The sequence below is a fragment of the Vibrio sp. MACH09 genome (assembly GCF_033238805.1).
Lineage (GTDB): Bacteria > Pseudomonadota > Gammaproteobacteria > Enterobacterales > Vibrionaceae > Vibrio.
On the sequence record NZ_BSFZ01000001.1, the window covers coordinates 1 to 57,671 of the forward strand.

Genomic DNA, 57,671 nt, shown 5'->3' on the forward strand with positions numbered 1-57,671 from the left:
ACTGGTGATCTCGCCTGACAAAGAGTAAAATCGATCTTCTTTTCTAACTCAAAAATAGAACAGTGGGGTCACCGTGTCATCTTCGCTATGGTTGCAGTGCATGCAACAGCTTCAAGAAGAACTATCAGCGACAGAATTCAGTATGTGGGTAAGGCCGTTACAAGCGGAACTTAATGATAATACACTGACTCTTTTTGCTCCGAATCGATTTGTTCTTGATTGGGTACGTGATCGTTACCTGAACAATATTAATCGCATGCTAAAAGAGTTTTGTGGCACAGACATACCTCACTTAAGATTTGAGATTGGAAGCAAACCTGTTTCCGCCGCACCCGTGGTGAAAAAGACTGCTGCAGATGTTGCGGCAGAATCTTCTGCTCCGGCTCAACTTCAGGCTCGAAAACCCGTTCACAAAACATGGGATGATGAATCTGAAATGGTTGAAATCAATCATCGCTCTAACGTGAACTATAAACATAAGTTTAATAACTTTGTTGAAGGTAAATCGAACCAGCTTGGTTTAGCGGCAGCGAAACAAGTATCAGACAATCCAGGTACTGCTTATAACCCACTGTTTTTATATGGTGGTACCGGTTTAGGTAAAACTCACTTGCTTCATGCGGTAGGCAACGCCATTGTGGATAATAAACCAGACGCAAAAGTGGTTTATATGCATTCAGAACGATTTGTTCAAGATATGGTTAAAGCCTTACAGAACAATGCTATTGAAGAGTTTAAGCGTTATTATCGAAGCGTCGATGCACTGCTTATCGATGACATTCAGTTTTTCGCCAATAAAGAGCGTTCGCAAGAAGAGTTTTTCCACACCTTTAATGCCTTACTTGAAGGCAATCAACAGATTATTTTAACTTCTGACCGTTATCCAAAAGAGATAAATGGTGTAGAAGATCGTCTTAAATCTCGCTTTGGTTGGGGATTAACGGTAGCAATTGAACCACCTGAGTTAGAGACTCGCGTGGCTATTTTGATGAAAAAAGCGGAAGACCATCAAATTCATTTGGCGGATGAGGTTGCTTTCTTTATTGCTAAGCGATTGCGTTCTAATGTCCGTGAATTGGAAGGGGCGCTGAATAGGGTTATCGCCAATGCTAACTTCACTGGCCGACCTATCACTATCGATTTTGTTCGAGAAGCATTAAGAGACTTGCTCGCCCTGCAAGAAAAATTGGTTACTATTGATAATATTCAGAAAACAGTAGCTGAGTATTATAAAATAAAAGTCGCTGACCTTTTATCTAAGCGACGTTCTCGTTCGGTTGCTCGTCCTCGTCAATTGGCGATGGCATTAGCAAAAGAGCTGACCAACCATAGTTTGCCAGAAATTGGTGATGCCTTTGGCGGAAGAGACCATACAACAGTGTTACATGCATGCAGAAAAATAGAGCAACTTCGTGAAGAGAGTCATGATATCAAAGAAGATTACTCGAATTTAATTAGAACACTTTCATCATAAATGCGGCTGTTGCTTGAGATATAAGAGATAGATATGAAATTTACCATTGAACGTAATCATCTGATTAAACCGTTACAACAAGTGTCTGGTGCACTAGGCGGACGTCCAACGTTACCGATTTTGGGTAACCTACTGTTAAAAGTCGAAAACAATACCCTTTATATGACCGCAACAGATCTAGAAGTTGAGTTAGTTGCTCATATAGCTTTAGAAGGCGATTTTGAAGCTGGCAGTATTACCGTTCCATCACGTAAATTTTTAGATATATGCCGAGGTTTACCTGACGACGCTGTTATTTCCTTTTCATCAGATGGTGAGCGTGTTCAACTTCGTTCTGGCCGTAGTCGTTTCTCACTGGCCACCTTACCTGCTGCAGATTTTCCAAATATCGAAGATTGGCAAAGTGAAGTAGAGATTACTCTCTCCCAAGCTGAGCTTCGAGCCTTGGTCGATAAAACTCAGTTTTCTATGGCCAATCAAGATGTTAGATACTATTTGAATGGTATGTTGTTTGAAGTTGAAGGAACAACATTACGATCCGTTGCAACGGATGGGCATAGAATGGCTGTCGCTCAAACGACGTTAGGTGCTGATTTTACTCAGCAACAGATCATCGTACCTCGAAAAGGTGTTCAAGAGCTGGTTAAGTTACTGGATGCGCCAGAGAATAGCGTAACCTTGCAGATTGGTCAGTCAAATGTTCGAGCGGAAGTAAACAACTTCACTTTCACCTCTAAGCTAGTTGATGGTCGTTTCCCGGATTATCGTCGTGTGATGCCACAAAGCAGTAATAAAACGTTAGAAGCGGGTTGTGATGAATTAAGACAGTGTTTTTCTCGTGCTGCGATTCTTTCTAATGAAAAGTTTAGAGGGGTTAGAGTTAACTTAGCCGATACAGAAATGCGTATTACCGCTAACAACCCAGAGCAAGAAGAAGCAGAGGAAGTGTTAGATGTCTCTTTTCAAGGGGATGATCTAGAAATTGGCTTTAATGTGAGCTACGTACTGGATGTTCTAAATACCTTACGATGCGATAAGGTGCGTATTTCAATGTCTGATGCTAATGCCAGTGCATTGATCGAAAATGCTGATGATGATTCCGCTATGTATGTGGTCATGCCAATTCGTTTATAATGATAACAAATGCCTTTAAAGCGCTTAGTAGTAAAACAATTTAGAAATATAGAAGCCTGTGATATTGAGTTGTCTGCAGGCTTTAATTTTCTTATTGGGGTTAACGGCAGTGGAAAGACAAGCCTGTTAGAGGCAATTTATCTGTTGGGACATGGTCGTTCATTTAAAAGTGCTTTGACAGGAAGAGTGATACAGAATGAGGTGAATGAGCTGTTTGTTCATGGCCGATATCTAAACTCTGATGGTTTTGAACTACCAATAGGTATAAATAAGCAGCGTGATGGGTCAACAGAGGTTAAAATAGGCGGTCAATCTGGACAAAAATTGGCTCAGTTAGCGCAAGTATTACCTTTGCAACTGATTCATCCTGAAGGATTTGAGTTAATTACCGACGGACCTAAGCATCGTAGAGCATTTATTGATTGGGGAGTGTTTCATACTCAGTCTGGTTTTTATGATGCATGGGGACGTTTAAAGCGTTTGTCTAAACAGAGAAATGCACTGTTAAAAAGCGCAAAAAATTATCAAGAACTCAGTTATTGGGATCAAGAGTTAGCTCAATTAGCGGAAAAAATTGATAATTGGCGATTTAGCTATGTAGAGCAGTTAAAAAGTGTGGCAGAAGTAATTTGTCGCAGTTTTTTGCCAGAATTTGATATTCAATTAAAGTATTATCGTGGATGGGAAAAAGAGACGCCATACTCCGATATTCTTCAAAGAAATTTCGAACGAGATCAGCTGCTAGGTTATACCTTTAGCGGGCCAAATAAAGCTGATTTGCGGATAAAAGTGAATAATACGCCAGTAGAAGACGTGTTATCACGAGGTCAGTTGAAGTTAATGATGTGTGCGCTTCGAGTTGCACAGGGACAACATTTAACAGAAGTGACTGGAAAGCAATGCATCTATTTAATTGATGACTTTGCTTCAGAGTTAGACAGTCAACGTCGAAAGCGTTTAGCAGAATGCTTAAAAGAGACGGGGGCTCAGGTTTTTGTAAGCTCTATTACTGCTAATCAAATTGCTGATATGCAAGATGAAAATGGCAGGATGTTTCATGTGGAACATGGCAAGATAGAGCAATATCAAAGTAATGATAATTAATGAGAGAGTAACTCATGGCAGAAAATTACGATTCATCGAGTATTAAAGTACTGAAAGGTTTGGATGCGGTACGTAAGCGTCCAGGGATGTATATCGGCGACACTGATGATGGCACAGGTCTTCATCATATGGTTTTCGAAGTAGTGGATAACTCAATTGATGAAGCGTTAGCAGGACATTGTAATGACATCATCGTAACCATTCACGAGGATAACTCTGTATCTGTAAGTGATGATGGTCGTGGTATTCCTACTGAGATGCACCCTGAAGAGGGCGTTTCTGCTGCAGAAGTTATTATGACGGTGTTACACGCAGGTGGTAAGTTTGATGATAACTCTTATAAAGTATCAGGCGGACTTCACGGCGTTGGCGTATCTGTTGTTAATGCTCTGTCTAAAAGAGTAGACCTTACCATTAATCGTGCGGGCGAAATCCATGAACAAAGTTATGCTCATGGTGAACCACAAGCTCCTCTATCTGCTACTGGTAAAACGGATAAAACAGGTACCGTTATTCGTTTTTGGCCTAGTGAAGAGACCTTTACTAACATTGAATTTCACTACGACATTTTAGCGAAGCGTCTACGTGAACTCTCTTTCCTTAACTCTGGCGTTTCTATCAAACTGATTGATGAACGTGAAGAAGATAAGATGGACCACTTCGTTTACGAAGGTGGTACTCAAGCGTTTGTTGATTATCTCAATACCAATAAAACACCTATTATCCAGAAAGTATTCCACTTTGATTTTGAACGTGAAGATGGCATTTCTGTTGAAGTGGCCATGCAGTGGAATGATGGTTATCAGGAGAACATTTACTGCTTTACCAATAACATCCCACAAAGGGATGGTGGTACTCACCTAGCTGGATTCCGTGCGGCACTAACTCGTACTTTAAACAGCTTTATGGATAAAGAAGGTTTCTCCAAAAAAGCCAAAACAGCAACATCAGGTGATGATGCTCGTGAAGGCTTAACTGCGATTGTTTCGGTAAAAGTGCCGGATCCTAAATTCTCAAGTCAGACGAAAGACAAATTGGTTTCATCTGAAGTGAAATCAGCGGTTGAGTCTGCGATGGGTGAAAAACTGTCGGAATTCTTAATTGAAAACCCAGGTGAAGCCAAAATTGTTTGTACTAAGATTATTGATGCTGCTCGTGCTCGTGATGCTGCTCGTAAAGCGAGAGAAATGACACGACGTAAAGGCGCATTAGATCTAGCGGGTTTACCGGGTAAATTGGCTGACTGTCAGGAAAAAGATCCTGCACTATCTGAACTCTATATTGTGGAAGGGGACTCTGCTGGCGGATCGGCCAAGCAGGGTCGTAACCGTAAAAACCAAGCGATTTTGCCACTAAAAGGTAAAATTCTAAATGTTGAGAAAGCACGTTTTGATAAAATGCTCTCTTCACAAGAAGTTGCAACACTTATTACAGCATTAGGTTGTGGTATTGGTCGTGACGAATACAACCCAGATAAATTGCGTTATCACAACATCATCATCATGACAGATGCCGATGTGGATGGTTCTCACATCCGTACTCTTCTTTTGACTTTCTTCTATCGTCAAATGCCAGAGCTTATTGAACGTGGTTACATCTATATTGCTCAACCACCTCTTTATAAAATTAAAAAGGGTAAACAAGAGCAGTACATCAAAGATGAAGAAGCGATGGATCTATACCAAGTCTCTCTTGCTCTTGATAATGCAGAACTTCATGTTAATGCTGATGCACCAGCCATTGCTGGTGAAGCGCTAGAACAGCTAGTGATGCAATATAATAGTGGTATGAAGCTGGTGGATCGTATGACCCGTCGTTATCCACGTGCTCTTGTTCATGAGTTTGCTTATATGCCACGATTGACGGCTGAAATGTGTCAAGACTCATCTGCTGTGGAAGCGTGGGGAACTCAGCTGATTAATCAGCTTAATGCAAAAGAAGTGGGTGCAAGCCAGTACAGTCTGGAAGTGGAAAACCATCAAGAGCTGAATGTAAACTTGGCTAAAGTGGTTGTTCGTACCCATGGTGTAACACATGAGTTTGTTATTACTTTAGATCTTCTAGCTTCCAAAGAGTACAGTAAATTAGCAGACCTTGCTGAAGCACTGAGTGGACTAATAGAAGAGGGTGCTTATATCAAACGTGGTGAGCGTACTCAGCCAGTTGACAACTTTGTTGATGCTCTTAATTGGTTAATTAAAGAGTCGCGCCGTGGATTAAGCTTGCAGCGATACAAAGGTCTAGGTGAGATGAACCCAGATCAGTTATGGGAAACCACAATGGACCCAGAAACACGTCGTATGATGCAAGTTACCATTGAAGATGCAGTAGGCGCAGATCAGCTGTTTACTACATTGATGGGTGACCAGGTTGAGCCTCGTAGGCATTTCATCGAAGAGAATGCCTTGAAAGTAGCTAACCTAGACGTTTAGTTTATCTATACTTTGCTATTTTGACTTATTTCGGCATCAGAAGTGCTCATTTACGTTTGTAAACTGCGCGCTTCTTCTTTGAACTAAGCCAAACTAGCTTCATCTAGATAACCTAAAATAATATTTATAAACACTGCCTTCGGGTGGTGTTTTTTGTGTCTGGGATTTGCGGATTTGAAAATAAATTGAGTTTATCGCTTGAAACTGATTAGCATCATCCATATATCTAGTTATGAAGAGATGCCAATAGGGTCTCTAAACCGCTCGCCCATATTGGGGAGCACACAATTTGATACCGCAATTAGACAATCATGTCCAAACAGGAATGAATTGATCTAACTTCCTTAAACACTTCTATCTAATGAAGTGCTGTTAAGGCTATTGCTAATAAATAGGATAGAATTATGAGAACTGTAGATTTCACACCACTATACCGCAACGCTATCGGCTTTGATCGTCTATTTGACATGATGGAAGCGGGTGCAGCAAAAAACACCTCTAATGGTTACCCTCCATACAATATCGAGCAGAAAGACGAAAATAACTACCGTATTACAATGGCGGTAGCAGGATTTACCGAACAGCAAATTGATATCACTCAGAAAGAGAATATGTTGATTGTTCATGGAGAGCGTAAACCAGAAGAGAACAAAAATTATGTTTATCAAGGTATTGCAGAAAGAGATTTCGAAAGAAAATACCAACTGGCTGACTATGTAAAAGTGGTTGGTGCCACCATGGAAAATGGCTTGCTTCATGTTGATTTAGAAAGAGAGATCCCTGAAGCGATGAAACCACGCAAAATAGCCATTAATGGAAATAGTTTAATCGAAGGCAAATAGCTTTGGTATAAACAGCATCACTTTTCACAAGTGATAAACAGAAAAGAGCGCTTTACTGATTAAGTAGGCGCTCTTTTTCATTGTAAGCCGTTCAACATTGTAGTTAGTTGAGACTATTGTCGAGTGGAAGTTAACTACATTACAGACTCTCTCCGGCAAAAATCTCGGTTTCTAACTCTATTACAGGTTGAGTAATGGCTTTTTCTGGATGAGTGATTCGCTCTAGCAAACATTGTGCGGCAATAACACCAATCTTCTCTCTGGGAGTGATGACTGTCGCCAGCGTTGGGCTGACCACCGAAGTAATATTGTGGCCATGAAAGCCGACAACAGAGATATCTTTTGGTACTTCGATACCCTGACGTAAACACTCAAACAGAGCTCCGATCGCTAAGTCATCGTTGGTGCAGTAGATACCATCTAAATCGGGATATTTCTGTTTGGCTATTTGAGTCAGATCGGACCCGACAGTATAAGATGAGGCATCTTTGGTGCTGACGACTAAAGGTTCAAGTCCCGCTTGCTGCATCGCTTGCTGATAGCCTGTTATTTTCTGTTTGGTTCGCTCATCCATTCTAGCGGCAAGATAAACTATCCGCTTACGGCCTTTTTCAATGAGCAACTGAGTGATGGATGCACTGGCTTTGGTGTTGTCAAACCCAACCGCTTGTTGTAGCGGAGGGGAAGCAGAATCCATAATTTCCACCACTGGGATTCCGGTGGCTTTAAGCATTCGTTTAGAGCGCTCGGTATGGTAGCTTTCCGATAGAATCATGCCATCGACATTATAAGAGAGTAATGTTTCTATACGTTTTTCTTCGACGTTTTTACTGTAGCCGTAGTGAGCCAACATGGCTTGATAGCCTTGAGGCTCTATAACGGATTCTATGCCGCGTAATGTTTCACTGAATACTTGGTTCGTCAAAGAAGGAACCAGAACTCCGATAGAGTAGCTCTTGGCTTTAGATAGAATATCTGGAGCTCGATTGGGCACATAACCAAGCTCTTCTACAGCCTTGGCTATTTTAATACCAACAGGTTGCGATACTTTGTTTGGGTCACGTAAGTAACGGCTTACCGTCATCTTGGTAACACCAACTTGATCGGCAATGTTTTGTAACGTTGGGCGTTGTTTTTTTGTTGTCATATCACTGCTGGTAATCTTGTTGTTATCGCTAACTCGACTACATGGTATTCCAATCTTTAATTTAAGTTAATGCTAAAAGAGTACATTATCTTGATTTATTAACAAGATGCGACCTCAACAGCCTCTTTTGTTAGCTGAGTAATACGCTGCCATTGCTTATTGATAATGGCATCGTTAGGTATCATCCAAGTTCCGCCGACTGTTTTCACGCAAGAGAGGGCAAGATAGTTGTTCACGTTTGAGAGGTTTATACCACCAGTAGGACAAAAGCTAATTTGCGGTAACGGAGCAGAGATAGCACTGAGGGCTTTGGCTCCTCCATTGGCTTCTGCAGGGAAAAACTTCAACTGAAAATAACCTAGATCCATTGCGGTCATGATTTCTGTTGCTGTACTGACCCCCGGAATCAAAGGGACAGGTTGTTTCATGGCATGTTGCAGTAATCTTATCGGCGCTCCGGGAGAGATGACAAACTTTGCTCCTGCAGCAACGGCATCATCATACTGTTGCGGGGTAAGTACGGTTCCTGCTCCTACCATGGCATCCGGCATGGCAGTCGCGATCGCTTGGATGGCGGCTAATGCGGCTTCTGTACGTAAGGTTATTTCAAAGACATTAATGCCACCTTCTTTTAATGCCATAGCAAGAGGCACCGCATCTTCAACATTTTCAATCACCATAACGGGAATGATAGCTGAGAGTGAAAAAATGGTTTCAGGATGAGTTGACCAAGTCATGATTTTTTCCTTGTTACTGTATTGAGAAAACAGCGGGTTAACCGGCTTTCTACCATTATGTAAAGTTAATCGTTGGAGTACAAAATCGAGGCGCCTTGCTCGGCACTAGAGATATTATCTCTATAGATAGAGAACAACTCACGCCCACTACCATATGCTGGGTTATTATGTGTCGGTTGTGGTGTAAGGCGACCCTCTAATGAGCTAACAACATTCACTGTGCCAGTCATACCGTTTAGTTCAATGTCATCGCCATCTTGAAGTTTCGCCAGAAGACCACCTCTTGCCGCTTCTGGCGTGATATGAATGACGGCTGGAACCTTTCCCGACGCTCCTGACAGTCGCCCGTCAGTGAGTAGCGCAACGTTAAATCCGCTGTCCATAAGGTTAGCGAGTATCGGCATCAATTTATGAAGCTCAGGCATACCATTGGACGCAGGGCCATTAAAACGCACGACAATAACCGCGTCTTGATTCAGTTTTCCGGCTTTATAGGCTTTTTCTACATCATGTTGGCAATCAAATACCTTGGCTGGTGCTCGAACATGCTGATGTTGAACGGAAACGGCGCTCACCTTCATAATTCCTCTACCTAAATTACCAGATAGTACTTTCAGCCCACCTTGTGGACTAAAGCTCTCTCCAGATATAGAGATGACCTCTGGATCACGGTTTTTAGATTGAGGTCTAAATTTCAGTTGATTATCACAGGTTAGATATGGGCTTGTTAGGTAGTCATCCATTGTTCCATAAACAGGATTAGCATCCATAAACAGTAGCTTGCGCTCTTTTAACGCCATGAGTAGAGCAGGGACACCTCCCGCAGATTGAAAAGCATTAATATCGGCGGGGCCGTTGGGGTACATCTTCACTAGTAGTGGTACGACGGTTGATAATTTATCTAGATCATCCCAGGTAACGATCCAGCCTGCTGCTTTGGCGATAGCAATTAAGTGGATGGTGTGGTTTGTGCTGCCCCCAGAGGCTAACAAAGCAATAAGTCCATTCACGACAGACTTCTCATCAACCACATTTGCTAACGACTTATCGTGGTTGGTTGTTGAGCTGGTGGCGGCAATATGTAAGGCTATTTTTTCGGTTAGCGCTTGTCTTAATGGGGATTCGGATTGGACAAAAGCTGAACCGGGTAACATCAGCCCCATTGCTTCTAGCACCAATTGGTTGGTGTTGGCTGTGCCGAAAAAAGTACAGGTGCCTGCAGAGTGGTATGCTTGGCACTCCATGTGCTGAAGAGCTTGCTTATTCACCTTTCCAGATAAATATTGTTGCCTTGTGCGGACTTTTTCTTTGTTACTTATTCCTGTCGCCATAGGGCCAGATGGTACAAAAGCCGTTACTAAGTGACCAAAAGCTAAGGCTCCCATCAACTGTCCCGGCGCGATTTTGTCACAGACACCAAGCAAAAGTGTGCCATCAAATGTGTTATGGCTTAGTGATAGGGCAGTAGACTGTGCGATGAGATCTCGAGAGAAGAGAGACAGTTCCATGCCTTCATTGCCTTGAGTAATACCGTCACACATTGCCGGCACGCCACCCGCGACTTGTGCAGTGTGGCCCAACTGAGCTAACGCGTTATTAATAATATCAGGGTATGCTTTATAAGGTTGGTGAGCACTTACCATATCATTATAAGACGTCACGAGAGCTAAGTTGACCTTGGTAAAATCCAAAATGTTCTTTTTATCATCTGGTGACGATGCTGCCACCGTATGGGCTAAATTCCCGCAGGATAGGTTTGCTCGTTGTTTTCCTTTATCGGCCTGCTGCTTGACGGTTGCGAGGTATTTTTTTCGGCTAGAGAGGCTGCGTTGAATAATAGTACTTGCAACGTCGGCGACTAGTGGGTGTATATTCATCACGCTTTACCAACTGTTCGGAAAAATTGACGGGTTCTGATTCATTAACAAGGAGATGCAGAGTGATCACTTACTATTAAGTGATCATGGATAAAATAGACGACAACACGTCGCTCTGGCTCTGGTCAATATCGATAATATAAGCTTCATCACTGGTTGGTTCGATTAACGTGTCAAATTGGCTAAGTAACATACCAGAGCCATTAAAGTAGTGGCCTTGTCGCTGTTGATGTCGTTGCCATATGGTATCGAAGTCGCCTTTTAGGTAGACAAAATGAACATCGCTGCACTCTTTTGTTAGGGTCGCGCGATATTCTGGTTTAAGTGCTGAACAAGCGAGTACCAACTGTTTTTGCTGACGAACAATACCATTAAGAGTTTCTAACCAAGATTGACGATCAGCATCTGTTAATGGGGTTCCATTTTGCATCTTTGTAACATTTTCCGGGCTGTGGTAATCGTCACCATCATAAAAAGGAATATTCAGAGCATGTGCTAAATCTGCACCAACCGACGATTTGCCACACCCAGAAACCCCCATGACTATGTATTTGTTCATTATTTAATTCTCAACGTAAGGGGTAAATTTACTGCCACCACAGTGCGAGCTGAGGGAAGGCGATAACTAAACTTAGGACCATTATTTGCAGAGCAATAAACGGCAATAATGAGGTAAATATTTCTCCAAGAGTGATCTCTTTTGGTGCTACAGACTTAAGGTAGAATGCCGCTGGGCCAAATGGTGGTGATAAGAATGCCACTTGCATATTGAGACAGAAAACCACGCCAAACCAGACAGGATCCATACCCAAACCGGTAATGATGGGAACAAAAATAGGCATGGTAAGTAATGCTACACCCACCCAATCTAAGAACATCCCAAGAACAAATAAAATGGCCATCATAATCATTAATGTTGCCATCGCATGACCACCACTAAGGGCTAAAATGGTCTGTTCAACAAAGTCGATGCCACCCATCAGGTTATAAACACCAACAAGAGCTGATGCACCTATGCCTATCCACATAATCATTCCGCAGGTGCGCATGGTGGCAATAGCGGACTCTTTGACCATGGTTACACTCAGCTCACCACGAATAGCGGCACTTATGGCAATACCAACAACACCAAGAGCGGAAGCTTCTGTTACCGAGGCGATACCTGTGTAGATACTTCCCAAGACAGTCGCTACTGAGAGAAGAGGAAAAAACAGCGCTTTAAAATAGCTAGGTTGGTTTTTGGCATCTTCTGCCAACTCTTCCTCTGAAGGAAGAGGAGCGAGGGCCGGATTAATTTTGCATCGAATGAGAACATAAGTGACGTAGGCCATGGCGAGAATAAAGGCTGGGATAAAGGCCGCTTTAAATAGATCACCAATAGAAACCGAAGCCGATAAGCCGTAAATAATTAATACAATACTTGGTGGAAGCATGGTGCCTAGCGCGCCACCAGCACAAGTCGTGCCAATCGCCAGTTTGCGGTCGTAACCTAGGCGAAGCATTTGTGGTAACGCCAAAATACCCAGTAGTACGGTTTCGCCGCCAATTACTCCCGACATGGAAGCGAGTACGACAGCAACAATAAGGGTTTGAACGGCTACGCCACCACGAACTCGGCGTCCAACACTCTTCATCGCATCAAACAGATCCCGAGCAATACCGGATCGATCGAGTAATGCAGCCATTAAAACAAACATGGGGACAGCTAAGAAAACATAGCCGTTAACAAAACTGAATATTCTACTGGTTACTAGGGGAAGTGCATCCACACCAAACCAACCTAAAGTGAATAGCAAGGCAACTAATGCAGTAACAAAGGCCAACTGCATGCCTGTCAACAGTAAGGCAATCATCATGCCTAGCATTAATAGGCTACCGTAAGCTATGCCAATAGAAGATAAATCAAACATCTTTATGCTTCCTTAGATCTTGGATTTCATTAATGAGGTGCAGGGTAAACTGAATAAACATTGTGATAACGGTAAGGAAAATAAGTCCTTTCAGTAGTGCTGGAAATGGCGGGTTCCAAGCGGTTCCAGATGTTTCGAGATGAATGTCTCCCCACGGAGTTAGCCAAGAATTAATGACCATTTGATAAGCGGCATAAATAAGCAGTCCAGATAGCAGTAACCCTGCTAAATGATGAAAAATATTAAGATAGTGACGTGTTGTCTGAGATACCGAGTCGTAAATAAGTACTACTCGCACATGTTTATCTGTGGCTAAAGCATAACTACCACCAATAACGAATAACGATCCGCCAAGAAAGGAAGCTGTTTCATGTACCCAAATGGTTGGGGCATTAAATAGGTAGCGACTCACTACTTCATAAAACGAAATCATAACGGTAAAAACAAACAGTAAGCTAAGTAGTTGACTGGTTTTATCTATGATTTTATCGAGCCTATTTTTGGGCATTTGCTCGTTCTCTTGTATTGCGGGAAGCTCTTTCATTATTCTCTGTCCGAGGAAGTAGGGGGAATAAATCCCCCTTTTTGTCAATGATTTACAATAGTCCTGAGTTTTTCAGGTAGCTAGTAATGGAGTCATAGACTTTTTGAGCGTTAGGAGAGCGTTCTGCAAACTTTTTCCATTCACCCATGGCGATAGTACGGAATTTTTTACGTTCTTCCGCTGGCCAATCATGAATGGTGATGTCTGGGTTTGCTTGTGCTTCTTTTACTGCTTCTTGATCGGCAATGCGCAATTGAGTGGTGATATCGGTAGCAAAGTCTCGAACCGACACGGTCATTATCTCTTGTAGATCAGCAGGTAGTTTGTCCCACTTTTTCTGACTCATTGAGATATCAATAAGAGGTAACGAGTGGAAACCAGGTTGAACTGGATGAGTGGCAATATCATTCATTCCCGCTTTTTGGTTGGTAGAGAATACCGTGTAGTCTGCGGCATCAATAACGCCTTTGCTTAACCCGGTAAACACTTCTGAACCCGGTAGGTTTACTGGTGCAGCGCCTGCAGCTGCAAAGACTTGTTGAACCAAGCCTTCAGGGGCACGAAGTTTTAGACCTTTAAGATCAGCAACGCCATTTAGTGGTACTTTAGAAACAAAAGACTCGACGCCTGTTGTTGAACCACCAATATATTTTACTCCGTATGGAGCATAGAGTTCGGTCATTAACTCATAACCGCCACCATAGTTAATATATTGAAGCAGTTGGCGAGTGTCAGACCAAGCTCCAACCATATTACCGATAAGACCAAAAGCAGGATCTTTACCGGAGAAATAGCCAGTAGCTGTAATATGACCATCAAGCACGCCCATTTTAATCGCGCCTAAAGTTTCGGTATGTTTTACCACTGCACCAACGGGTAATAGATCGATATTGATTCGACCAGCCGACATTTTCTCCACTCGTTCAGTCCACTCTTTTTGAACTTGGAAGTTTTTGTCACCCGATGGGTCACTGGATTGGAATTTAAATGTAAAGTCAGCAGAAAATGCTGATGTAGAGAGTAGGGTAGCAACAACAGCAGTACTCAGTGTTTTCATTGTGTACTTCATAAGGTCAGTCCTTTAATTAGTATTTTATATCCCTGTGTTACCGGGAACATTGATTATGTTATCGGTAACATTTGAGTTAATCTACTACATAGATCACAGTTAGCTCTATTATTGTCTATTTTGTGATCAAGGATTCTTTTATGGCTAAACGTGACATAAACTCAAGTGACCTCAAGATGCAGGATTCAGATCTGCATCAACAGGTTCAGTTCAAGAAGGATAATCGAAGCAATGGCGTCCTCTTTCAAGGTTATCTGGTACATAGATACAAAAAAAGTGGTAACTGAGTACCACTTTTTTTTACCGTAATAATAGCAACTGACAATGTGGTGCTAGTGTTGATAGGCCTTTTGTACTTCTTCAGCGATTATGGTTATACCATCGCGCATACTTTGTTCATCTTGCACATAATTCATTCGTATACATTGACGGGTATGAGGCCAGCTATTCTCGTTGTTTTGAGTCTCGCTATCTTGCCCAATAAAGAAGTATTCTCCCGGAATAATCAAAACACCTCGCGCTTTTAACCGGTTGTAAAGCTCCATGGATGTGATGGGCAGTTCATCAAACCACAACCAAAGAAAAATAGCGCCTTCTGGCTTATGAATTTTAAAGCGGGGATCAGGAATCGCTTCTTGTAGCAACTCGACAGCATGAATCGCTTTTTGTTGATAAAACGGCTTAATGATCATCTGGCTTAGCTGCAGCAGGTCGCCAGACTCAATCATATGAGTGCCTATAGCGGGTCCAATACCACTTGGCGCAAGGCTAATAATACCGTTTACATTGGTCATAGCCTGAGTGACTTCCTCATTGGCAATGACAATGCCGCAGCGAACGCCCGGTAAACCTAATTTAGATAAGCTCATACAGAGAATGGTGTTTTCATTCCAGAATGGTTTTACTTCTTCAAAAATAATGTTTGGGAAGGGTGTCCCATAAGCATTATCAATAATCAGTGGGATATTGTTTTTGCGGGCAAGTATATCCAGTTTTTCTACTTCAGCGTCGGTGAGGACATTCCCTGTTGGATTGGTGGGTCTTGATGCACAGATTGCTGCTACAGAGTCATCGATGTGAAGCTGTTCAAAATCTACATGGTATTTAAACATGCGATTATCTAACTCTTCGATCTCTGGTCGGTAAGAAACAAAAATATCGTCATCAATACCTGAATCGCCATAGCCTATATATTCAGGTGCAAGAGGAAGTAAGATTTTCTTATGTGAACCGTCAGGTTGCGTTCCCGCAAAAAGATTAAATAGATAGAAAAATGCACTTTGACTGCCATTGGTTAAGCTAATGTTTTTTTCGCTAATGTCCCAGCCATAGCTCTCCTTGAGCAGGTTCGCGAGTGCTTTTACAAACGTATCTTTTCCTTGGGGACCATCATAGTTAGCCATGGCATCAACCAGCTTCCCATTCACCAGCATGTCGCTGCTGGCTTGGTGAAAATAGTCGAGCATGGCAGGAATAGCGGCTGGGTTGCCACCTCCCAACATAATGGCTCCGGGCGTTCGTAGCCCTTCATTTAAGTCTGCCATTAATTGGGTTATACCTGAGTGTCGATTGAACTTTTCACCAAATTTAGAAAATTGCATCTGCTTCCATACCTGCTTTTATCGGGGTTACTGTCAGTGTTACTACGTCAGTTTTTGACTGGCGAGGCGAATAATATTTGAACATACCGCATTGTCTAGATTAGGAAAAGTATGAATTTGCTTGTACAAGAAAAAAAAGCAGTTGAAATACCAACGAGCGGTTACTGATTAAGGCGTGCTGTTAAAGCTAAAACGTGGCGAGATGGGTAACTAAAGCTAGTGATGTCTCTAACTTTAGTGTTGTTTGCCTGCCAGATGAAAAGCCCTACAGTAAACGCAACCGTTTTAGCATTAGACAAAAAAGGGAAGCAATAGCTTCCCTTAGTGACTGTTATCGTACAATATTTTGTATATAACGCGTTATTTCTGCAGTAATGATATATCGGCAATCTGTAGGAATAGATTACGAAGGTTGTTCAATAGTGTCAGACGGTTCTTTTTCAAAGCTTCGTCGTCAGCCATTACCATTACATTATCAAAGAAAGCATCGACAGGTTCACGTAGTGCAGCGAGTTTGCTTAGGGCTTCTTGGTAGTTACCGGTAGCAAATGCAGGTTCCAGTGCTTCTGTCATGACTTCTACGTTTTCAGCTAACGCTTTTTCTGCGTCTTCTTGTAAAAGAGCAAGATCAATGTCGCTCGCCAATTCACCGTCAAACTTAGCCAAAATATTGCCTACACGTTTATTGGCAGCGGCTAAAGACTCAGCTTCTTCTAGTCCACGGAAGTGGGAAACCGCTTTAACACGTTGGTCAAAGTCTGCTGGTTTTGTTGGACGACGAGCAAGCACCGCTTGAATAATATCAACGCTGAAGCCTTCATCTTGATACCAAGCGCGGAAACGACCTAACATAAAGTCGATTACATCATTAACCACGTTCTCATTGGTTAGCTTGCCAGCAAATTGTGATTTAGCTTGTTCGATCAGTTCGACCAGATCAAGTTTATAACCATTTTCAACGATGATTCTCAGAACACCCAATGATGCGCGACGCAGTGCGAACGGATCTGATCCTTTTGGCGCTTGGCCAATACCAAAAATACCAACGATAGTATCTAGCTTATCTGCCATGGCCACAGCCGATGAAATGCCATTGCTTGGTAGGTCATCACCGGCAAAGCGTGGCATATATTGTTCATAAAGTGCCAAAGCAACTTGTTCATCTTCACCATCGTGAGTGGCATAGTGCATGCCCATAACGCCTTGTGTATCGGTAAACTCGAACACCATCGATGTCATTAAGTCACATTTAGCAAGAAGAGCCGCACGTTCTGATTTCTCTACATCAGCACCAATATTTTTGGCAATAAAACCAGATAATTGAGTGATACGGTCTGTTTTGTCTTTAATTGTGCCTAATTGTTTTTGGAAGATAGCGCTATCCAATTCAGGTAGACGATCAATTAGAGGTCGCTTGCGGTCAGTATTAAAGAAAAATTCTGCATCGGCTAAGCGAGGACGAACAACTTTCTCGTTACCTTCAATAACCTGACGTGGATCTTTTGATTCAATGTTGGAAACAAAGATAAAGTTAGGCAGGAGTTTGCGGTTTTTATCACCCATCTCATGTGAGTAAACAGGGAAATACTTCTGATCGCCTTTCATTGTGTACACCAAGGCTTCAGAAGGAACTTTTAAGAACTCTTCTTCAAACTTAGCGGTTAGTACTACTGGCCATTCAACCAGCGACGTTACTTCTTCAACGAGATCGTCTTCAAGATCGGCTATCCCACCTACGGCTTCAGCGGCTTTTTTTGAGTCAGCCAGAATAATCGCTTTACGAGCATCGTAATCCGCCATTACTTTACCGCGCTCTTCTAAAATAGCGGGATATTGGTCGGCACTGTCGATAGTGAACTCTTGCTCACCCATAAAACGGTGACCGCGGATAGTACGATCGGAGGCTACACCAAGAATCTCACCTTCAATTAGGTCAGAACCGAGTAGCATAGTGAGGGTTTTCACTGGACGAATAAATTGTGTATCGGTGTCGCCCCAACGCATTGGCTTAGCAATTGGCAGGTTAGCCAGTGCTTTAGCTGCAAGCTCAACAACCAGTTCTTGTACCGGTTTACCTTTTACTTCTTGTTTAAAGAGTAGCCATTCGCCTTTGTCTGTTTTTAGACGGTCGGCTTGCTCAACGGTAATGCCATTACCACGAGCCCAACCTTGAGCCGCTTTCGTCGCATTGCCTTCGTCATCGAATGCAACGGAGATAGCTGGACCACGTTTTTCAACAACTTTATCTGCCTGACCTTCTGCAAGCTCAGCAACTTTAAGTGCTAAACGACGAGGGGCGGCGTACCATTTAATACCTTGATGAGCAAGGTCGGCACCTTTAAGCTCTGCTTCAAAGTTGTTCGCAAATGCTTCAGCAAGAGTACGAAGCTGTGTTGGTGGAAGCTCTTCGGTACCAAGCTCAATTAAAAAATTCTTCGCCATGATTACTTCTCCTCATCCTGTTTGTTACACATCGGGAAACCTAGTGCTTCACGTGATGCATAATATGCTTGTGCAACGGATTTTGTTAAATCACGAATGCGTAGGATGTAACGTTGACGCTCTGTTACGGAGATCGCTTTACGAGCATCTAGCAGGTTAAATGCATGGCCTGCTTTAAGAATGCGCTCGTAAGCGGGAAGAGGTAGAGGTGACTCTAACTCTAGCAACTCTTTACACTCTTTTTCACACTGGTCAAAGAAGGTGAATAGGAAATCCACATCGGCGTGTTCAAAGTTGTATGTTGATTGTTCAACTTCATTCTGATGGAAGATATCACCATAGGTTGTTTTACCCAGAGGACCATCAGCCCAAACTAAGTCATAAACCGAATCAACGCCTTGAATGTACATTGCTAAACGCTCGATACCGTATGTGATCTCACCAGTAACAGGTTTACACTCTAGACCACCAACTTGTTGGAAGTAAGTAAACTGAGTCACTTCCATACCGTTTAGCCAGACTTCCCAACCAAGACCCCAAGCACCTAGTGTCGGGTTTTCCCAGTTATCTTCTACGAAACGGATATCGTGTACTAAAGGATCAACACCAAGTACTTCTAAAGAACCAAGATACAACTCTTGAATATTGTCAGGAGAAGGCTTAATCATTACTTGGAATTGATAGTAATGTTGCAGACGGTTAGGGTTCTCACCATAACGGCCATCAGTTGGTCGGCGTGACGGTTGCACATAAGCGGTCGCCATTGGCTCTGGGCCGATGGCACGTAAGCATGTCATTGGGTGAGAAGTCCCCGCACCCACTTCCATATCGAGAGGCTGAACAATAGTACAACCCTGTTGTGCCCAATAATCCTGCAGCGCGAGGATCATACCTTGAAAGGTTTTGATATCGTATTTTTGCATAGTAGGTTTGCGCGAATCTTCTGTTTGAATGAATGAAAAATAACTACAAAGTATAGCGATATATTGAAGTGGGGAGTAGAGCTTTTATTGCTTATTTCTTTTTCAAATTAAAGAAATCTGATGATTTAAGGGTTAAATGCTCATTTTTGATGGTAATAAGACCTATTTATGGCGATTTTTTATCTGCAAGGTTGCTGAGTAGTGTCTTTTGGGGTTGAAAAAGAATGAAGAGGACTTGAGTGGTCATTGGATATGTAATGCCTACCAGCCCGGCAATTTAAGTCGTGAGTCTGGGCTGGGTACGTTCCATTCAATACTGAATAGCTTAAGGCATTTTTTGTAAATTAAAGGCTACAGATGAAAAATCACTCAAGCCCTTTTTTAATCAAATACTGATAAGGCAGTACATCAGTTTGAGAGTCGATTAGTTGGTGATCCATAAATCGACAAAAACTGGGAATATCTCTGGTGGTTGATGGGTCGTCAGCGTTAATAAGCAAAACTTCACCATCTTGCATGTTTCTTATTGTCTTCCTGACCATCATTACTGGCTCTGGACAGCGTAATCCTTCCGCTTCAAGCGTCTTATTTGCCAGCTCAGGGGCTATTGTCATTAGGTGTTCTCTCTGAAAATTTCACGGTTGATATTACTGGTAGAAAAAAAAAATTCAATAAAAGCTTGGCAAATGTAAAAAAGATCGCTACATTTAATTAACAAATGCGCAACATGTTAAGTCGTGTTACAGCACTATTCCAATTTTCTTGGGCTTCCCCGCTGAAAGGCGGGATTTTTTTTGCCTGAAGAAAAGTGATTGTTTTCATGGGAGTAGCTGTGTTTTAGCGTCTAGCTAGCTTACTGAAAGCCATTAGGTTCGTGACATTGGTAATGCAATAAGTTAACAAAGCCTGCAATCAGCAGGCTCTGTTATAAATTACTTTTCTACAAAATTGTCAGCGTACCCTTTTGGAGGTGGTGTCCAGCCACGCTCTGAGCGAGTGTGCTTGTCGCTGCGATCGTGCTTCATCTCTTCAGAAACACTCTCTTCTAGGTGTATAAAAAGCTGACGATAGTTATTATCGAAGCGTTCACCTTCAGCGTCATCTTGCCATGCGGTATAGAGCATATCTGACTTTTTGTTTTCAACTCGTTTGTATGTGGTTTTCTGTTGTTCAATGAAGAATGGGTGCAATCCCATAACTTTCATTGCGTGCCCGCCAATTTCTAACGATGAATGGTAAGTTTCTGATTCGATAATGTCTGCACCAGCTTGACGGAGTCGATACCCATGACCACGGTCGAAAGCTCGTACGATAACGGTGACTTTTGGATAAGTATGTTTGACGTACTTGACCAGTTCAACACTGCTTTCTGGTTGGTCGATAGCGATAACAATCGCTCTAGCATTCTCAATACCGGCAGTATGAAGTAAGTCGGGTCGAGTGGCATCGCCATAGTAGGCTTGAGTTCCTATTTTCCTCACCACATCGACTTGGTTGGCTTGGTGATCCAGTACCACGGTTTTTACTCCGTTTGATACCAGTAAGCGATTAACTATTTGGCCAAAACGTCCAATACCTACAATGATGACAGAGCCTTGCTCTTCTATGACATCACTCTCTCTGTCATTGGATTCTTGCTGGTAACGCGGCAGTATGATTTTATCAAACAAAATAAACAGTCCTGGCGTGAAGAACATTGAAAGTGCAACAACTAAAGACAATGTTTGCGCTATCTCTGCGGGTAGGACGTGGTTTTGCATTGAGAAACTGAGTAATACAAAGCCAAACTCACCAGCCTGCGCCAAGCTCAAAGCAAATAACCAACGATCACTGCCTTTGATTCTAAAAATCAGAGCAAGTAAAAACAGAACTGCCCCTTTTAATAACATTACTGCTAACGTTAAGCCGATAATAACGAAAAATTGGCTGAACAGAATAGAGAAGTTTATACCGGCTCCGACGGTAATAAAAAAGAGCCCTAGAAGTAAACCTTTAAAGGGATCGATATTGGACTCCAGCTCATGTCGAAACTCACTATTGGCTAAAACCACCCCTGCTAAGAAAGTGCCTAATGCTGGTGATAGTCCGACTAAGCTCATTAATGCTGCAATACCAATTACGAGCATTAGTGCGGTAGCGGTAAATATTTCTCTAAGCCCAGAACTGGCCACAAAGCGAAAAAGTGGGCGACTGAGAAAATGGCCACCAACCACCACTAAAGCAATAGAGGCGGTGATCACTAATCCATAAGCCCAGCCAGGAAGTCCAGCAACAAGACTTAACTCTTCATGATGTTCTGCGGCGGTGTTTGCGGCTAACTGAGCCTGTTCAATTAACTCCGGCAATGCGAGTAAAGGAATAAAGGCCAACATTGGAATAACAGCGATGTCTTGAAATAGCAAAACGGAAAAGGCATTTTTCCCGCCCTCTGTTTTGCTTAACCCTTTTTCACTAAAAGTTTGCAATACAATGGCCGTGGAAGAGAGTGCGAATATGAGGCCAATAGTTAATGCGATGCTCCATAATTGACCTAGAAATAACGCGATCGCCATGACCAATGCGACCGTTCCACCAACTTGTAAGCCACCCAATCCCATTAAGCGGTTGCGCATTGCCCATAACATCTTGGGTTCTAGCTCTAAACCGACTAAAAACAGCATCATGACCACACCAAACTCTGCAAAGTGTTGGATGGTGGTGGTTTCTTCTCCGACTAAGCCAATGATTGGCCCAATGACAACGCCTGCGATTAAGTAGCCCAGTACGGAGCCTAGTCCTAATCGCTTAGCAATGGGAACAGCAATGACCGCCGCGACCAAATAGATAAATGCTTGTAAGAAAATACCTGTCATCATCTATCTCCTTCAGTTTTCTGCTCTGACGCGATGAGTTGATCTAAAACGTGGGTCAGCTTTTCAACTTTACTGGCCTGCTCTAAATCTAATTGATCCCTTGTTAAAGCGGTGAGTAGCCTTTCCCAACGTTGAACATGGCTCTCTATTCGACCTTCTTCTAATGCCGTTCTGGAACCAAATAGGGCAAAAGGAGCAAGGTAATGCATCCCTGTTAATGATGCGGTTTGCTCAAATGGGTGAAATAGCTCACGAATAGTAAAGTGATTGTAACCATCTGTTTGATAAGCTTCTGCTTTACCGCCTGCAGTGGTGGCGCAAAAGAATACTTTGCCTTGTAAAGCATTGCCATCTTGTCCATAGGCAAAACCGTATTCTAAGACAAGGTCTTGCCACTCTTTTAATAGTGCAGGTGTGGAGTACCAGTAGAGGGGAAACTGGAAAACAATGATGTCGTGATCAAGCAACCTCTGTTGCTCGCGATCTATGTTGATATTAAAGGTTGGGTACTCACCATATAAATCGATAGCGGTAACATGCTCTATATTTGCAGCTGCTTTGAAGAGTGTTTGATTCACTTCAGATCTGTGTTGTGAAGGGTGAGCATATAAAACCAATACTTTTTTCTTTGCCATATTAACCCCAACTGACGATAAGATGATTGCTGTAATTGAAGATGTATTATTGTCTGGCACCTTCTATTTCTCAATGCATTCAAAGAGAAACTATGTAGAGACATTTGAGTATAGGATGCTCTTCGATAGAAGAGTATACTTACTAATCTCAAGGAACGTTATCCGATAAGAGTTGGCTGTGGAACTGGAAGATATTTACCGTAAAGATTTAAATTTGCTGGTGGCATTAAAAGTGTTGATTGAAGAGGGCACGGTTAGTAAAGCAGCTACTCGATTAAATCTAAGCCAATCGGCGATGAGCCGTGTTTTAGGGCGATTAAGAGAACTGCTGGATGATCCTCTGTTTACTCGGCAAGGCCAGCAGTTGATCCCGACTGAAAAAGCCTTAGAAATTGGACAGTTATTGGGTGAGCCGCTGGATGCAGTTCGACAGTTACTCTCTTCTAAAGAGTTCAGTGCAAAAAGCTGTAATCAATCTTTTACCATTGCGACCACCGATTACGCAATGCAGACCATTTTACCTTTTGCTTTACCGCGGATTTATCAGGAAGCGCCTAATGTCTCGTTGGAGTTTCTTCCATTGCACCATGAGCAACTAATGTATCAATTGACCACCCAAGGTGCTGATCTGGCGATATGTCGACCGACGACATCGGTTGAGCCGCTATTAAGCGACATTTTAGGTAAGGTTGGTGTCTCTTGTCTGTTATCGAAAAAGCATCCGTTGGCATTTAAACAGATGACGTTGGATGATTACTTAGAGTATCCACATGCCATGATAGCGATTAGTGATGGTGTTAAAGCGTTGATCGATCATGCTTTAGAAGGACAGCCAGCAAGGCGAACCATGATAAGGGCTTATCACTTAGAAGCTGCGCTAGCGGTTGTGGATACCGTGCCACTTATTATCACCGTTCCTGCGGATTTAGCGTATCTGGTTGCTGATCGATATGACTTGCTTATTAAGCCTTTACCATTTGCCTTTACACCGTTTGATTACTCGATGATTTGGCATCCTAGGTGTGAACATTCACCTTCACAAGAGTGGCTTCGTAATGTGCTTAAAGAGGAGTGTGGTCGACTCATTGCTAAGAGAGTGGAAGATCTGGGCTTATTGCCGGCCAGCAGTAATGAGGTCAAATAAAAAAACGGACAAGGCTTGGCCATTTGTCCATTTTCTATTGATAGAGTTGTGCTTATAGCTTAATGACGACACGGCCTGTTACTTGACCATTAGTGATATCTTCTGCGTATTTTGCTGCCTCAGCCAGTGATATCTCATTACATGCTTGCTCAAAGAAGCTTTCTGGTAAGAGTTTTGATAGCGATTCCCATGCAGCGATACGTTTTTCTGTCGGGCAAGATACTGAATCAACACCTTGCAGGCGAACATTACGCAAGATAAATGGCATTACCGTTGTTGGTAAGTCGAAGCCACCAGCTAATCCGCAAGCGGCAACAGCACTGTTGTAATCCATTTGAGCAAGAACTTTAGCCAGTACTTTGCTACCAACAGTATCGATAGCGCCAGCCCATACTTGCTTCTCAAGAGGGCGTGCAGGTTCTTCAAAAACTGTACGGTCGATGATTTTGTTGGCCCCTAACTTTTCTAATAAAGGACCATTTTGCTCAACACGACCAGTAACTGCGGCCACTTGATAACCTAATTGTGCTAAAAGTGCAACGGAGACTGAACCTACACCACCACTTGCGCCAGTCACAACCACTTCACCATCTTCAGGTTTTATCCCTGCGTCTAGAAGTGCTTGCACACATAGCATTGCCGTAAAGCCCGCTGTACCGACCATCATGGCTTGTTTGCTGGAAAGAGCGCTTGGTAGCGGTACTAGCCAGTCTGCTTTTAGTTTGGCTTTTTCAGCCATGCCACCCCAGTGGTTTTCGCCTACACCCCAACCGGTAAGTACCACTTCATCGCCTTGTTTGTAACGGTTGTCGTCGGAACTGATGACTTTACCCGCCATATCTATTCCCGGAACCATTGGGAAGTTGCGGATAATTTTTCCTTTACCTGTAATAGCTAAACCATCTTTGTAGTTTAGAGATGAGTATTCTACTTCAACAAGAACATCACCTTCTGGTAATTGAGATTCATCCAGTTGCTCAATTGCTGCCAGTGTGCGTTTTTCTTGTTGATTTAGAACCAGAGCGTTAAACATGGCTTTCTCCACTAGAGTTAATAGTAATTTGTTTATTTGACCGACTAAGTGTAGTTGCTAATTAGGTATGACTAAAATGAAACTTTAGCATTATATATATGCATATTACGCATATAAAAGGAGCGACTTTCGTCGCTCCTGTAATAGTCGGGATAATTTATGCTGCTCTTTACGGCGTTATGTTTGTTTATCGAGGATCTATTCCACTCGCTCAAACACGGTGGCTATGCCCTGACCTAAACCTATACACATGGTGGCTAAGCCGAATTGAGCGTCTTTCGCTTCCATTAGGTTTATCAGGGTGGTGGAGATTCGAGAACCTGAACAGCCTAGCGGGTGACCTAAAGCAATAGCACCCCCATTTAGGTTGATTTTATCCTCAACGACATCCAATAAGCCGAGATCTTTTACACAAGGTAACGACTGTGCTGCAAACGCTTCATTAAGTTCGATAACATCAAGTTGATCGACGGTAATGCCTGCACGTTGCAACGCCTTTTGTGTTGCAGGAACAGGACCGTACCCCATAATTGATGGATCACAACCAGATACCGCCATTGAACGAACCCGAGCACGAATGGTAAGCCCCAGTTGTTTGGCCTTATCTTCACTCATAACCAGCATTGCTGATGCACCGTCAGAGAGTGCGGATGAGGTTCCCGCGGTAACGGTACCATTTGCAGGATCAAAGACGGGACGAAGTTGCGATAAACCTTCCACGGTGGTCTCAGGCCTAATAACTTCATCATAATCAAGTTGAATTAACGATCCATCAGCACTGTGGCCTTCCGTCGCAAGAATTTCATTTTTAAAACGTCCCTCTAGAGTAGCTGCGTGGGCACGTGCATGAGAGCGAGCGGCAAATTCATCTTGTTGCTGACGTGAAATACCATGCAGCTTGCCAAGCATTTCGGCGGTAAGCCCCATCATTCCTGCGGCTTTGGCTACGTTTTTTGATAACCCTGGGTGGAAATCGACACCATGGTTCATGGGTACATGGCCCATATGTTCTACTCCACCAATTAGACAAATCTCAGCGTCACCCACCATTATTGCTCGTGAAGCATCATGTAGAGCTTGCATTGAAGAGCCGCACAATCGGTTAACAGTCACTGCACCAATATTTTTAGGCAGATCGGCCAATAGCGCTGCATTTCTGGCGATATTGAAACCTTGTTCTAATGTTTGTTGCACACAACCCCAATAGATATCTTCTATTTGCGTAGGATCGACTTGTGGGTTTCGTGCCAAGATGCCTTTCATCAGATGAGCAGAAAGGTCTTCTGCGCGAGTATGACGAAAGGCGCCACCTTTAGAGCGACCCATCGGTGTACGTAGACAATCGACAATTACGACGTTATTCATTGTGGTATTCCTTCTCCAAAAGTGACTAAAGTGAGCTTGCTTGTTGAGATTGGTAGAAAGAACCGCCGTTCTTTGCCATATCTATTAGCATTTGTGGTACTTGATAAAGTGGCCCTAGTTCGCTGTATTGCTTGGCTATTTCCACATAATTATTTATGCCTAGGCTATCTAAATAGCGGAAAACGCCACCTCTAAATGGAGGGAATCCAAGGCCGTATACCAATGCCATATCCGCTTCTTGAGGCGACGCGATAATGCCTTCCTCTAAACAGAGCACAACTTCATTGATCATTGGAATCATCATTCGTTGGATAATGGTATCGTCACTAAACTCTTGTTGAGCAGAGCATGTCGGTTGTAAAACAGCGAGTATTTCTTCTGAGAAGACTTTCTTTGGTCGGCCTTTTTTGTCTTTGCTATAGCTATAAAAACCGGAACCATTCTTCTGACCATATTTTTCTGCTTCATATAAAGCATCAATGGCGTCTTTGCCCTCTTTGGCCATTCGAGCAGGAAAACCTTGAGCCATTACCGCTTGAGCATGGTGAGCAGTATCAATTCCAACCACGTCAAGCAGGTATGCTGGCCCCATTGGCCAACCAAATTTTTTCTCCATCACCTTATCAACAGATAAGAAGTTCGCACCATCTTTTAGTAGAGAACTAAAACCACCAAAATAGGGGAATAGTACTCGGTTAACAAAGAAGCCAGGACAGTCATTTACAACAATAGGTGATTTACCCATTTGAGCGGCATACGCCACGACTCGATTGATGGTTTCGTCGGACGTTTTTTCTCCGCGAATGATTTCAACTAAAGGCATACGATGCACAGGGTTAAAAAAGTGCATGCCACAGAAGTTTTCTGGACGTTGTAATGATTTAGCCAATAAATTGATTGGAATGGTAGATGTGTTTGATGTGATGACGGTCTCTTCTGTTACTTGCTGCTCGACTTCGCTTAACACTGCCGCTTTCACTTTAGGGTTCTCTACTACGGCTTCAACAATAATATCTGTCTGCTCCACGCCGGCGTAATGTAAGCTAGGAGTAATGGATGACAGTATTCCCGCCATTTTAAAACCATTAATACGGCCTCTTTCTAAACGTTTATTCAGCAGTTTAGATGCTTCACTCATGCCGAGATCCAGTGAGGGCTGTGCGATGTCTTTCATCAATACAGGAACACCTTTAAGTGCCGATTGATATGCTATTCCGCCCCCCATAATACCCGCACCTAGCACGGTGGCTCTTTCTGTTGGTTTTGTTGCGGTCTTCGTCGCTTTTTTGGCTAAACCTTTTATGTATTGATCATTTAAGAACAGACCTACTAAGGCATTGGCTTCTTCAGATTGAGCGAGTTTAATAAAGTGTTTTCGTTCCACATCGAGAGCGGCAGTTCTAGAAAGGGTTGCGGCTTCTTCTATCGCTTTAACTGAGGTAATTGGAGCAGGGTAATGAAGCCCTGCCTTTTGCATAACTAAGCCTTTTGCCATAGTGAAGCTCATCATGGACTCTAGCTTACTAAGGGTTAATGGCGATGTTTTTTGTTTGCGTCTTGCTTGCCAATCTAGTTTTCCATTATTGGCTTGTTGAATAGTATTGATGGCGGACTGAAGTAGCTGGTCACTATCCACAATGGCATCCATTAGCCCTAGTTTTAACGCTTCGTCGGCTCTGCAACTTTTTCCTGCTGTGATCAGTTCCATTGCGCTGTCTGCACCAATAAGGCGAGGCATACGAACTGAGCCTCCAAACCCTGGCATTATGCCTAGCTTAGTTTCTGGCAGGCCAATACTTGTGGTTGCATCACCAATTCGAAAATCGGTTGCGAGAACGCACTCACAACCACCACCTAAGGTATGCCCTTTTAGTAGTGATAGAGTCGGGAAGGGGAGATCTTCAAGCTTATTGAAAATATTGTTGGCGTACAGCAGCCAGTTGTTCAGTTCATCTGCGGGTTTAGCAAATAAACCTAAAAACTCGGTGATATCTGCGCCAACGATAAAAGATTCTTTATCTGAGGTTAAAATTAAACCTGTTAAGTGTTGCTGTTCTTTTAGTTGATTCAGCGCGTTATCGAGAGCATCAAGGGTGGCAAGATCCAGTTTATTCACCGAGGCTGGTGCGCAAAAACTGAGTTCAGCTATGCCACTTTCTAATTCCTTCACTTGTAGGGTGTTGGCTTGGTAGATCATTATCTTTCTCCGTAAAGAGCAACCAAATGTTGCTAACTAGAGTCCATTTTGAAGTTATTTACTGTCATTATTCGATCATATGTTGTGGCTCGATATTGCAGTAATGTTGGTGGTACTTGTTGCTATTGTGATGACCACCTATCGGTTACATGTCGTTACTTTGCTACGCTTAAGCGTGTTTGAACTAAGCGAGCTTTGGTACGACCAGTTGTATGATATTGAAGCAATTCAAACTTTATTTCAACAAAATTCAAACAACTGTTTAACATTTTGAGATCGGTCAAACGAATTGAATTAGATTATTGCGGTGTTACACTGGCCGCCTACTCTTTCTATGTCTAACTTTATGAATATTGAACCTTACCTTATACCTTCTGAGTCGGTGTTATTTGAAGAAGAGATTAAAAAAAGTGTCTTTATTACTCATTTAGCTCATACGCCGAGTATTGATGCGGCAAAGGTATTTATAGAAAGCTGCAAGAAAGAACATGCAGCGGCAAGGCATAATTGCTGGGGTTTTGTTGCAGGACGACCAGAAGATTCTATGAAATGGGGTTTTAGTGATGACGGTGAGCCGTCCGGCACTGCTGGGAAACCTATTTTGGCTCAGTTAAGTGGCTCTGGCGTCGGAGAACTCTCCGCAGTCGTCACTCGTTATTCTGGTGGAATTAAGTTGGGTACCGGCGGGCTAGTTAAAGCGTATGGCGGTGGAGTACAAAGTGCTCTTCGTTTGCTTCAAACTATTGAGAAAAAAATCACCACTTGTGTACAACTAAGGTTAGACTATCCATCTATTTCGCTGGTTCAATCGCTGATAAATGCTTTCCAAGCGGTTGAGCTTTCATCGGACTTTTCAGCGCAAATAGAAATGGTTGTAGAAATTGAAAAGCGCAATTGTGACGATTTCATTCAATCTGTTATCAATAAGAGTGGAGCGAAGGTATTCGTTTCTGAAATAAAAGAAAACTAGGAAACTGGAAGCTTAGCTTCATTTATTATCCATGCAATTTCGTTCAATAATTCGCATCGTAGGGCTGCTTTTAGCTCTGTTCAGTGTATCTATGCTTGCGCCAGCCTTTGTTGCTTTGATATACAGAGATGGAGCGGGTGTCCCTTTTGTCAGTACCTTTTTTGTTCTGCTGTTGTGCGGCGGGATATGCTGGTTTCCCAATCGACATCATAAAAAAGATTTGAAGTCCCGAGATGGCTTTTTGATTGTAGTGCTGTTTTGGACGGTAATTGGTAGTGCCGGAGCACTGCCTTTCCTCATATCTGAAAACCCTGCAGTCTCAATTACTGACGCCTTCTTTGAATCATTCTCGGCATTAACCACAACTGGTGCGACCGTAATTGTGGGTTTGGATGATCTGCCTAAAGCTATTCTGTTTTATCGTCAGTTTTTGCAATGGTTTGGTGGTATGGGAATCATTGTGTTGGCGGTAGCGATTCTTCCTGTGCTTGGTATCGGTGGTATGCAGCTGTATCGAGCTGAGATTCCGGGGCCTGTGAAAGACAGCAAAATGACCCCCAGAATTGCAGAGACAGCAAAAGCACTTTGGTATATCTATTTAAGCTTAACATTAGCCTGTGCCGGTGCTTTCTGGTTGGCGGGTATGAGCTTGTTCGATGCAATATGTCATAGCTTTTCAACCATTGCTATTGGTGGTTTTTCTACTCATGATGCCAGTATGGGGTATTTTGATAGCTCTGCGATCAATATGATTACCGTGGTCTTTTTGCTGATTTCTGGTTGTAACTACTCATTGCACTTTGCCGCATTTGCTTCAGGTGGTGTTCACCCTAAATACTATATTAAAGATCCTGAATTTAGAGCTTTCTTTTTTATTCAAGGAATACTATTTGTTGTCTGCTTTCTCTTGCTATTAAAGCATCACTCCTATATCTCCGTTTTTGACGCGTTCGATCAAGCACTATTCCAAACCGTATCTATCTCAACAACTGCCGGATTTACTACCACAGGTTTCGCTGAGTGGCCGCTGTTTTTGCCTGTGTTACTGTTATTCTCTTCTTTTATAGGTGGCTGTGCTGGTTCAACGGGCGGGGGGATGAAAGTAATAAGGATTTTGTTACTTACTCTACAAGGCTCCCGTGAGATAAAAAGGTTGATTCACCCAAGAGCGGTATTCACCATCAAGTTAGGCAATACAGCTTTATCTCAACGAGTGGTTGATGCGGTATGGGGCTTTTTCTCTGCTTATGCATTGGTATTTGTTATTTGTATGCTGGCGTTAATTGCCACAGGTATCGATGAGTTGAGTGCATTCTCTGCTGTCGCGTCTACCTTAAATAATTTGGGACCCGGCTTGGGTGATGTCGCCCTTCACTATGGAGACATCAATGATGATGCTAAATGGGTGTTGGTATTGTCTATGTTATTCGGTCGATTAGAAGTCTTTACTCTCCTCATTCTCTTTACGCCAACGTTCTGGCGCAGTTAAGGATATATTGTGAAAAAAGCACTTTTTTTATATTCCACTAAAGATGGTCAAACCGTCAAAATATTTAAACATATAGAAGCAGAGATGAATGAGTTTGAATGTGAACTCGTTGATCTCCATCTGCTGAATAATGTGGACTTTACTCATTATGACAAGGTGGTGATTGGTGCATCTATACGATATGGCCACCTTAATAAGAAGTTCTATCAATTTATAAACACAAATCTGGATGCATTGAAAGCCGCGAATGTGGCCTTTTTCTTAGTGAACTTAACGGCGAGAAAAGAGGACCAAGGAAAAGATACTCCTGAAGGAAGTGTCTATATGCAAACCTTTTTGAAGAAGTCTGCTTGGAAACCCGATCTACTTGCTGTTTTTGCTGGAGCGTTGCGATATCCACAATATCGTTTCTTTGACCGTTTCATGATTCAACTGATTATGAGAATGACGGGAGGGGAAACCGACACAACGAAAGAAGTTGAATACACAAATTGGAAAAAGGTTTCTATATTTGCTGAATCTATTAAGAAAATGTAAACAAAATTGGTTGTTTTGGGGCTTTTCGGTGTATTTTTGTTCGAATGGAAAATAAATTCAAAAAAGAGCCAAAAAAGGGTTGCCAATGTGATTTCGATCTCTATAATGCGCCCTCACTGACACGGCAGAGCCCACAAGGGTTAACTGGCAAAATCAGTCAGGCAGCAGCCTAGCAATGTGACTTTTTATTCCGCTTTTTAAGCGAGAATAAAAAAGTAAAAAAGTGTTTGACACTTCACATTAAATCGCTAGAATGGCCGCCTCGCTTCAGGGAAGACCTTAACGGAAACCAAGAAGCAACGCTCTTTAACAATTTAAACCTATCAATCTGTGTGGGCACTCGTTGATGACAATCGAAGATGATTCTCTGCTTTCGGGCACGAAATCAACAACGGTTTCAATGAACTGAGTGACCAATTTGATACTTCGGTATCGAGCACAGTCAATTCATTATCATTCTGTTGGAATGATAATAGCTTTAAAATTACTTCTTACTTTCGAGTAAGAGCAGTTTTGAAGTCAGTATTCGTTGAGTCCCGTTTCTCTTTATAGAGAAACAAAATCAAAACTTTAAATTGAAGAGTTTGATCATGGCTCAGATTGAACGCTGGCGGCAGGCCTAACACATGCAAGTCGAGCGGAAACGGCAATAAAGATTCTTCGGATGATTTATTGGACGTCGAGCGGCGGACGGGTGAGTAATGCTTAGGAATTTGCCCAGTCGAGGGGGATAACTATTGGAAACGATAGCTAATACCGCATACGCCCTACGGGGGAAAAGAGGGGACCTTCGGGCCTTCTGCGATTGGATAAGCCTAAGTGAGATTAGCTAGTTGGTGAGGTAATGGCTCACCAAGGCGACGATCTCTAGCTGGTCTGAGAGGATGATCAGCCACACTGGAACTGAGACACGGTCCAGACTCCTACGGGAGGCAGCAGTGGGGAATATTGCACAATGGGCGCAAGCCTGATGCAGCCATGCCGCGTGTGTGAAGAAGGCCTTCGGGTTGTAAAGCACTTTCAGTCGTGAGGAAGGTAGTTGCGTTAATAGCGCAATTATTTGACGTTAGCGACAGAAGAAGCACCGGCTAACTCCGTGCCAGCAGCCGCGGTAATACGGAGGGTGCGAGCGTTAATCGGAATTACTGGGCGTAAAGCGCATGCAGGTGGTTTGTTAAGTCAGATGTGAAAGCCCCAGGCTCAACCTGGGAAGGTCATTTGAAACTGGCAAACTAGAGTACTGTAGAGGGGGGTAGAATTTCAGGTGTAGCGGTGAAATGCGTAGAGATCTGAAGGAATACCAGTGGCGAAGGCGGCCCCCTGGACAGATACTGACACTCAGATGCGAAAGCGTGGGGAGCAAACAGGATTAGATACCCTGGTAGTCCACGCCGTAAACGATGTCTACTTGGAGGTTGTGGCCTTGAGCCGTGGCTTTCGGAGCTAACGCGTTAAGTAGACCGCCTGGGGAGTACGGTCGCAAGATTAAAACTCAAATGAATTGACGGGGGCCCGCACAAGCGGTGGAGCATGTGGTTTAATTCGATGCAACGCGAAGAACCTTACCTACTCTTGACATCCAGAGAAGCCAGCGGAGACGCAGGTGTGCCTTCGGGAGCTCTGAGACAGGTGCTGCATGGCTGTCGTCAGCTCGTGTTGTGAAATGTTGGGTTAAGTCCCGCAACGAGCGCAACCCTTATCCTTGATTGCCAGCACTTCGGGTGGGAACTTCAGGGAGACTGCCGGTGATAAACCGGAGGAAGGTGGGGACGACGTCAAGTCATCATGGCCCTTACGAGTAGGGCTACACACGTGCTACAATGGCGCATACAGAGGGCAGCCAACTTGCGAGAGTGAGCGAATCCCAAAAAGTGCGTCGTAGTCCGGATTGGAGTCTGCAACTCGACTCCATGAAGTCGGAATCGCTAGTAATCGTAGATCAGAATGCTACGGTGAATACGTTCCCGGGCCTTGTACACACCGCCCGTCACACCATGGGAGTGGGCTGCAAAAGAAGTAGGTAGTTTAACCTTCGGGGGGACGCTTACCACTTTGTGGTTCATGACTGGGGTGAAGTCGTAACAAGGTAGCCCTAGGGGAACCTGGGGCTGGATCACCTCCTTAATACGAAGATTGCTCGTTTATGAGTGTCCACACAGATTGATATGGTTTAGAAAAGTAAAGAGATGTTTTGAAAGTGCCCAACACTTTCACACCTATGTCCCGTTCGTCTAGAGGCCTAGGACACCGCCCTTTCACGGCGGTAACAGGGGTTCGACTCCCCTACGGGATACCATTGGGTCGTTAGCTCAGCTGGTAGAGCAGTTGACTTTTAATCAATTGGTCGCAGGTTCGAATCCTGCACGACCCACCATTCTTTCCTACGAAGGAATTAAAACGTTTTATGTCTACTTAAGGTAGAGATAAACATTCGTGGGCGATTAGCTCAGTTGGGAGAGCACCTCCCTTACAAGGAGGGGGTCACTGGTTCGAGCCCGGTATCGCCCACCATTCTCTAAATATTTTTGGATATTATCCAAACCAAATAAGTTTGTTTATCTTGGTTCGGATTTTTGTCGTCGAAAGTCTTTAGAAAATGTGATTTCTTTAAGTAGAAAAAACATCGCTCTTTAACAATTTGGAAAGCTGACAGATAACAATTTGATTGATTGTTATCTAATTTAAAAGTTCTCAAATCCTAATTTTCTTTGAAACATAAGAGATTTAGGTACCAACACACATTCAAGTGTTCTTGGAAACAACATTACATAGTAATGCTGTTTATATTTGAGTCCGGCAAAATCGAAATGTTGTCTCGCTCATTCAAATAATGAGACAACGATAGAAACCTTGGTTGCTCATAAGACCCTTTGGGGTTGTATGGTTAAGTGACTAAGCGTACACGGTGGATGCCTTGGCAGTCAGAGGCGATGAAGGACGTATTAACTTGCGATAAGCGTAGATTAGGCAGTAAAAGCCACTTGAGTCTACGATTTCCGAATGGGGAAACCCAACTGCATAAGCAGTTACTGTTAACTGAATACATAGGTTAACAGGGCAAACCCGGGGAACTGAAACATCTAAGTACCCGGAGGAGTAGAAATCAACCGAGATTCCGAAAGTAGCGGCGAGCGAAATTGGATTAGCCCTTAAGCTTTTAGTGCGTCAGGTGAAGAGTCTGGAAAGTCTCGCAATAAAGGGTGATAGCCCCGTAACCGACAACGTACAATCAGTGAAATCGAGTAGGGCGGGACACGTGATATCCTGTCTGAATATGGGGGGACCATCCTCCAAGGCTAAATACTACTGACTGACCGATAGTGAACCAGTACCGTGAGGGAAAGGCGAAAAGAACCCCTGTGAGGGGAGTGAAATAGAACCTGAAACCGTGTACGTACAAGCAGTAGGAGCACCTTCGTGGTGTGACTGCGTACCTTTTGTATAATGGGTCAGCGACTTATATTTAGTAGCAAGGTTAACCGATTAGGGGAGCCGTAGGGAAACCGAGTCTTAACTGGGCGTCGAGTTGCTAGGTATAGACCCGAAACCAGGTGATCTAGCCATGGGCAGGTTGAAGGTTGAGTAACATCAACTGGAGGACCGAACCGACTAATGTTGAAAAATTAGCGGATGACTTGTGGCTAGGGGTGAAAGGCCAATCAAACCTGGAGATAGCTGGTTCTCCCCGAAAGCTATTTAGGTAGCGCCTCGGACGAATACTACTGGGGGTAGAGCACTGTTAAGGCTAGGGGGTCATCCCGACTTACCAACCCTTTGCAAACTCCGAATACCAGTAAGTACTATCCGGGAGACACACGGCGGGTGCTAACGTCCGTCGTGGAGAGGGAAACAACCCAGACCGCCAGCTAAGGTCCCAAAGTATAGCTAAGTGGGAAACGATGTGGGAAGGCTCAGACAGCCAGGATGTTGGCTTAGAAGCAGCCATCATTTAAAGAAAGCGTAATAGCTCACTGGTCGAGTCGGCCTGCGCGGAAGATGTAACGGGGCTAAGCTATACACCGAAGCTGCGGCAATGCTCTTTTGAGTATTGGGTAGGGGAGCGTTCTGTAAGCCGTTGAAGGTGAACTGTAAGGTTTGCTGGAGGTATCAGAAGTGCGAATGCTGACATGAGTAACGATAATGGGGGTGAAAAACCCCCACGCCGGAAGACCAAGGGTTCCTGTCCAACGTTAATCGGGGCAGGGTAAGTCGACCCCTAAGGCGAGGCCGAAAGGCGTAGTCGATGGGAAACGGGTTAATATTCCCGTACTTCTTACAATTGCGATGGGGGGACGGAGAAGGCTAGGTGGGCCTGGCGACGGTTGTCCAGGTTCAAGGGTGTAGGCTGATTTCTTAGGTAAATCCGGGAAATCACTAAGGCTGAGACCCGATGTCGAGCGCCCAAGGGCGTGAAGTCATTGATGCCATGCTTCCAGGAAAAGCCTCTAAGCTTCAGATTGTAAGAAATCGTACCCCAAACCGACACAGGTGGTCGGGTAGAGAATACCAAGGCGCTTGAGAGAACTCGGGTGAAGGAACTAGGCAAAATGGTACCGTAACTTCGGGAGAAGGTACGCTTCTGACGGTGAAGTCCCTCGCGGATGGAGCTATCGGAAGTCGCAGATACCAGGTGGCTGCAACTGTTTATTAAAAACACAGCACTGTGCAAAATCGCAAGATGACGTATACGGTGTGACGCCTGCCCGGTGCCGGAAGGTTAATTGATGGGGTTAGACTTAGGTCGAAGCTCTTGATCGAAGCCCCGGTAAACGGCGGCCGTAACTATAACGGTCCTAAGGTAGCGAAATTCCTTGTCGGGTAAGTTCCGACCTGCACGAATGGCGTAATGATGGCCACGCTGTCTCCACCCGAGACTCAGTGAAATTGAAATCGCTGTGAAGATGCAGTGTACCCGCGGCTAGACGGAAAGACCCCGTGAACCTTTACTACAGCTTGGCACTGAACATTGACCCTACATGTGTAGGATAGGTGGGAGACTTTGAAACTTCGTCGCTAGATGGAGTGGAGTCAACCTTGAAATACCACCCTTGTAGTGTTGATGTTCTAACTTAGTCCCCTGATCGGGGATGAGGACAGTGCCTGGTGGGTAGTTTGACTGGGGCGGTCTCCTCCCAAAGAGTAACGGAGGAGCACGAAGGTGGGCTAAACACGGTTGGACATCGTGTGGTTAGTGCAATGGCATAAGCCCGCTTGACTGCGAGAATGACAATTCGAGCAGGTGCGAAAGCAGGTCATAGTGATCCGGTGGTTCTGAATGGAAGGGCCATCGCTCAACGGATAAAAGGTACTCCGGGGATAACAGGCTGATACCGCCCAAGAGTTCATATCGACGGCGGTGTTTGGCACCTCGATGTCGGCTCATCACATCCTGGGGCTGAAGTCGGTCCCAAGGGTATGGCTGTTCGCCATTTAAAGTGGTACGCGAGCTGGGTTTAGAACGTCGTGAGACAGTTCGGTCCCTATCTGCCGTGGGCGTTGGAGAATTGAAAGGGGCTGCTCCTAGTACGAGAGGACCGGAGTGGACGAACCTCTGGTGTTCGGGTTGTCATGCCAATGGCATTGCCCGGTAGCTAAGTTCGGAATCGATAAGCGCTGAAAGCATCTAAGCGCGAAGCGAGCCTTGAGATGAGTTCTCCCTGATACTTTAAGTATCCTAAAGGGTTGTCGTAGACTACGACGTTGATAGGCAGGGTGTGTAAGCGTTGTGAGGCGTTGAGCTAACCTGTACTAATTGCCCGTGAGGCTTAACCATACAACACCCAAGGGGTTTTGAAGGACTCAAATAGAACATTGAATGTGTAAGAACTTTTAAAGTTAGTTTTCCAAGTTAAAGTGATAAAGCCTTAGCTCGATACGAGCGCAGGTAAAAGGTTTGCTATCAAGGCAGATTGTGAGATGAGAGAAGGAGCTTACGTTGGTAAGTGACTGAGCGAATAAGCAGTCTAACGTAGAGAGCGAGCGTTTTAGCCAGCGGTTTTATTACACCAATTTTGCTTGGCGACCATAGCATTGTGGACCCACCTGATTCCATGCCGAACTCAGAAGTGAAACGCAATAGCGCCGATGGTAGTGTGGGGTTTCCCCATGTGAGAGTAGGACATCGCCAGGCTTATTTACTTGTTTTCAGATTTTGAACAAATCTGAAGCAAAACTGAATAAAGCAGATAGATTGTCAGTCTTTATTTAGTAAAAATTATGGAGAGATGGCTGAGTGGCCGAAAGCACCTGACTTGAAATCAGGCGACGGGCGACCGTCCTAGAGTTCGAATCTCTATCTCTCCGCCATATTAAAGAAACCGCTTTTAGCGGTTTTTTTTGCCTGCTATTTATTGATCTTCTAGTTCTAGCTTCACTTCACGACTCTGCCATTTTAATCACAGACTGTTCTCTAGAATTAATTCTGTCGGATGATAAATATCGACTACACTTTACTATTGATAATAATAATAATTTAACGTATCTGGCTAGCTAACAGGAGACCAACTTAGGTCTTCATTTATGCTTTGTTGGAGTCGTTATTATGAAAATTAGACAAAAAATCACGCTTTGGATGGTTGGTGTCGGTGTTATTCCTGTTGTTATTGCTTCTGTTCTTCTTGGCTCTCTTTCATCTGATGTCTCTAGCATGGCGTTAAAGGATGCTGCTCAAAAACAGTTAATTTCTATTCGGGATGCTAGAAAAACCCAAATCGAAGACTATTTTCTAACGATACAGAGCCAAATTGAAACCCTGTCTAATAGCACAATGACCGTTGATGCTATGAAAGCTTTTAGCCAAGCATTTAATGAGCCTATTCAGTTAGATGTGAAGCAATATCAGCAAGAGCTAGCTCTCTATTACCAAAATCAATTTGCAACCGAGTATCAAAAATTAAACAGTGGTGACTCTGTTAATACATCTGAACTCTTAAGCAAATTGGATGATCAAGGTGTTTACTGGCAATGGAATTACATTAAAAACAATCGAAATGCGATGGGATCTAAGCACTTGCTAGATGCGGCTGAAGGGGATAATGCGTACAATCAGGCCCACAAAGTCTATCATCCGAGATTTACCGAGTATTTAGAGAAATTTGATTATTACGATATATTTCTAGTCGATGCAAACAACGGTGATATTGTTTATTCCGTTTTCAAAGAGTTAGATTACGCAACATCTTTACAAAATGGGCCTTATGCTAACTCCGGGTTAGCGGATGTATATCGTAAAGCGATTCGTACTGGTTCAGCTAACTCAACCGTTATTGTCGATTTTCAACCTTACTTACCTTCCTATCAAGCCCAAGCTTCATTCATCGCTTCGCCTATTGCTGACAGCAATGGTGAGATTATTGGTGTACTCATATTCCAAATGCCTATTGGTGGCATAAATAGCATTATGACCAGTGCAGGAAAGTGGCAACAAAATGGATTGGGTCTGTCGGGTGAAACGTATCTAGTGGGGAGCGATTATAAAGCTCGGAGTTTGAGTCGATTCTTGCTGGAAGATCCTAGCGCTTTTCTCTCTTTACTCAGTGATTTGGCGGTTGATGCCCAAGTGCTACAAGAGATAGAAACAAAGGAAAGTAATATAGGGCTACAAGAGATACGGACAGAAGGAACAACGCGTGCGATTAATGGTGAGTCGGGTTTTGCTATTTTTGATGACTATCGAATGGTGTCCGTTCTTTCTGCATATACACCAATAAACATACCAGGGTTAAATTGGGTATTAATGAGTGAGATTGATGCAGAAGAGGCTTTCTCTGGTGCCATTGAACTCAAAGATAAAATTATTCTTGAGTCTGTGGTGACGGTGGCGGTAATTTCAATCGTAGCGGTCGCGATTGGTATCTGGGTTTCTCGAGCAATCACTACTCCGGTTGTTGGTTTTAGCCAATTAATGAGTCAGGTAGAGAGCGAGAATGATTTAACTTTCCGAAGTGATATCACCACTAAGGATGAACTTGGTGACATGGCGGCCTCATTTAATAGCATGTTAGATAAATTTGCTGATTTGTTAGGAGAGGTCTCCAGTTCAACTCATATGGTTGCGACAGCATCTGAGCAACTTACTATTGCAGCGAATGAGAATGTTCGCGGTGTAGAGACTCAGAAGGTCGAGACAGAACAGATTGCGACCGCTATGCATGAGATGACCATTACTGTCCAAGAGGTGGCTAGCAGTACTACAGAAGCTGCTAGTGCGGCAAATCTGTCTACTGAACAGGCACAAAAGGGGAAAGCAGTTGTGCAGAAAACATCGGGAGCGATAGAGACGCTTTCTGGAAATATTCAGAAAGCGGCTTTAGTGGTTGAGGAGTTAGCAAAAGCGAGTGAAAGTATCGACTCTATTACCGATGTAATTAAGAATATTTCTGAGCAAACTAACTTGTTAGCACTTAACGCGGCAATTGAAGCCGCTAGAGCTGGAGAGCAAGGGCGTGGTTTTGCGGTTGTTGCTGATGAAGTGAGAACGTTAGCTCAGCGAACCCAAGAGTCCATTCATGAAATAGAAGAGACGGTTGAAAAATTGAGATTAGGAACTGTAGAGGCAGTAGATGCAATGGAGCTAAGCCGGAAACATGCCGAACAAGGTGTTGATTTAGCCAATGAAGCGGCGAATTCTCTACAAGAGATAGAGAAATCTTCGCTAACCATCAGTGATTACAATTTGCAGATAGCAAGTGCTGCTGAACAGCAGAGTGCAACGGCAGAACAGATGAACAAAAGTGTGGTTAATATTAGCGAAATCGCAGTTCAAACTGCAGCTAGTTCGGAAGAAAGTGCCGTGTCTTCTGAAGAGTTGGCCCGACTGTCCGCAAGGTTACAGGAACTGGTCGCTCAGTTTAAGGTATAGCTAAATTTTTATTGGCTTTTGCTCCATGCTGCTGATTTTGACCGTAGAGTGGTTATGTTTTCAAGTCAGTGCTTGATCAGGAGCCAATAAACTTTCTCTGAATAAGTTTCTTGAGGTGACTTAAGTAAATGTGGTGAATGATAAATATTATTTAAATAACAATTCTCCATATGTGATTTTTTATTTTTATATTGATTGTAATAAAAAAACAAAGGCTCTACTTGTCTAAAGTAGAGCCTTTACTTTTCATTGAGATAGTTATTCAAATAATATCCAAGAAATATTATTATTCCTGTAGTATAAATGGCATATTTTTTAGTTAGTCTGTTTTGGTGGTTGTTTAAATATAAATAACCATTCATATTATTACTGGTTTTATTCTATAAGTAATTGACTAACTAAAAACTAATTATTTACTAATATGAGTACCTGTTGCTTTATCCATCACGTCAACAGCTTGATATAAATCTCCAATATGTCCTGTACCACCCGTTTGAGCAAAGTGACAACATGCTTCTACTTTTGGCTTCATGGATCCCGCTGCAAATGAGTACTGACTAATCTCTTCAATTGTCACCGCTTCGAGTTTTCTTTCAGTTGGTAGACCCCAGTCTACACAAGCATGAGAACCATCGGTTAAGATAAGTAGATCTGAAGCGCCAATTTCTTGTGCGATTAGAGATGCTGTCATATCTTTATCTATCACCGCTTCAAAACCCGTTAGGTGTTCGCCATTTTGGATCACAGGTGCGCCGCCGCCGCCGCCACAAATAACGATATGGTCTTGTGCGAGTAGACACTTAATTGCTTCCGCTTCAATAATGGTCTTAGGAGCTGGTGACGGTACTACTCGACGCCACATATCACCGTCGGGTTTAATTACCCAATTGTTTTCTTCAGCAAGAGCCATCGCGTCTTCTTTGCTATATACCGGGCCGATAAACTTACTAGGATCAGCAATGGCAGGATCATTCTCATCCACAGCCACTTGTGTTAATACAGTAGTGATGTTCTTTTTAGGTAGAACATTCTTAAGGTTCTGCTGCATTAAATAACCAATCATTCCCTGTGTTTCTGAACCTAGGACGTCAAATGGGTAGGGAGGACAATCTTTGTAGGCTAAGTTTTGCAGAGCAAGTAAACCAACTTGTGGGCCATTACCATGTACTACAACGAGACGATATTTCTCATGTAACTTTGCGAGAGCTTCGGACGTAGCAGAAATACTTTTTTTCTGATTGTCACAACTCATAATTTCACCACGTTGCAATAATGCATTACCGCCTACAGCAACAACTAAAATCGGCTTGTCCATAGTAACTCCTTATTTATTTGTTATTTCTAATCGCGCATATAAGAATATAAATGGCGTTTGATTAATGTGATTTAAATTCAACTTTAAAGATCAAATTAAATTATTTTATCTATTTATTTAAATAATCATCATGCTTTAATGGTGACTATTTTGATATATTATTCCTTCTGCCATAGTGAAATATCAATAAGGAATATATTCACTGGCAAATATTCTGAATAAGGATGCAAATTATAAGACTAGCTATTAACAATGTAATATATTGTAGAGCAGTCACTAATTATTGTGGACTAGGTCATAAATGTCTTTTTACTTGCATGTTTTCTCTCTATATAAGAATCGATTTCACGACGAAGGGAGTTGATGAGAATCAAAATTACGATGCAGTTACAGATATGAAGGAAAATTGTACTGTCTGCTCACAGTTATCATGTTTGGTGTTTTTCAGAAACCGATATCCAGTTTTATCAAGAGAGCATCTCAATTTAGAAGAGGTTAAAAGCAAAGAACCGACCTATAATTTACAGGTCGGTTCTTTGTTTGATACACCAAATTGGGTTATTTTTTTATAATATGGTGCGTATTTCCTAGCCATCCTATGGGAATTCATGTCAATTCAGATAAGGGATTTGGGGATTTTCAAAGATTTGAGAGCCCAAACGTTTCTAATTGATATCCACTTACTGATAGGATGCTAAAATAATAGCACTAGAACCAAAAACATTTACCTGTCTGATCTGACAGGTTATAGGTAGACATTATGCTTTTCTTGGACGAAACCACAGCTTTGGTGGCTGAGTTGTCACAATCAACCTGCGTGGATACTGTGGGGAAGACTCTTGATCGTCTTACAAAGCTGTTTGGTTACGACTATTTTTTATTGGGTTGGTCTGTTCCATTCTCTATTACTCGTAGTGATCCTTTTATTCTTGATAACTATCCTGACCTTTGGCGGGAGAAGTACGATCGTAAAGATTTGATTAATATCGACCCTGTAGTGAAACACTGTTTGCAAAGCAGTGATGCGATATCGTGGAGCGCTATACAGATGGGTAAACTGTCTGCAGCAGAGAAGACGTTTTTTTCAGAAGCTAAGGAGTCGGGATTAAGAAGTGGTTATACCGTTCCTATTCATGGAAATCGCGGCGAAGCTGGATTATTGAGCTTTGCTTCGGAGAAACTAGAAAGTGAATTTTCTATTGCTGAACAGCAATCTATTCAAACTTGGGCACAAGCAATTGCTCCAATTGCCTATTCAAAAGTTTCCCATTTAATTGGTACAGAGCAGCAGAGTGATGTGGCCTTAACCAAACGAGAAAAAGAGTCATTACTTTGGGCAGCCGAAGGGAAAACGACATGGGAAATATCACAAATATTGGACTGTAGCGAAAGAACGATTTTCTTTCATCTGAATAATGCCACTAAAAAGCTTGAAGCTGCGAATCGTTATCAGGCAATTAGCAAAGCTATTCTACTTGGCTACATTAAACCAAACTTGAAGTCGAGTAATACGACATTGCTAAAAGAGTAACGATAGATTATTTAAGTGGATAAATATCAAAGAGATATAGTTTCACTCTAAGGTCAACTGTAAGTTCTTACAGGTCACATTTACGAGGGTTATTGATAGTTTTTCATCTCCGAACAGGAGGTGATTTATGCACTACGATATCAATTATGGACGTTATAACGAACTAAACCCGAATACTTTTAATGACCTATTAACGCTACGACATAAGGTGTTTATTGGACGACTTAACTGGGAGTTGAGCTCAAACAAAGGACGTGAGCAAGATGAGTACGATACGCCTTCTGCGTCCTATATTTATGTTCGTCAAGAAGAAGCAATGGTGGGCTGCTGGCGAATTATTCCTACTACCTCTTCCTATATGCTAAAAGATACATTTAATACCATGCAGGGGGATGCTGCGACTATTTCAGATCCAAACATCTGTGAGTTAAGTCGTTTCGCTGTCGATAAAGATTCAGTCGCATCAAGTCATAAAATAAGCGATGTGACGGTATCAATGTTTAAGGGTGTACAGCAGTATGCACACACGCATCGTGTTAAAGAATATATAACCGTCACGTCATTAGCAGTAGAAAGAATCTTAAAACGTATTGGTCTTCCCTTTGAACGCTTTGGGGATCAAAAAGTCCATAAGCTAGGTGATACCAAAAGCGTTGCCTTGCGTTTTATGATGAATGATGAATTTGACCAATGGATAGTCAATAACTCTTAGGGTTATCATCAAATCTTGGTGTTATTTGTCCGGTTAATAGTGCCTGAGAAACAGTTTGTGTTCTGGTGAATGTATTGAGCTTTTCTCGGGCATTTTGTAAATGAAAATTGACCGTTCTTTCACTGCAAGCGAGTATCTGAGCGATCTCCCATGAGCTTTTCCCATCCGCGACCCAAGTGAGGCAAGACTTCTCTTTTTCAGATAGATCATACGATTTTAAGTGAGAGAGCAGAGGTGATGGTTTTTCTTTGCTTACCTGAACGCTCTGCTTAAACATGTCATATAAATGTACCGCAAGAAGGGTTGCAACGGCCATCTGTTGGATAATTTCGTCAGACTCTAATTTTGATTGCGATGCAAAACTTAAAACCCCTTTCTCGCCATGCGCACCGTGGATTGGGACACTAAAGCCACTTTTTAGTCCATAATCTGAGGCTTCAATCATCAAAGAGATCTGTTCTTGATTGTTCAGTGAATAGTGCAACTTTGACCAGCGAATCGGCGAGGTGTTTTTAATGCAATGTAAGATGATGGGATCGATATTGACGTAGTGATTCTCGTCATATCTCTTTCGCCACTCAATCGGGTAATTGCTTAATATACAGTTTTCAGAGTGATTCATGTTTTTCGGTGTCGATAGACCAAACAAGTAGTAGTGGTATCCCAATTGTTGAGTAACTTCATCTAGATGAGACTTAAGCAAAGATAAGCTGGGTGCGTCATTCACCGCCAATTTACATTGCACTATTAATTGGTATATCCGTTCTATATTCATACTAACCTCATAAATTAAATGCTGATAAAAACGTCAACAAAAACGTTCATGAGTAGTATGAGTCTTTAATCATAACTATTACCTCTAGTTCCTCGATAGCTGCCCGATACTCCTCTGTTATCTATTACCACTCTAAGTGCTGAAATGGTTGGCTCAGAAGCGAATAAACGCCACTAAACAACGTCTCTGACATTGTTTAGTAGTAGTGTGAACTGCTGATAGGATTAACATTTAATGCAAAATTTTTAATAGCATGCTTTATCTGACCTATATTAAATAGAGGTGGGTCGTTAGGAGGGAGTTCATGAGTCAACAAGCGCTTTTGGCAAAAGTGGACCAATTGCCCCGAATTGAAAAAGTTCTGCATGAGTTACTCGACTTAGTGAATCACCCGGAATTTGATTTTGATGAACTGGCGTTGAAATTGTCGATGGATCAAATACTGAGTACCAAAGTGCTAAGAATGGCCAACTCGGCGTTATTTGGAAGCCGGAGAGAAATCTCTTCAATTAAAGAGGCGGTCATTCGTATTGGGAGTGATTCTGTACGATCACTTGTTCGCTCCTCGGTAATGTCACAGATCTTCACTAATCTAGACACGATAAGTTTGAAAGACTACTGGGCCAATACTTTCGAAGTATCAATGATAGCGAGTCGCCTGAGTAAACGCGCAGGACTCGACCGTGATGAAGTATTTACTACGGGAACCTTGCATGATATTGGTGAATTAATGATCCATACTAATTTGCCAGAATTGGCTGTCGTTATTGTCGAGCGGGTAAGCAATGGTGAAGACGCGATCGCTGTCCAGCAAGAGTTATTGGCTACCGATGTGCCAACACTTGGAGCTAAGCTGGCGATGGCGTGGGATTTTCCTCCGCAAATGGTGGAAGCGATTGCTTGTTCTTACCAACCTTCCAAAGCCAAAATCTCACCTAATCTCGCGCATTTGATGAGATTTTCTATGGATATTCATAAAGCATGGGATTCATTAACATCAACAGAAGAGAAACAACAATTTATCGCCAGCCATCCTAGTAATGAAGTACTTGGATTTCCCCTAGGAATGGTACAAACCATTGATATTATCCGAGGGGAAGGGTACGAATTAGCTTACCAGCTATTTGGTTAAGTTTTACGTTTGGCTTTTCGTTGCTGAACGATTAACCCGAAAATAATCAGGATCAGTCCGACAAATGTCGATGGATGAATCTGCTCGCCAATAATGTAAGCCAATAGAAGTAACGAGATAAAGGGCGAAATAAATATAAGATTGCTGATTCGTGCTGTGTTAGTGGTGGCTTTTAATGCGGATAACCACAAGACAAAAGTAATCCCCATTTCGAACAGACCTACATAGCTCACTGCTATCCAGCCTGATACGCTGATATTCCAACTTGCGGATTCAAACAAACACAAGCCAACAGCAAAAGGCAGAGCAACTAAAAAACCAAGTAATACGCCGACAATCGGGTCTGCTTTATTTTTTGCGTTTAAGATCCAGTAGCCAGCCCACAATAGCGTGGAGAGTAGCGCTAACATTACACCAAGTGGACTTTCGAAATGCAGCTCCAGTAAGTTTCCTTTTGTGGCGATAATAACTACACCTAAGTAGCCAAAAACACATGCTATCCAATCCTGCTTGCGAATTTTTTGTCCAAGAAATATGGAAGCCATAATCGTGAGTGTAATGGCCCAACTGTAGTTAATTGGTTGGGCTTGCGAGGCGGGAAGCAGCTCATACGCTTTAAATAGAACTAAGTAATAAGCTAAAGGATTTATCAGTCCTAATAGCAAGTAATAGAGAGGATTAGCGAAGAAAGTCGCGGCTAACTGATCTAATTTTCCTTGAAGGAAGCAGATAACGATAAGGGTTAATGCTGAGACAAAGCTAGCGATAGTGAGCATTTGAATTGGTGTAAATTGCTCAAGTGTCAGTTTAAATGCTGTAGCAACGGTAGACCATAATAAAACCGCAGAAATACCAAAACCGATGGCACGACGTTCATCTATCATTATTTTTAGTTCATGGGCAGTGAAAAACAAAGTGCAATATATAGCACTTCTTTAATAGCAAACCTAGCGGGATTTAATTAATAGCGGAATGTGGAGTCTGCTAATCGGTGATTAATGATAGAGAATAGCGCTTTTTCTTTCTTTGAACTGGACATTTATCCAGTGCTCTCATACCATCAAAAATAGTGAATAAAGCAGGATTAATCGAGTTATGCAGTGGATAATTGAACATCAAAACATGGTGCTTGCAGTGGTGGTAAGTGGAATCTGTTCTGCATTTTTTGTTGGTTGGTGGTGTAAACAGAAAATGATGTTTCAACTGCAATTACGTGCGCAAGAGCAAGCGACAGATACCCTCATCCTGAATGAAAAAAATGCTCAACTCCAGCAGGCTTTAGACTATGCCCGTGATGAACTGGATAAGCTCGACATTGAACGTGATAAATCCGTTATTGAACTGAAGCAGTTGCATGGAAAGTTGATGGCAGCAATGGAAAAGCAGCGCCATTTTGATGAAATATCACATCACCGTAATGAGCTAACAGCGCAACTGGATCAGCAAAAGGGACAATGTGCACAATTGCAAACGGCCTTGCGTGAGCAAGAAGCAAGGCGAGAAGAAGAAAATAAAGCTAATAGAGAGAAGTTGCAGCTGTTAGAGCAAGCGGAACAGAGACTTAAGCAAGAATTTGAACAACTTGCCAGTGCCTTGTTTGATGTGAAAACAGCAAAAGTAGACGAACAAAATAAGCAAAGCTTACAAAGTTTACTGTCACCACTTAAAGAGCAGTTGGAAGGATTCAAAAAACAGGTAAATGACAACTTTGGCGCTGAAGCAAAAGAGCGACATACCTTAGTGTATGAAATTAAGAACCTGCAAAAGCTGAATGAACAGATGACCAAAGATGCGGTGAATCTTACTAAGGCGTTAAAAGGGGATAATAAGCAGCAAGGCAACTGGGGAGAAGTTGTTCTAGCAAGAGTGCTTGCTGAGTCAGGTTTGCGTGAAGGTCATGAGTATCAAACTCAAGTAAGCTTACAAAATGATGCCGGCAAACGCTACCAGCCTGATGTTATTGTTCACTTACCTCACGACCGACAAGTGGTTATCGATTCTAAAATGGCATTAATCGCCTATGAACGATTTTTTAATGCCACTAATGATGAAGATAAAAGTAGCGCCATTAGGGATCATTTACTCGCTTTAAGGGCGCATATTAAAGGACTCTCGCAAAAAGATTACCATCAACTAAAAGGTATTCAGAGCCTTGATTACGTCTTGATGTTTATTCCTGTCGAGCCCGCTTTTCAAGTGGCAGCCGAAGCTGACCCTAGCCTAATTAAAGATGCAATGGAAAATAATATTATTTTGGTCAGCCCAACCACGCTGTTGGTTGCACTGAGAACAATAGACAACTTGTGGCGAAATGAACGACAAAACCAACATGCTAAAGTTATCGCAGAGAAAGCCAGCAAACTGTATGACAAGCTACGACTGTTTTTAACCGATATGGAGCAAGTTGGACACTCGATAGACAAAGCAAACTTAAGTTACCAAGGTGCAATGAATAAATTGGCAACAGGACGTGGCAACGTGATTCGACAGGCAGAAAGTTTTAAAGCGTTAGGGGTGGAAATAAAGCGACCGATACCACAGAGTATTTCGGAAATTGCTCAAAATGATGTTTTAGTAGAAAGACAACAGCCTGAGGATAAAGTAAACTAATCGTCCGCAATTCCTTTGACAGTTCAAGGCGTTGCTAACGAGGTAGAAAATGACAGATATAAGTATAAAAACAGACTCAACCGAATTAAAAGATGAAACCACCCATTTTGGTTTTACTACAGTAGCAAAAGACGAAAAAGTCGCTAAGGTTGCTGAGGTATTTCATTCCGTTGCGGCTAAATACGACATAATGAATGATCTGATGTCTGGTGGTATTCACCGAATATGGAAGCGCTTTACTATTGATTGTAGCGGGGCACGACCGGGACAACGCATTCTCGATTTAGGTGGTGGTACCGGTGACTTAACCGCTAAGTTTTCTCGTATTGTTGGTGACAAAGGCCACGTTATTTTGGCGGACATTAACAACTCAATGTTAAATGTTGGCCGAGATAAATTAAGAGACAGTGGTGTTGTTGGCAATGTTCATTATGTCCAAGCTAACGCTGAAGAACTGCCTTTCCCTGACAACTATTTTGATTGCATTACCATCAGTTTCTGTTTAAGAAATGTCACAGATAAAGATAAAGCGTTGCGCTCGATGTTCAGAGTATTAAAGCCTGGCGGTCGTTTGTTGGTGTTGGAGTTCTCTAAACCTATTCTTGAGCCATTATCAAAAATCTATGATGCTTACTCTTTTCATCTATTACCTAAAATGGGTGAGTTAGTCGCAAATGATGGGGAGAGCTATCAATATCTTGCGGAATCTATTCGTATGCACCCTGATCAAAATACCTTACAAGGCATGATGGATGATGCTGGGTTTGATCAGACAGGATTTTATAATTTAACCGGTGGAATTGTTGCCCTTCACCGTGGCTTCAAATTCTGAGGTAAACATGCCCATTGACCAGCTTGCAACCGCGGTAATTGAGACCGCAATTAACACACTAATCAATGATAATCCTGATTATGGTCGCCGTTTGTCTCGCTTAAAAGGGCAAGTGTTACAGATTCACCTCATAGAAGTGGATAAGAAACTGACGTTTGTATTTAGTCAGCAAGTGGATGTGTTAGCAAATTATGAAGGGGAACCTGACTGTTATCTCTCTTTGCATTTAGCTAGCCTTACGGATCTAAGAGATAAGAACAATATTACCCAGTTGATCAAGCAAGAGAAAATTGAACTAGTGGGTGATATTAAGTTAGCTCAACACTTTTTTGAACTGTTAGAGCTCATCAAACCTGATATTGAAGAATGGATGTCGCGGGTCACGGGAGACATTGTGGCTCATAGTCTTGTTCAAGGTGCAAAAAACATGGCATGTTGGGCGAAGACACGAGCGAGTAAGCATCAAAGCCATCTTGCTCAAATCATTACCGAAGAGTGGAGAATCGCGCCACCGCCTCTTGAAGTCGCCTACTTCTGTGATCAAGTTGATGAGATAAAATCTGACATTGAACAGCTAGAATCTAGACTAAATCTTCTGTTGGAGCGTTCATGACCCCTGCTGAACTTCGCCGTTTATACCGCATTACTAAAGTCCAACTAGAATATGGTCTGGATGAACTGATCCCACAACATCAACTAACAAAAACACCGTTATTACTACGTAAAGCGCTATTTTGGCTGAAAAACAAGCACTCTGATAAACCGCTAGGGGTACGATTACGATTAGCACTTCAAGAGTTGGGGCCTGTATGGATTAAGTTTGGCCAAATGATGTCAACACGGCGAGATCTATTTCCTCCTCATTTAGCTGATCAATTGGCGCTACTGCAAGATAAAGTGGACCCATTTGATGGGCAACTGGCCAAACAACAGATGGAGCAAGCACTCGGTGGGAAGTTAGAGACCTGGTTTAGCGATTTTGATATTACGCCACTAGCGTCAGCTTCCATTGCTCAGGTACATACCGCCACTGTAACCGCAACAGGGCAAGAAATAGTTTTAAAAGTGATTCGTCCGGATATCCGTCCAATTATTGATGCTGATATTAAGTTGATGTATCGAATCGCAAAGCTGGTGGCAAAAGCAACGCCTGAGACGCGAAGATTAAAACCGGTTGAGGTGGTTCGAGAGTATGAAAAAACCTTGATCGATGAGTTAGATCTTCGTCGAGAAGCAGCGAATGCCATCCAATTAAGACGAAATTTTTCCGATAGCGAAGAGCTATATGTGCCAGAAGTGATCACTAATTTTAGTAGTGAAAGCTTGATGGTGTCAGAAAGAATATATGGCATACAAGTTTCTGATATTGAAGGACTTGAGGCAAATGGCACTAATATGAAGCTGCTTTCTGAACGGGGTGTTAGCGTCTTTTTCACTCAAGTTTTTAGAGACAGCTTTTTCCATGCGGATATGCATCCCGGCAATGTGTTTGTAAACCCAGAGCACCCAGAAAACCCACAATGGATAGGCTTGGACTGCGGCATAGTGGGCACATTAAATAGCGAAGACAAACGCTATTTAGCAGAAAACTTTTTGGCGTTTTTTAATCGAGATTACGCAAAAGTGGCTCAATTACATGTTGACTCTGGTTGGGTTCCAGAAGATACCAATGTGCAAGAGTTTGAATTCGCGATTCGGATTGTTTGTGAGCCTATATTTGCTAAACCCTTGTGTGAGATCTCCTTTGGTCATGTGTTGCTGAACCTATTTAATACCGCTAGACGATTTAATATGGAAGTTCAGCCACAATTAGTTTTATTGCAAAAAACCTTACTGTACGTAGAAGGTTTGGGACGTCAGTTATATCCTCAACTGGATTTATGGGAAACCGCAAAACCATTTTTAGAACGCTGGATGGCGAATCAAGTTGGGCCACAAGCCGTGGTTAATGCAATTAAAGAGAAAGCACCTTTTTGGGCAGAAAGACTTCCAGAACTACCAGAGCTACTTTATGATAGCTTGAAACAAGGTAAAGCGATGAACCAGAAAATGGAGCATCTTTATCTTGGATATAGAGAAACCAAGCAACAGCATGCTAAAGGGAAGTTACTCTTTGGTATTGGTTCGACGTTAATTATATGCGCTGCAATACTTATCTCAGACAATAATATCTACCCTACAATAGGTAGTGGTATCGCAGGCATCACATTTTGGCTTCTTAGTTGGCGAGTACACAGTAAATAATCTGTACACTTGTCGTTAAGTTTAGATGTTCACTAAATCCCCGAGGTATATAGAATGGGTGGTATCAGTATTTGGCAATTACTCATTATTGCTGTAATCGTTGTATTGTTATTTGGCACTAAAAAACTACGTAATATGGGTGGTGATTTAGGTTCTGCTGTGAAGGGCTTTAAGAAAGCCATGAGTGATGAAGATTCTGCTAAAAAAGCAGAAGAGAAAGACGCGGACTTTGAGCCTAAAAATATAGAGCAAAAAGAACAAGCTTCTTCTGTAGAAGAAGAAGTTAAAAAAGATAAAGAGCAGGTTTAAGCCGTGTTCGATATCGGTTTCTGGGAACTGGTATTAATTTCTGTTGTTGGTTTGGTTGTTCTGGGTCCAGAACGTCTACCGGTTGCGATACGTAGTGTGTCTAAGTTTATTAGCGGCGCTAAAGCAATGGCCAACGGAGTTAAAGATGAGTTAGCTCATGAGCTGAAAGTTCAAGAGCTGCAAGAGAATCTTAAAAAAGCAGAAAAAATGGGGATGGAAGAGCTCGCGCCAGACCTAAAAGCTTCTGTGGAAGAACTCAAACAGGCTGCTGCCGATGTTCAACGACCTTTTGCGGAGAATAGTCAATCACCTATTACGGGCGATAAGACTACATCTTCATCTGAGTCGAGTGACGATAAAGCAGAATCCAGATCTGAAGAGAAAAAGCCAGAACTATAGGTATTGAATCCGTTCAGCCTATTTGCGATAGAGCTGCCAATATTGCAGCTCTTTTTGTTTTTAAATGAGGTTAAGTATGTCTTCAGTTGAGCAAACACAGCCTTTGATTAGTCATCTGTTGGAGCTGCGCAATCGCCTGTTAAGGGCGATGTTGGCGGTTCTTGTTATTTTTGTCGGACTAATTTATTTTGCCAACGATATTTATGAGTTTATCTCTTCGCCATTAGTGGAACGTTTACCTGAAGGGGCAACGATGATCGCAACAGATGTTGCATCTCCCTTCTTTACACCATTAAAACTGACATTAATCGCGTCTATTTTTGTTGCGGTACCTTTTATTTTGTATCAAGTGTGGGCATTTGTCGCGCCTGGTTTATACAAACATGAACGCAAACTTATCATGCCGCTGCTATTTTCCAGTTCTATGCTGTTTTATTGCGGTGTTGCGTTCGCTTACTATGTCGTTTTTCCTTTAGTTTTTGGCTTTTTCACTGCTATTTCGATAGGGGAAGTTGAGTTAGCAACGGATATTGCCAGTTATTTAGATTTTGTACTGGCGCTGTTTTTAGCTTTTGGAATCGCGTTTGAAGTGCCTGTAGCGATAATTTTGCTTTGCTGGACCGGTGCTACCGATCCTAAATCATTATCCGAAAAGCGCCCTTATATTGTTGTCGCCGCATTTATTGTCGGAATGATGCTTACCCCGCCAGATATGATTTCTCAAACCTTGTTAGCAATTCCTATGTGTTTGTTATTTGAGGTAGGTCTGTTCTTTGCTCGTTTCTATACCAATAGAGATGAAGCAAGAGAAAAAGCGGATGCAGAAGCCGATGAAGAGTAAAACGTAGCAATGGAAAGGAGTCGTCATGACTCCTTTTTTGATCGAACGAAGTTAACCTCAGTTAAGTTTGAATTTTATTTAAGTTTGAATAGTGTCTTGGCATTCGCCGTCGTACGCTGATCCACCTCTTCAAGGGTGAATCCATTAAGCTCTGCGATTCGATTGGCTACCAAAGCGGTATAGGCAGGTTCGTTACGTTTGCCTCTATGGGGAACGGGCGCTAAATATGGGCAATCTGTTTCAAGAATAAGGCTCTTTATATCAAGCTGTGGCAGAACTTTATCCATACCACCATTTTTAAAGGTAGAAACACCACCTATACCTAAATGAAAACCGAGATCTACAATGGCTTTCGCCTCTTCTATAGTGCCACCAAAGCAGTGAAAAACACCAGAGAGTGAACCATCCTGCTCATTTTTAAGCAGTGTTAATGTCTCTTCAATAGAATCTCGCGTATGGATAACGACAGGTAAGTCCATCTCTTTAGCCCAACCTAATTGGGTAATAAATGCTTTTTCTTGTTCCGCTCTAAAGGTTTTATCCCAGTACAAATCAATGCCTATTTCACCAACCGCAATAAAAGAGTGCTTATCAAACCAGCTATAGATACGACTTAATACTTGATCGACCTCTTCATTTACGTAACAAGGGTGAAGTCCCATCATCGAACGACATATTTCAGGGTACTGAGCTTCAGTTGCCAACATAGGATCAATAGAGTTGAGGTCGATGTTCGGCATCAATATTGTGTTGACGCCTTGCTGTAGCGCTCTCATTACTACTTCTTGGCGATCATTATTAAATTCTTCAGCGTATATATGGGCGTGAGTATCAATCATAGTTGTGGAGTCATATTAGGTTCAATTAACCAAGTATATCTTGATTTTGTGCTCTACAGAGAATTTCTGCTCTATTTCCCGCACCCGTTTGAATGTCGATGATATGATGCATTCAATTCTAACTAGGCAAGGAGCATAGAGTGTCTGTTTCTATCCAAGGTCAATTTCCCTTACGCCGTATGCGTCGTATGCGTAAACACGATTTTAGTCGCCGATTAATGGCAGAAAACCAAATATCCGTTAATGATTTAATTTACCCAATGTTTATTTTGATGGGTAAGAATCGTCGAGAGTCCGTGGAGTCAATGCCCGGAGTCGAGCGACTTTCTATTGATTTAATGCTAGAAGAAGCCCAAATGCTGGCTGGTCTTGGTATTCCTGCTATCGCTCTTTTTCCTGTAGTCAATCAAGATGTAAAAAGCTTATGCGCTGCTGAAGCCTATAATCCTGAAGGTTTGGTACAACGTGCTGTTCGTGCTTTAAAAGAGCATGTTCCTGAGATTGGCGTCATTACTGATGTGGCCCTTGACCCTTTTACCACTCATGGACAAGACGGCATTATTGATAGTACAGGTTATGTTCAAAATGATGAGACAACCGATGTACTGATCAAGCAAGCATTATCTCATGCGGAAGCTGGGGCAGATGTTGTTGCTCCTTCAGACATGATGGATGGCAGAATCGGTCGTATACGTGAAGCATTAGAGGACGCTGGTCATATTCATACTCAGATAATGGCGTATTCAGCAAAATATGCGTCAAATTATTATGGACCATTTAGAGACGCAGTCGGCTCAGCGAGCAATTTGAAAGGTGGTGATAAGAAGAACTACCAAATGGATCCCGCCAATAGTGATGAAGCGTTGCATGAAGTTGCAATGGATATTCATGAAGGCGCCGATATGGTTATGGTGAAACCGGGGATGCCATATCTAGATATTGTTCGCCGAGTGAAAGTCGAACTGCAAGTGCCAACTTTTGCCTATCAAGTATCGGGTGAATATGCGATGCATAAAGCGGCGATTCAGAATGGTTGGTTAAAAGAGCGCGAAACAGTATTAGAGTCACTGCTTTGCTTTAAACGTGCAGGAGCGGACGGTATTTTGACTTATTTTGCGAAAGATGTCGCCTTATGGTTAGCTGAAGAACAAGCAAAAGCGAAAGAGAGCTTGTAGTCACTGACTATATTTATTGAGTCTAAAATGTACTGAAAAACTGGATAGTAATATCCAGTTTTTTTGTCTTACCCCTTCTATTTTGTCTTTTTACCATGAGTTATAGGCTATTTATTGTTTCAGTAAGCCCTAGCATTTTATCTCTTTGTTGCCACTGTTATTCTCTCTCTGATCTTAACCGAATGATTTCTGTGCAGTAGATCAACATAATTTCAGAGCATATGGCGCGACATGAATGTAAGGATAACAACAAGCTCTAATGTAACTGTTTGATTTAAAACAAATATAAAAATAAATGAGAATTTATCTCAATTAGGTGTTGAATTCCAAATGAGAATGGTTATTATTATCTTGTCTTGAGGGGTAAGTTAGAAAGTTTAAATACAGCACTAAGTCGTATTAGTGATTGTTACAAAACTTGCACTATTTTATTTCTGAATGACACGACATTGCTCACATTGCTTCCAGTGTAATTAAGCTTTCAGGTAAAGCGAGTTTTAACTAATGACATTTTGCTTTACTCATTTTGCTAGGCGACATCGAAAGATGTCGCTTTTTTTATTGCTGAGAATCTTTCAAAGATGAATTTATCTTTATTCAGTTAGCCGAATCTTCAAAATAATGCACCTTGCCAATAACTTTTCCACAGAACATGATCGTTACACGATCTTTGTGATTAAGATCTTAAAATGTTTAACCTGTTGTTTTTGATTGATAAATTAAGGTATTTTGTTTTTGGATCATTGTGTTCTTTTTGTTCGATCAGAAAGTACAAACAGACTTATCCACAGAAATGCTTATGTTGGCTCTCTTAAAACGGGTAACTATTGTTAAACTATGCCAATAGATTCTCACACAAGTTCATGGCATTCTAGGGAGATAATTTTGCTCATATTTGGACGCTAAAACCCATGGCTACAATCCCTGAAAATCCCCTTATTCTTATTGATGGCTCTTCATACTTATACCGAGCATTTCATGCTTATCCAGAAACAATGAGTAATGGAGAGATTCCAACCAACGCGGTTTATGGTGTCGTCAATATGCTAAGAAGCATGATGAGACAATTTTCGTCGGACAAAATTGCGGTTATTTTTGATGCGAAAGGTAAGACTTTTCGCGATGACCTCTATCCAGAATACAAAGCGAATCGTCCTCCTATGCCGGACGATCTACGTTGCCAGATTGAACCGTTACACAATGTTATTCGAGCCATGGGTCTCCCATTGATATCGATACCGGGAGTGGAAGCGGATGACGTTATAGGTACGTTGGCAGCAGAAGCCTCAAAAGCAGGGATGCCAGTGCTTATTAGTACAGGTGATAAAGATATGGCGCAGCTGGTGGATAACAACGTTACGCTGATTAACACAATGACAGATGTGGTCATGGATAGGGAAGGGGTTATTGAGAAGTTCGGTATTCCACCAGAGCTTATTATTGATTATTTAGCATTAATGGGCGACAAGGTTGATAATATTCCAGGAGTGCCGGGAGTCGGCAATAAGACCGCGACAGCGTTGCTGCAAGGTATAGGTAGCCTAGAGAAAATCTACCAAAATTTAGATGATATTGCGGCGCTGGGATTCCGTGGCTCCAAAACTATGTCGAAGAAACTTGAAGACAATAAAGACAATGCCTTGCTCTCTTACGAGCTGGCAACCATTAAACTTGATGTTGAACTCTCTCAATCTGCTGACAGCTTAGTTAAGTCTCAACCAAATAAAGATGAGCTTATTGCTCTTTATGGCAAGTTGGTCTTTAAATCTTGGCTAAATGAGTTGTTAGAAGGCGGTTCGGGTGCCGTTGTAGCGGATGAAAAGTCCGGCCGTACCAGCAGTTCTGCAGCAGCAGAGCCGTTGGATACTCCGGCGGTGACCATAGATCGCAGCCAATATGAAACCATACTGGATAAAGAGCACTTTATTGCTTGGCTTGAAAAGCTAAAAGCGGCCGAACTGTTTGCCTTTGATACTGAAACGGACAGTTTAGATTATATGGTGGCCAATCTGGTGGGGTTATCATTTGCTGTTGATGAAGGAGTCGCAGCTTATGTGCCTGTTGCTCACGATTACCTTGATGCTCCAGAACAGCTGGATAGAGATTGGGTTTTACAACAACTAAAACCTATTCTAGAAGATGATCAACAAGCGAAAGTAGGACAAAACCTTAAATACGATGCCAGTGTTTTGGCTAGATACAATATTAATATGAAAGGTATCAAGCATGACACTATGCTTGCCTCTTACGTATTTAATAGTGTTGGTGGGCGTCATGATATGGATAGCCTAGCGTTACGTTTCTTACAACACAGCTGCATCTCATTTGAAAGTCTAGCGGGTAAAGGGAAGAAGCAGCTAACTTTTAACCAAATATCATTGGAAGAAGCGGCTCCATATGCCGCGGAAGATGCTGATGTCACACTACGTCTACACAATAAACTAGCCGGCTACATAGAGAAAGACGAGAAACTTAATTCAGTCTATAACGATATTGAGATGCCGTTAGTCCCTGTATTATCAAGAATAGAGCGTACCGGTGTATTTATAGATGACATGCTACTCTCGGCTCAATCTCAAGAGATTGCTGTGCGTCTCGATGAGTTAGAGAAAGAAGCTTATGAGATAGCGGGTGAACAG

43 protein-coding genes, 4 tRNA genes and 3 rRNA genes (1 of these 50 running past the window's edge) are annotated in these 57,671 nt (G+C 42.5%); 30 read left to right on the forward strand and 20 right to left on the reverse strand.

Annotation, left to right across the window (positions count from 1 at the left end):
• Positions 1–73 precede the first annotated feature (73 nt).
• The 5 genes from dnaA to CHJ_RS00025 all read left to right on the forward strand — a co-directional run bounded on the left by dnaA (position 74) and on the right by CHJ_RS00025 (position 6,986).
• On the forward strand, positions 74–1,474 hold the full coding sequence (dnaA, locus tag CHJ_RS00005; protein WP_171754506.1) for a chromosomal replication initiator protein DnaA: 1,401 nt from the start codon (positions 74–76) through the stop codon (positions 1,472–1,474).
• Positions 1,475–1,507: 33 nt separating this feature from the next.
• On the forward strand, positions 1,508–2,608 hold the full coding sequence (gene dnaN / locus CHJ_RS00010; RefSeq protein ID WP_171754505.1) for a DNA polymerase III subunit beta: 1,101 nt from the start codon (positions 1,508–1,510) through the stop codon (positions 2,606–2,608).
• 9 nt (positions 2,609–2,617) lie between these two features.
• Positions 2,618–3,712 (forward strand): DNA replication/repair protein RecF, encoded by a 1,095-nt coding sequence (recF, locus tag CHJ_RS00015; protein WP_171754504.1) that lies wholly within the window; start codon positions 2,618–2,620, stop codon positions 3,710–3,712.
• 14 nt (positions 3,713–3,726) lie between these two features.
• A complete protein-coding gene (gyrB, locus tag CHJ_RS00020) occupies positions 3,727–6,144 on the forward strand; it encodes a DNA topoisomerase (ATP-hydrolyzing) subunit B (protein WP_171754503.1) in 2,418 nt (805 codons plus the stop codon).
• A gap of 404 nt (positions 6,145–6,548) precedes the next feature.
• Positions 6,549–6,986, forward strand: a complete 438-nt coding sequence (locus CHJ_RS00025) for an Hsp20 family protein (protein WP_171754502.1) — start codon at positions 6,549–6,551, stop codon at positions 6,984–6,986.
• Positions 6,987–7,125: 139 nt separating this feature from the next.
• Here the strand turns inward: CHJ_RS00025 and CHJ_RS00030 are convergent, their stop codons facing one another.
• The 7 genes from CHJ_RS00030 to CHJ_RS00060 form a co-directional block, all read right to left on the reverse strand.
• Positions 7,126–8,133 (reverse strand): substrate-binding domain-containing protein, encoded by a 1,008-nt coding sequence (locus tag CHJ_RS00030; RefSeq protein ID WP_317916547.1) that lies wholly within the window; start codon positions 8,131–8,133, stop codon positions 7,126–7,128.
• A gap of 98 nt (positions 8,134–8,231) precedes the next feature.
• Positions 8,232–8,870, reverse strand: coding sequence for a bifunctional 4-hydroxy-2-oxoglutarate aldolase/2-dehydro-3-deoxy-phosphogluconate aldolase (locus CHJ_RS00035; RefSeq protein WP_317916548.1), 639 nt, complete (start codon positions 8,868–8,870; stop codon positions 8,232–8,234).
• A gap of 65 nt (positions 8,871–8,935) precedes the next feature.
• Positions 8,936–10,747 carry a phosphogluconate dehydratase gene (gene edd, locus CHJ_RS00040; protein ID WP_317916549.1) on the reverse strand — a complete coding sequence of 604 codons (1,812 nt, stop codon included), beginning with the start codon at positions 10,745–10,747 and terminating at the stop codon, positions 8,936–8,938.
• Positions 10,748–10,823: 76 nt separating this feature from the next.
• Positions 10,824–11,306 carry a gluconokinase gene (locus tag CHJ_RS00045; protein ID WP_317916550.1) on the reverse strand — a complete coding sequence of 161 codons (483 nt, stop codon included), beginning with the start codon at positions 11,304–11,306 and terminating at the stop codon, positions 10,824–10,826.
• Positions 11,307–11,334: 28 nt separating this feature from the next.
• A complete protein-coding gene (locus CHJ_RS00050) occupies positions 11,335–12,657 on the reverse strand; it encodes a TRAP transporter large permease subunit (RefSeq protein WP_317916551.1) in 1,323 nt (440 codons plus the stop codon).
• Positions 12,650–13,204: a TRAP transporter small permease subunit gene (locus CHJ_RS00055; protein WP_171754529.1), complete on the reverse strand. Its 555-nt coding sequence runs from the start codon at positions 13,202–13,204 to the stop codon at positions 12,650–12,652. Before CHJ_RS00055 ends, CHJ_RS00050 begins: the two co-directional genes overlap by 8 nt.
• Positions 13,205–13,253: 49 nt before the next feature.
• Positions 13,254–14,270, reverse strand: a complete 1,017-nt coding sequence (locus CHJ_RS00060; protein WP_171754496.1) for a TRAP transporter substrate-binding protein — start codon at positions 14,268–14,270, stop codon at positions 13,254–13,256.
• Between the two features lie 140 nt (positions 14,271–14,410).
• On the opposite strand from CHJ_RS00060, the gene CHJ_RS00065 reads away from it, so the two are divergent.
• Positions 14,411–14,557, forward strand: coding sequence for a hypothetical protein (locus CHJ_RS00065; protein WP_171754495.1), 147 nt, complete (start codon positions 14,411–14,413; stop codon positions 14,555–14,557).
• Between the two features lie 45 nt (positions 14,558–14,602).
• Here the strand turns inward: CHJ_RS00065 and CHJ_RS00070 are convergent, their stop codons facing one another.
• From CHJ_RS00070 to CHJ_RS00095, 6 genes are all read right to left on the reverse strand, one after another.
• Positions 14,603–15,871, reverse strand: a complete 1,269-nt coding sequence (locus CHJ_RS00070) for a valine--pyruvate transaminase (RefSeq protein WP_317916552.1) — start codon at positions 15,869–15,871, stop codon at positions 14,603–14,605.
• A gap of 360 nt (positions 15,872–16,231) precedes the next feature.
• Entirely contained in the window at positions 16,232–18,313 is a 2,082-nt protein-coding gene (gene glyS, locus CHJ_RS00075) for a glycine--tRNA ligase subunit beta (protein WP_317916553.1), read from the reverse strand.
• 2 nt (positions 18,314–18,315) lie between these two features.
• The gene (glyQ, locus tag CHJ_RS00080) at positions 18,316–19,236 is read right to left on the reverse strand and encodes a glycine--tRNA ligase subunit alpha (protein ID WP_171754492.1); all 921 of its coding nucleotides are present in this window, start codon (positions 19,234–19,236) and stop codon (positions 18,316–18,318) included.
• A 365-nt stretch (positions 19,237–19,601) separates the two neighbouring features.
• Positions 19,602–19,850 carry a sulfurtransferase TusA gene (tusA, locus tag CHJ_RS00085; RefSeq protein WP_171754491.1) on the reverse strand — a complete coding sequence of 83 codons (249 nt, stop codon included), beginning with the start codon at positions 19,848–19,850 and terminating at the stop codon, positions 19,602–19,604.
• Between the two features lie 318 nt (positions 19,851–20,168).
• Positions 20,169–22,088: a monovalent cation:proton antiporter-2 (CPA2) family protein gene (locus CHJ_RS00090; RefSeq protein ID WP_317918052.1), complete on the reverse strand. Its 1,920-nt coding sequence runs from the start codon at positions 22,086–22,088 to the stop codon at positions 20,169–20,171.
• Positions 22,088–22,723, reverse strand: a complete 636-nt coding sequence (locus CHJ_RS00095) for an NAD(P)H-dependent oxidoreductase (RefSeq protein WP_317916554.1) — start codon at positions 22,721–22,723, stop codon at positions 22,088–22,090. Before CHJ_RS00095 ends, CHJ_RS00090 begins: the two co-directional genes overlap by 1 nt.
• Positions 22,724–22,901: 178 nt before the next feature.
• On the opposite strand from CHJ_RS00095, the gene CHJ_RS00100 reads away from it, so the two are divergent.
• Entirely contained in the window at positions 22,902–23,867 is a 966-nt protein-coding gene (locus CHJ_RS00100; RefSeq protein WP_171754489.1) for a LysR family transcriptional regulator, read from the forward strand.
• A 52-nt stretch (positions 23,868–23,919) separates the two neighbouring features.
• Here the strand turns inward: CHJ_RS00100 and CHJ_RS00105 are convergent, their stop codons facing one another.
• The 3 genes from CHJ_RS00105 to fadB all read right to left on the reverse strand — a co-directional run bounded on the left by CHJ_RS00105 (position 23,920) and on the right by fadB (position 28,462).
• Positions 23,920–24,900, reverse strand: a complete 981-nt coding sequence (locus tag CHJ_RS00105; protein WP_171754488.1) for an MDR family oxidoreductase — start codon at positions 24,898–24,900, stop codon at positions 23,920–23,922.
• 198 nt (positions 24,901–25,098) lie between these two features.
• Positions 25,099–26,265, reverse strand: a complete 1,167-nt coding sequence (fadA, locus tag CHJ_RS00110; RefSeq protein ID WP_171754487.1) for an acetyl-CoA C-acyltransferase FadA — start codon at positions 26,263–26,265, stop codon at positions 25,099–25,101.
• Positions 26,266–26,290: 25 nt separating this feature from the next.
• Positions 26,291–28,462 carry a fatty acid oxidation complex subunit alpha FadB gene (gene fadB, locus CHJ_RS00115; protein WP_317916555.1) on the reverse strand — a complete coding sequence of 724 codons (2,172 nt, stop codon included), beginning with the start codon at positions 28,460–28,462 and terminating at the stop codon, positions 26,291–26,293.
• A 346-nt stretch (positions 28,463–28,808) separates the two neighbouring features.
• Between fadB and CHJ_RS00120 the strand changes: the two genes are divergently transcribed.
• The 11 genes from CHJ_RS00120 to CHJ_RS00170 all read left to right on the forward strand — a co-directional run bounded on the left by CHJ_RS00120 (position 28,809) and on the right by CHJ_RS00170 (position 40,318).
• Positions 28,809–29,432 (forward strand): YigZ family protein, encoded by a 624-nt coding sequence (locus CHJ_RS00120; RefSeq protein ID WP_317916556.1) that lies wholly within the window; start codon positions 28,809–28,811, stop codon positions 29,430–29,432.
• A gap of 31 nt (positions 29,433–29,463) precedes the next feature.
• Positions 29,464–30,921, forward strand: coding sequence for a TrkH family potassium uptake protein (locus CHJ_RS00125; protein WP_171754484.1), 1,458 nt, complete (start codon positions 29,464–29,466; stop codon positions 30,919–30,921).
• A 9-nt stretch (positions 30,922–30,930) separates the two neighbouring features.
• Entirely contained in the window at positions 30,931–31,458 is a 528-nt protein-coding gene (gene hemG, locus CHJ_RS00130; protein WP_171754483.1) for a menaquinone-dependent protoporphyrinogen IX dehydrogenase, read from the forward strand.
• 572 nt (positions 31,459–32,030) lie between these two features.
• Positions 32,031–33,582, forward strand: a 16S ribosomal RNA gene (locus CHJ_RS00135).
• A 96-nt stretch (positions 33,583–33,678) separates the two neighbouring features.
• Positions 33,679–33,754, forward strand: a tRNA-Glu gene (locus CHJ_RS00140).
• A 2-nt stretch (positions 33,755–33,756) separates the two neighbouring features.
• Positions 33,757–33,832 (forward strand) — tRNA-Lys (locus CHJ_RS00145).
• A 61-nt stretch (positions 33,833–33,893) separates the two neighbouring features.
• Positions 33,894–33,969, forward strand: a tRNA-Val gene (locus CHJ_RS00150).
• A gap of 371 nt (positions 33,970–34,340) precedes the next feature.
• Positions 34,341–37,231 (forward strand): 23S ribosomal RNA (locus tag CHJ_RS00155).
• 241 nt (positions 37,232–37,472) lie between these two features.
• Positions 37,473–37,588, forward strand: a 5S ribosomal RNA gene (gene rrf / locus CHJ_RS00160).
• The 16S, 23S and 5S rRNA genes sit together here with 4 tRNA genes alongside, the layout of an rRNA operon.
• An 88-nt stretch (positions 37,589–37,676) precedes the next feature.
• Positions 37,677–37,764: transfer RNA gene (locus tag CHJ_RS00165), tRNA-Ser, on the forward strand.
• Positions 37,765–37,999: 235 nt separating this feature from the next.
• Positions 38,000–40,318 carry a methyl-accepting chemotaxis protein gene (locus tag CHJ_RS00170; RefSeq protein ID WP_317916558.1) on the forward strand — a complete coding sequence of 773 codons (2,319 nt, stop codon included), beginning with the start codon at positions 38,000–38,002 and terminating at the stop codon, positions 40,316–40,318.
• 409 nt (positions 40,319–40,727) lie between these two features.
• Here the strand turns inward: CHJ_RS00170 and arcC are convergent, their stop codons facing one another.
• Positions 40,728–41,633, reverse strand: a complete 906-nt coding sequence (gene arcC, locus CHJ_RS00175) for a carbamate kinase (RefSeq protein ID WP_171755056.1) — start codon at positions 41,631–41,633, stop codon at positions 40,728–40,730.
• Between the two features lie 760 nt (positions 41,634–42,393).
• On the opposite strand from arcC, the gene CHJ_RS00180 reads away from it, so the two are divergent.
• Both CHJ_RS00180 and CHJ_RS00185 read left to right on the forward strand, forming a co-directional pair.
• Positions 42,394–43,164, forward strand: a complete 771-nt coding sequence (locus tag CHJ_RS00180; protein ID WP_171755055.1) for a LuxR family transcriptional regulator — start codon at positions 42,394–42,396, stop codon at positions 43,162–43,164.
• A gap of 127 nt (positions 43,165–43,291) precedes the next feature.
• The gene (locus CHJ_RS00185) at positions 43,292–43,876 is read left to right on the forward strand and encodes an acyl-homoserine-lactone synthase (protein WP_171755054.1); all 585 of its coding nucleotides are present in this window, start codon (positions 43,292–43,294) and stop codon (positions 43,874–43,876) included.
• Here CHJ_RS00185 and CHJ_RS00190 read toward each other — a convergent pair.
• Complete coding sequence (locus CHJ_RS00190; protein ID WP_317916559.1) at positions 43,863–44,651, reverse strand: LuxR family transcriptional regulator; 789 nt, start codon at positions 44,649–44,651, stop codon at positions 43,863–43,865. The genes CHJ_RS00185 and CHJ_RS00190 overlap by 14 nt on opposite strands.
• A 304-nt stretch (positions 44,652–44,955) precedes the next feature.
• On the opposite strand from CHJ_RS00190, the gene CHJ_RS00195 reads away from it, so the two are divergent.
• Positions 44,956–45,783: an HDOD domain-containing protein gene (locus tag CHJ_RS00195; protein WP_171755052.1), complete on the forward strand. Its 828-nt coding sequence runs from the start codon at positions 44,956–44,958 to the stop codon at positions 45,781–45,783.
• Here CHJ_RS00195 and CHJ_RS00200 read toward each other — a convergent pair.
• A complete protein-coding gene (locus CHJ_RS00200) occupies positions 45,780–46,664 on the reverse strand; it encodes a DMT family transporter (protein WP_171755058.1) in 885 nt (294 codons plus the stop codon). The two genes, CHJ_RS00195 and CHJ_RS00200, sit on opposite strands and share 4 nt — an antisense overlap.
• A 214-nt stretch (positions 46,665–46,878) precedes the next feature.
• Between CHJ_RS00200 and rmuC the strand changes: the two genes are divergently transcribed.
• The 7 genes from rmuC (at position 46,879) to tatC (ending at position 53,018) form a co-directional block, all read left to right on the forward strand.
• On the forward strand, positions 46,879–48,393 hold the full coding sequence (rmuC, locus tag CHJ_RS00205; RefSeq protein ID WP_171755051.1) for a DNA recombination protein RmuC: 1,515 nt from the start codon (positions 46,879–46,881) through the stop codon (positions 48,391–48,393).
• Between the two features lie 49 nt (positions 48,394–48,442).
• Positions 48,443–49,225, forward strand: a complete 783-nt coding sequence (gene ubiE / locus CHJ_RS00210; RefSeq protein ID WP_171755050.1) for a bifunctional demethylmenaquinone methyltransferase/2-methoxy-6-polyprenyl-1,4-benzoquinol methylase UbiE — start codon at positions 48,443–48,445, stop codon at positions 49,223–49,225.
• Between the two features lie 7 nt (positions 49,226–49,232).
• On the forward strand, positions 49,233–49,838 hold the full coding sequence (locus CHJ_RS00215; protein WP_317916562.1) for an SCP2 domain-containing protein: 606 nt from the start codon (positions 49,233–49,235) through the stop codon (positions 49,836–49,838).
• Positions 49,835–51,469, forward strand: a complete 1,635-nt coding sequence (gene ubiB, locus CHJ_RS00220) for a ubiquinone biosynthesis regulatory protein kinase UbiB (RefSeq protein WP_317916564.1) — start codon at positions 49,835–49,837, stop codon at positions 51,467–51,469. Before CHJ_RS00215 ends, ubiB begins: the two co-directional genes overlap by 4 nt.
• A 54-nt stretch (positions 51,470–51,523) precedes the next feature.
• The gene (gene tatA, locus CHJ_RS00225; RefSeq protein ID WP_171755047.1) at positions 51,524–51,778 is read left to right on the forward strand and encodes a Sec-independent protein translocase subunit TatA; all 255 of its coding nucleotides are present in this window, start codon (positions 51,524–51,526) and stop codon (positions 51,776–51,778) included.
• A 3-nt stretch (positions 51,779–51,781) separates the two neighbouring features.
• A complete protein-coding gene (gene tatB, locus CHJ_RS00230) occupies positions 51,782–52,177 on the forward strand; it encodes a Sec-independent protein translocase protein TatB (protein ID WP_171755046.1) in 396 nt (131 codons plus the stop codon).
• Between the two features lie 76 nt (positions 52,178–52,253).
• Entirely contained in the window at positions 52,254–53,018 is a 765-nt protein-coding gene (gene tatC / locus CHJ_RS00235) for a twin-arginine translocase subunit TatC (protein ID WP_171755045.1), read from the forward strand.
• A gap of 74 nt (positions 53,019–53,092) precedes the next feature.
• Here tatC and CHJ_RS00240 read toward each other — a convergent pair whose 3' ends face one another.
• Positions 53,093–53,857 carry a TatD family hydrolase gene (locus CHJ_RS00240; protein WP_317916565.1) on the reverse strand — a complete coding sequence of 255 codons (765 nt, stop codon included), beginning with the start codon at positions 53,855–53,857 and terminating at the stop codon, positions 53,093–53,095.
• A 140-nt stretch (positions 53,858–53,997) separates the two neighbouring features.
• Between CHJ_RS00240 and hemB the strand changes: the two genes are divergently transcribed.
• Complete coding sequence (hemB, locus tag CHJ_RS00245) at positions 53,998–55,032, forward strand: porphobilinogen synthase (RefSeq protein ID WP_171755043.1); 1,035 nt, start codon at positions 53,998–54,000, stop codon at positions 55,030–55,032.
• A 911-nt stretch (positions 55,033–55,943) separates the two neighbouring features.
• Positions 55,944–57,671, forward strand: partial view of a DNA polymerase I gene (gene polA, locus CHJ_RS00250; protein WP_317916566.1) — the 5' portion only. It continues 1,059 nt past the right edge of the window; the window shows 1,728 of its 2,787 coding nt (coding positions 1–1,728); the start codon lies at positions 55,944–55,946; its stop codon lies beyond the right edge, outside the window.

Coding starts and splice junctions, on each gene's coding strand:
- dnaN (WP_171754505.1), top strand. CDS start 1,508: ATGAAATTTACCATTGAACGTAATCATCTGATTAAACCGTTACAACAA.
- recF (WP_171754504.1), top strand. CDS start 2,618: ATGCCTTTAAAGCGCTTAGTAGTAAAACAATTTAGAAATATAGAAGCC.
- gyrB (WP_171754503.1), top strand. CDS start 3,727: ATGGCAGAAAATTACGATTCATCGAGTATTAAAGTACTGAAAGGTTTG.
- CHJ_RS00025 (WP_171754502.1), top strand. CDS start 6,549: ATGAGAACTGTAGATTTCACACCACTATACCGCAACGCTATCGGCTTT.
- CHJ_RS00030 (WP_317916547.1), bottom strand. CDS start 8,133: ATGACAACAAAAAAACAACGCCCAACGTTACAAAACATTGCCGATCAA.
- CHJ_RS00035 (WP_317916548.1), bottom strand. CDS start 8,870: ATGACTTGGTCAACTCATCCTGAAACCATTTTTTCACTCTCAGCTATC.
- edd (WP_317916549.1), bottom strand. CDS start 10,747: ATGAATATACACCCACTAGTCGCCGACGTTGCAAGTACTATTATTCAA.
- CHJ_RS00045 (WP_317916550.1), bottom strand. CDS start 11,306: ATGAACAAATACATAGTCATGGGGGTTTCTGGGTGTGGCAAATCGTCG.
- CHJ_RS00050 (WP_317916551.1), bottom strand. CDS start 12,657: ATGTTTGATTTATCTTCTATTGGCATAGCTTACGGTAGCCTATTAATG.
- CHJ_RS00060 (WP_171754496.1), bottom strand. CDS start 14,270: ATGAAGTACACAATGAAAACACTGAGTACTGCTGTTGTTGCTACCCTA.
- CHJ_RS00065 (WP_171754495.1), top strand. CDS start 14,411: ATGGCTAAACGTGACATAAACTCAAGTGACCTCAAGATGCAGGATTCA.
- CHJ_RS00070 (WP_317916552.1), bottom strand. CDS start 15,871: ATGCAATTTTCTAAATTTGGTGAAAAGTTCAATCGACACTCAGGTATA.
- glyS (WP_317916553.1), bottom strand. CDS start 18,313: ATGGCGAAGAATTTTTTAATTGAGCTTGGTACCGAAGAGCTTCCACCA.
- glyQ (WP_171754492.1), bottom strand. CDS start 19,236: ATGCAAAAATACGATATCAAAACCTTTCAAGGTATGATCCTCGCGCTG.
- tusA (WP_171754491.1), bottom strand. CDS start 19,850: ATGACAATAGCCCCTGAGCTGGCAAATAAGACGCTTGAAGCGGAAGGA.
- CHJ_RS00090 (WP_317918052.1), bottom strand. CDS start 22,088: ATGACAGGTATTTTCTTACAAGCATTTATCTATTTGGTCGCGGCGGTC.
- CHJ_RS00095 (WP_317916554.1), bottom strand. CDS start 22,723: ATGGCAAAGAAAAAAGTATTGGTTTTATATGCTCACCCTTCACAACAC.
- CHJ_RS00105 (WP_171754488.1), bottom strand. CDS start 24,900: ATGTTTAACGCTCTGGTTCTAAATCAACAAGAAAAACGCACACTGGCA.
- fadA (WP_171754487.1), bottom strand. CDS start 26,265: ATGAATAACGTCGTAATTGTCGATTGTCTACGTACACCGATGGGTCGC.
- fadB (WP_317916555.1), bottom strand. CDS start 28,462: ATGATCTACCAAGCCAACACCCTACAAGTGAAGGAATTAGAAAGTGGC.
- CHJ_RS00120 (WP_317916556.1), top strand. CDS start 28,809: ATGAATATTGAACCTTACCTTATACCTTCTGAGTCGGTGTTATTTGAA.
- CHJ_RS00125 (WP_171754484.1), top strand. CDS start 29,464: ATGCAATTTCGTTCAATAATTCGCATCGTAGGGCTGCTTTTAGCTCTG.
- CHJ_RS00170 (WP_317916558.1), top strand. CDS start 38,000: ATGAAAATTAGACAAAAAATCACGCTTTGGATGGTTGGTGTCGGTGTT.
- arcC (WP_171755056.1), bottom strand. CDS start 41,633: ATGGACAAGCCGATTTTAGTTGTTGCTGTAGGCGGTAATGCATTATTG.
- CHJ_RS00180 (WP_171755055.1), top strand. CDS start 42,394: ATGCTTTTCTTGGACGAAACCACAGCTTTGGTGGCTGAGTTGTCACAA.
- CHJ_RS00185 (WP_171755054.1), top strand. CDS start 43,292: ATGCACTACGATATCAATTATGGACGTTATAACGAACTAAACCCGAAT.
- CHJ_RS00190 (WP_317916559.1), bottom strand. CDS start 44,651: ATGAATATAGAACGGATATACCAATTAATAGTGCAATGTAAATTGGCG.
- CHJ_RS00195 (WP_171755052.1), top strand. CDS start 44,956: ATGAGTCAACAAGCGCTTTTGGCAAAAGTGGACCAATTGCCCCGAATT.
- rmuC (WP_171755051.1), top strand. CDS start 46,879: ATGCAGTGGATAATTGAACATCAAAACATGGTGCTTGCAGTGGTGGTA.
- ubiE (WP_171755050.1), top strand. CDS start 48,443: ATGACAGATATAAGTATAAAAACAGACTCAACCGAATTAAAAGATGAA.
- CHJ_RS00215 (WP_317916562.1), top strand. CDS start 49,233: ATGCCCATTGACCAGCTTGCAACCGCGGTAATTGAGACCGCAATTAAC.
- ubiB (WP_317916564.1), top strand. CDS start 49,835: ATGACCCCTGCTGAACTTCGCCGTTTATACCGCATTACTAAAGTCCAA.
- tatA (WP_171755047.1), top strand. CDS start 51,524: ATGGGTGGTATCAGTATTTGGCAATTACTCATTATTGCTGTAATCGTT.
- tatC (WP_171755045.1), top strand. CDS start 52,254: ATGTCTTCAGTTGAGCAAACACAGCCTTTGATTAGTCATCTGTTGGAG.
- CHJ_RS00240 (WP_317916565.1), bottom strand. CDS start 53,857: ATGATTGATACTCACGCCCATATATACGCTGAAGAATTTAATAATGAT.